Raw genomic sequence first — 54,756 nt, 5'->3', positions numbered from 1 at the left:
CGGCTCGGTCGGGGTCGAGGTGGCCATCAAGATGGCGCTGCAGGCCCAGCTCGCCCGGGGGCGGCCGGGCCGGCGCAAGCTCGCCACGTGGCGCGGCGGCTACCACGGCGACACGTTCCATCCGATGAGCGTCTGCGACCCGGTCGGCGGGATGCACCAGCTGTGGACCGGGGTGCTGCCCGCCCAGGTCTTCGCGGGGCCGCCGCCGGCCGGCTACGACGAGGCCTACGCCACCGAGCTGACCGAGCTGGTCGCCCGGCACGCCGATGAGCTCGCCGCCGTCATCGTCGAGCCGGTCGTGCAGGGCGCCGGCGGCATGCGCATGCATCACCCCGGTTACCTGCGGGTGCTGCGTGAGGTGACCGCTGCTCACGGCGTACTGCTGATCTTCGACGAGATCGCGACCGGCTTCGGCCGTACCGGTGAGCTCTTCGCCGCCGGCCACGCCGGGGTGACGCCCGACATCATGTGCCTGGGCAAAGCCCTCACCGGGGGATATCTCACCCTGGCGGCCACCCTCTGCACTGCCGCGGTGGCCCACGCCGTCTCGGCCGGCAGCGCCGGCGGGCTGGCGCACGGGCCGACCTTCATGGGCAACCCGCTGGCCTGCGCCGTCGCCAACGCCTCCATCGGCCTGCTGCGGGCCCAGGACTGGCGGGGCCGGGTCGGGCGTATCGAAACGGGCCTCCGTGCCGGTCTCGAGCCGCTGCGGGGCCTTCCCGGGGTCGCTGACGTGCGGGTCCTGGGCGCGATCGGCGTGGTCCAGCTCGATCACGCCGTCGACCTGGCCGCGGCGACGGCTGCCGCCGTGGCCGCCGGGGTCTGGCTGCGGCCGTTCCGGGACCTGATCTACACGATGCCGCCGTACGTCACCGACGACGCCGACGTCGCCCGCATTACCCAAGGAATCGCCGCGGCGGTGTCCGCCACCTGACACGGAAGTGAGAACGCCCCTATGGAGTCCTTCGGAAGCCGCCTGCACCGTGCCACCCGGGAGCGGGGGCCGCTGTGTGTCGGCATCGATCCGCACGCCGCTCTGCTCGCCCGCTGGGGTCTCCCGGACGACGTCGCCGGCCTGGAACGCTTCGCCCTAACGGTTGTCGAAGCACTGGCCGATCGGGTCGCCGTGCTCAAGCCGCAGTCGGCTTTCTTTGAGAGATTTGGGTCACGTGGTGTCGCCGTTCTTGAGTCAACTATCCGACAGTCACGCGAGGCCGGTGCGCTGGTGCTCCTGGACGTGAAGCGCGGCGACATCGGCTCGACGATGGCCGCGTACGCAAGCGCTTACCTCAATCCGGACAGTTCGCTGTGTGCTGACGCGATCACTGTGAGTCCCTATCTCGGAGTCGGCTCATTGCAGCCCGCGTTCGACATGGCGGCCGCGCACGGCGGTGGCGTTTTCGTTCTGGCGCTGACCTCCAATCCCGAGGGAGCGGGCGTCCAGCACGCCGTGAGCGCCGGCGGCCGGACCGTCGCGCAGACCGTGATCGACGAGATTGCGCAGGTCAACGTGGGTGCGGAGCCGCTCGGCAGCCTCGGGCTGGTGGTCGGCGCGACGATCGGCGCGACCGGTCACGACCTGTCCAAGGTGAACGGACCACTGCTCGCCCCGGGCCTCGGAGCACAGGGTGGAAGCCCCGCGGACCTGCGCGAAATTTTCGGTGACAGCCTGCGGAACGTGCTGCCTTCGTACTCACGCGAGGTCCTCGGCGCGGGCCCCGAGGTGACCGCCCTGCGGGCCGCCGCGGACCGCGCGGTCACCGCCTGTAGCGCCGTGATCGGGTGAAACGGCCTGCCTAGCAGGCCTGCCCCGGTCCGGGTGGGGGGTACCCCCACGTTGCCGAAACCGCCGTTGACCGCTAGTTTTCCCGGCGCCAGGAACCACATGCCCCTTTGGTTCCCTGGCACACCACGTTTCACAGAGTGCCGGTATTGGACTACCGGTGCGATAGGGACCTGAGGAGAACTGGTGCCGCTCCCGCAACTAAGCCCCGAGCAGCGTAAAGCCGCGCTGGAGAAGGCCGCGGAGATTCGCAAGGCCCGGGCCGAGCTGAAGGATCAGCTCAAGTCTGGCAAGACCACCCTCGCCGCCGTGCTCGACCGGGCGGAAGGCGACGACGTCGTCGGCAAGCTGAAGGTTTCGGCCGTGCTCCAGGCGCTGCCGGGCATCGGCAAGATCCGGGCCACCCAGATCATGGAGAAGCTCAAAATCGCCGACAGCCGCCGTCTTCGTGGCCTGGGCGAGCAGCAGCGTAAGGCCCTCCTGGGGGAGTTCGCTGCGAACTGACTCACCGGCTCGTGTTGAATGAGCCTGTGAGCATGGATGACGACGCGCGCCCGGCAGCCCGACTCACCGTCCTGTCCGGCCCCTCGGGGGTGGGCAAAGACAGCGTGATCGAGCTGATCCGGGCGCGCTCGCCATGGATCAAGCTGTCGGTGTCGGTGACAACCCGCAAGAAGCGCGACTACGAGACCGACGGCGAGCACTACCACTTCGTCACCCGGCAGGAGTTCCAGCGCCTCGTCGACGGCGACCAGCTGCTCGAGTGGGCCGAATTCGCGGGCAACCTCTACGGCACGCCCCGGGCCCAGGTCGAGGGCTGGCTCACGCAGGGCCGCCCGGTGCTGCTCAAGATCGATCTTCAGGGCGCCCGCCAGGTGCGGGCCACGATGCCCGACGCGCAGCTCGTCTTCCTCGCCCCGCCCAGCGTCGAGGAGCTCAAGCGCCGGCTGATCGGCCGCGGCACCGACGACGAGGACACCATCCGGCGGCGCCTGGCGCACGCCGACGAGGAGCTCGCCGCCGAGAAGGAGTTCGACCGCACCGTGGTCAACGACTTCGTCGAGCGCGCCGCCGACGAGCTGGTAGGATTGCTCGGTTCGTCGTTTCTGACTCCCGCTCAGCCGCCGGTGTCAAGCTGAGAATTAAGGAAGTACATCACTGTGGGAACCATCGCCAACCCCGAAGGCATCACCAACCCGCCGATCGACGAGCTGCTCGACAAGACCTCGTCGAAGTACTCGCTGGTGATCTTCGCGGCCAAGCGCGCCCGCCAGGTCAACGCCTACTACAGCCAGCTCGGCGAAGGCCTGCTGGAGTACGTCGGCCCGCTGGTCGAGACCACTCCGCAGGAGAAGCCGCTCTCGATCGCGATGCGCGAGATCAACGCCGGTCTGCTGACCGCCGAGGCGACCGACAACCCCTGATCCGCTGATCCGCCGTGCACCCGCGCCCGCTCACCGCGGGCGCGGGTTTTTCGTTGACGGGGAGTGTGCCGATGCCGGAGATCGTGCTCGGGGTGTGCGGCGGGATCGCCGCGTACAAGGCGTGTGAGCTGCTGCGGCTGTTCACCGAGTCGGGGCACGGCGTGCGCGTCGTGCCCACCGCGTCCGCGCTGCGGTTCGTCGGCGCGCCCACCTGGGCCGCGTTGTCCGGCCGCCCGGTGACCACCGAGGTGTGGGACGACGTGCACGAGGTGCCGCACGTGCGCATCGGCCGGCACGCCGAGCTCGTCGTGGTCGCGCCCGCGACCGCCGACATGCTCGCCAAGGCGGCCCACGGCATCGCCGACGACCTGCTGACCAACACCCTGCTCACCGCCACGTGCCCGGTGGTCTACGCCCCGGCGATGCACACCGAGATGTGGGAGAACCCCGCCACCCGGGCCAACGTCGCGACCCTGCGGTCCCGCGGCGCGATCGTCATCGAGCCGGCTGTGGGGCGGCTCACAGGCGCGGACACCGGCAAGGGCCGGCTGCCGGACCCGGCCCAGATCTTCGCCACCGCCCTGCGGGTGCTGCGTCGCGGGACGGCCGCGGAGACCGACCTGGCCGGCCGCCGGATGGTCGTCACCGCAGGTGGCACCCGCGAGCCGCTGGACCCGGTCCGGTTCCTGGGCAACCGATCGTCGGGCAAGCAGGGATACGCCCTGGCCCGCGCGGCGGTCGCCCGCGGCGCGCGCGTCACGCTGATTGCGGCGAACGTCACTCTGGACGATCCGGCCGGCGCCGACGTGGTGCGCGTCGGCACGACCGAGGAGCTGCGCAAGGCCACGGTCGAGGCGGCCGCGGCCGCCGACGTGGTGGTCATGGCGGCGGCCCCGGCCGACTTCCGGCCGGCCACGGTCGCCGGCCAGAAGATCAAGAAAAGCGACGAGGGTACGGCGCCCACCCTCGAACTGGTCACCAACCCGGACATCGCGGCCGAGCTCGGCGCGGCCAAACGCCCTGGTCAGCTGCTCGTGGCCTTCGCAGCGGAGACCCACGACGCGCTGGAGAACGCCCGCGGCAAACTGGTCCGGAAACGCGCCGACCTCATCGTCGTCAACGAGGTGGGCGTCGACCTCGTGTTCGGCTCGGACAACAACACGGTCACGATCCTGGGCGCCGACGGGAGCACCACCGAGCTCGGGGAACTCCCGAAAGACGATGTGGCCGATGCGATATGGGATCAGGTCGCCGAGCGCCTTGATCCGCAGGTCGGCGCGCCTGGGACACGCTGAGGCCGCCCCAGCGGCTCTCAAGCGGCGGTGACTACACTGCCGCGGAACGAACCTTCGACAAATCTGAGGAGCACCGTGGCACGCCGCCTGTTCACCTCCGAGTCGGTCACGGAAGGCCACCCGGACAAGATCGCTGACCAGATCAGCGACGGTATTCTCGACGCCCTGCTGTCGCAGGACCCCCGCAGCCGCGTCGCGGTGGAGACCCTGATCACGACCGGCCAGGTTCACGTGGCCGGCGAGGTGACCACCAAGGCGTACGCGGACATCCCGAGCATCGTGCGCGAGACGATCCTGGGCATCGGCTACGACTCGTCCAAGAAGGGCTTCGACGGCGCGTCCTGTGGCGTCAGCGTGTCGATCGGCTCGCAGTCGCCGGACATCGCCCAGGGTGTGGACAGCGCGGTCGAGCTGCGTGAGGGCAACTCCGAGCACGCGCTCGACGCCCAGGGTGCGGGCGACCAGGGCATGATGTTCGGCTTCGCCTGCTCCGAGACCCCGGAGCTGATGCCGCTGCCGATCGCGCTGGCCCACCGGCTGGCCCGGCGGCTGTCGAGCGCCCGCAAGGACGGCACGATTCCGTACCTGCGCCCGGACGGCAAGACCCAGGTCACCATCGAGTACGACGGCCTGCGCCCGGTGCGCCTGAACACGGTCGTGGTGTCGTCGCAGCACGCGGCGGACATCTCGCTGGAGTCGCTGCTGACCCCCGACGTCCGTGAGCACGTCATCGCCCCGGAGCTCGAAGGCCTGGGCCTGGACGTGGCGGACTACCGCCTGCTGGTCAACCCGACCGGTCGCTTCGAGATCGGCGGCCCGATGGGCGACGCCGGCCTGACCGGCCGCAAGATCATCGTTGACACGTACGGTGGTTACGCGCGGCACGGCGGTGGTGCTTTCTCGGGCAAGGACCCGTCCAAGGTGGACCGCTCGGCGGCGTACGCGATGCGCTGGGTGGCCAAGAACGTGGTCGCCGCCGGCCTGGCCGAGCGGTGCGAGACGCAGGTCGCGTACGCGATCGGCAAGGCCCACCCGGTGAGCCTGTTCGTCGAGACCTTCGGCACGGAGAACGTGCCGGTGGAGCGGATCGAGAAGGCCATCAACGAGGTGTTCGACCTGCGCCCGGCCGCGATCATCCGCGACCTGGACCTGCTGCGCCCGATCTACCAGCGGACCGCGGCGTACGGCCACTTCGGCCGGGAACTGCCCGAGCTGCTGTGGGAGAACACCGACCGCGCCCAGGACCTGAAGTCCGCCGCGGCCTGAGCTTGGTGACGCCAGGAACGGGTGCCTCGACTCCGGTCGAGGCACCCGTGCTGTTTGCGCCGCAGGATGTCGTACCCCCGGGCCAGAATGGGCGGGTGAAGGCGGCCAGAGCGAAACCCGACCGGGAGCCGGCGCCCCGGCTTCCGGTCGCCCGGGTGAGCGTCGAAGTGCCGCTGGCCCATCTCGACCGTCCGTTCGACTACCTGGTGTCCGCGGCCGACGACGAGGCTGCCCAGCCGGGCGTGCGGGTCAAGGTCCGCTTCGCCGGGCAGCTGGTGAACGGCTTCCTGCTGGAACGGGCCGAGACCAGCCCGCACGGCGGCAAGCTGGCCTACCTGGACAAAGTGGTCTCGCCGGAGCGCGTGCTGGACCCGGAGGTGGCGCGGCTGGCCCGCGCTGTCGCAGACCGGTACGCCGGCAATCTCTCGGATGTGCTGCGGTTGGCTGTGCCGCCTCGGCACGCTCGCGCGGAGGCGCAGGCGACCCCGCCTCCTGCGGATCCACCGCCCGGCTCAGCAGCAGCGTCTTCCCAGGCGGGGGGCGTTGGCGCTGCCGGCCCTCCCGCGACGTCCGATTCATCGGCTGTGTCGGCGGCCCAGCCGGATGTGGTGCAGTCCCAGGTCGGAGCCGAGATCCATCCGGCCACGGCCCTTGACGACGGACCGGGCCCGATCCGCGGAACGCCGGCTGGTCCGGGTGTGGCTGATGACCGGCGGCGGGACGGCGCTGATGCCGACGGCGACCCGGGTCCCGCAGAGGCGACGCCAGCCGGCAGCGGGAGCGATCTCGGCCCCGTCGCGGCGCGCGACGAAAGCCGGCTGGAGGCAGTCCCGCACGGATGGGGGATTTATCCCACCGGCGGGGCCTACCTGCACGCCTTGGAGCAGGGGCGACCCGCCCGGGCGGTGTGGTCCGCGCTGCCCGGGGAGGACTGGCCCGCGCGCATCGCTGAGGCTGCCGGCGTTGTGGTGCGGGGTGGCCGGGGTGTGGTCATCGTGGTGCCGGACGCGCGGGATCTGGAGCGGCTCGATCAGGCTCTGACCGTGGTGCTGGGCGAGGGGCGGCATGTCGCCCTCAATGCCGCGGCCGGCCCGGCGGAGCGGTACCGGAGGTTTCTCGCCGCCAGCCGGCATCGGGTGCCGGTGGTGGCCGGGACGCGGGCAGCCATGTTCGCGCCCGTCGCTGACCTCGGGCTGGTGGTCATCTGGGACGACGGGGATGACCTGCATGCCGAGCCGCGGGCGCCGTACCCGCATGCCCGCGATGTTCTGCTCACCCGCGCGCAGCTCGCTGACTGCGCCGCGCTGGTCGGGGGGTTCGCTCGCACGGGTGAGGCGCAGCTGCTGCTGGAGACCGGGTGGGCCAAGGAGATCGCCGCCGATCGGGGCACGTTGCGGGCGCGCAGCCCGGCCATCGCGCCGACCGGTGACGACCCGCAGCTGGCGCGGGATCCGGGTGCGGTGACCGCGCGGCTGCCCAGTCTGGCCTGGCAGGCCGCCCGCGGTGCGTTGCAGGCCGGCATGCCGGTTCTGGTGCAGGTGCCGCGGCGGGGTTACCTTCCGTCCACCGCCTGCGCCGAGTGCCGGACCCCGGCCCGGTGCCCGCACTGCTCCGGCCCGCTCGGGCTGGCCGGTTCGCGGGACGTGCCGGCCTGTCACTGGTGTGGCCGGGCCGCGGCCGATTACGCCTGCCCGGCCTGTGGCGGGCGGCGGCTGCGGGCCTCGGTGACCGGTGCGCGGCGTACGGCGGAGGAGCTCGGCCGGGCCTTCCCGGGGTTCCCGGTGCGCACCTCCGGCCGGGACGAGATCCTCACCACCGTTCCCGGAACGGCCGCCGTCGTCGTCGCCACGCCGGGAGCGGAGCCCGTGGCCGAGGGTGGCTACGGCGCGGTGTTGCTGCTGGACACGTGGGCGTTGCTGTCCCGGGCGGATCTGCGGGCGGCCGAGGAGACCATGCGGCGCTGGCTGTCCGCCGCCGCGCTGGCCCGCCCGGGTCCGGAGGGTGGCCGGGTGGTGGTCGTGGCCGACGGTTCGCTGGCCCCGGTGCAGGCGTTGCTGCGCTGGGACCCGGGCTGGTTCGCGGCCCGTGAGCTCGCCGAACGCCGGGAGCTGGGCTTCCCGCCGGCGGCCCGGATGGCCAGCGTGACCGGCAAGGCCGAGGCGGTGGCCGAGTTCCTGGACGCGGCGCGCCTGCCCGACGATGTCGAGCTCCTCGGTCCGGTGCCGGCGGCTGACGACCAGGAACGCATGCTGCTCCGCGTCTCCCGCGGTCGCGCGGGGGCGCTGGCCCGAGCCCTGCACGAGGCGGCGGCGGTCCGCAGTGTGAAGAAGTCCAATGTGCCGATCCGCATCCAGATCGACCCCGCCGAGCTCCTCTGACCCGGCGGGTGGCTCAGGGTCCGGGCGAGTCCGTCCCGGGCCGGCCCGGCCGGGAGGACCGCCGGCTCACTCCGTGGCCAGCTTGGCGCTGAAGCCGAGCAGCGCCGCCCCCGTCGCCGCGTCGAGCATGCGCCGGACGCGCCGCCGCTCCAGCACCCGCCGAGCCCGGGCCAGCCCGGCCACCACCACCAGCAGGTACAGCAACGACAGCACGGCATGGCTCAGCGCCAGCGCGAGCAGCGCGCCCAGCGGCGCGTCCGGCCCCAGGAACTGCGGCAGCACCGCCAGGTAGAAGACCAGCACCTTCGGGTTGGTGATGTTGGACAGGAACCCCTGCCGCCACCCCGCCCCCGAGGCCTCGCCTCCGGCTTCGGCATAGTGGCCGGCCAGCGCCGACCGCAGCGCCTGGATGCCCAGGTACGCCAGGTACGCGATGCCCGCCCACTTGATCGCCTGGAACACCGGCTGCGCCCGGGTCACGAGGGCCCCCAATCCCGCCGCCGCGGCCAGGCCCTGCACCGCGTTGGAGCCGGCCACCCCGGCCGCGCTCCACGAGCCCCGGCGGCGCCCGCCGGCCAGGGTGTTCTTGGTGATCACCGCGAAGTCCGGGCCCGGGACCAGGACGAGCACGATCGCGAAGATCAGGAACGATCCGTACGTCGACCACGTCATCCGCCGACCGTAACCCCGCCGCCGTCAGAGCGCCCGGTAGTACCTGACCTGGGGCAGCGCGGTGAAGCCGGCCTTCTCGTACGCGCGGCGGGCCGGTGCGTGGCCCGGGTCGCCGCCGGTGCCGATCGCCACCAGCTGCGCTCCCGCCGCCCGCGCCTGCTCCACGGCGTACGAGATCAGCGCGTCCGCGATGCCCTTGCGCTGGTGCGCCGGGTCGACCGCCAGCATCTCGATCTCGCTGCTGCGGTCCGCGTCGTTCAGCACCAGGGCCACGAAGCCGACCGGCTCGTCGCCGACCGTGGCCACCCACGTGGTCCGGGCGTGTTCGGTGCACACCGTCGTCACGTCCCGGGCCTGAGACGACAGCCAGTCCGGGTAGATCCGGCGGTAGATGTCCTCGCCCAGCACAGTCTCGAAGGACGCGAAGACGGGCGCCCACGCCCGCAGCGACAGCCCGACAACGGCGTCGATGTCCGCGGGCGCGAGCACCCTGATCTCGATCGTCATGGCGCCCAGATTGCCAGTGCGGTCAATCCGTTCGCGTCACGGCAGGACGCGCGGGTCCGGGTGCAGGGACGACGGCAGCCGTACGGTGATGAACTCGTTGTTGTCCGCCACGCCCGGCGTGCGGCCCGCCGAGCCCGGGAAGTTGTTGTCGTTGAGCACCGCCAGCGTCCGGCCGTCCAGCACCGCGACGTCCTCGATCGTCTGGAACGGGAAGCGGAAGGTCTTGCCGAAGCCGCCCACTCCGCGCGGGTTCGCGATCCGCAGCAGGTCCACCACCAGGGACTTGTCCATCACGCCGTCGTGGTCGCGGTCGCGGCGGTCGGCCAGGTAGATCCGCTTCACCGCGGCCGCGTCGCCCTGGGCGCCGTCGCGTTCGATCACCAGGAAGCGGTTCGCGTCGACCGGGACGGCGTCGCCGATCGCGTGGGACGGTGACTCCAGGCGGTACGTCCAGCGCTTGCCGGTGTAGCTGCCGCGCCGCACGTCGAACTCGTTGAAGCGCAGGTCACCGGCCGTGTCACCGGTCACCGTGCCTTCCAGCAGCGGGTACAGGTAGCGCCCGTCGGGGGAGTGGGCCAGGCCCTCGAAGCCCTTGCTGCTGCCCAGGTTCGGGTCGCCGGCCGCGTTCTCCGGGGCGCGTACGCCCGGGAGCGCGATCGGCGCGCTCAGCAGCCGCCCGCCGCGGTCGAAGTGCAGCAGCCACGGGCCGAACTCGTCGCCGATCCACAGGGAGCCGTCCGGGTCGCGCACGATCGACTCGACGTCGAAGTCCGCGCCGGTCAGGACGCGGTCCGGCCGTACCAGTGGGAACGGGACCTTGGCCTGGGGATCGGTCAGGTTGATGCCGCCGAGCACGTCGACCGCCCCGGTGGCCGGGACCGGGCCGATCCGCTGGATGCGCAGCAGGAAGTCGGCGCTGTTCGCCTTGGTGCCGAAGCCGTTGTCGGAGAGCACGTCGTAGGTGCCGTCGCCGTTGGGTAGCACCCCGGAGAAGCCCTGCACCGGCTGGTCGGCCCAGGGCGCCGCAATGCCGTTCACCGGGGCCGTACCCAGGGCCGCCCCGGACGGCTCGCTGCCCGGCACGAACGTCAGGGCCGGCAGGGACGCGAAGCCGGTCAGGGTCGGCGCGGCGGCCGAGTACGCCGCGGAGGGCGCGGCCACCAGGCCGAGCGAGAGGGCGAGCAGGGCGGCGCCGGCCGCCCGGGAAACGTTGAGTCGCATGAGGCGGGACGGTAGAGAGCCCGGATGAACCGTGATCGACGGCGGCGTGAAGCGGCCCCGCACAGTGGTGGCGGGTGCGTCCGTAGACTAGGTGCGATCAGCAATTCTTGTGAGCAGTCAGGAGTGGCACCCGCGTGACCGTCCAGCCCATCCGTCTGTTCGGCGACCCGGTGCTGCGTACGCCGGCCGACGCCGTGGTCGACTTCGACAAGGAACTGCGCCGGCTCGTCCGGGACCTCACCGAGACGATGCAGGACGAGGGCGGCGCCGGACTGGCCGCACCCCAGCTCGGCGTGGGTCTGCGGGTGTTCACCTTCCACGTCGACGACGTGACCGGCCACATCGTCAACCCGGTGCTGTCGTTCCCCGATGACGAGGAGCAGGACGGTCCGGAGGGCTGCCTGTCCATCCCGGGCGTGTACGTCGACACCAAGCGCCGCCAGCACGTCGTCGCGCAGGGCTTCACCGAGAACGGTGACCCGCTGCAGCTGGTCGGCACCGGCCTGATGGCGCGCTGCGTGCAGCACGAGACCGACCACCTCGACGGGGTGCTCTTCCTGGACCGGCTGGACGCCGCCGCACGTAAGGACGCGATGAAGCAGATCCGTGCCGCCGAGTGGTACGACGCCGGCGCCCCGCCGAAGGTCAAGGTCAACCCGCACGGCATCTTCGGCCTGGGGCGGTGACCCGGTGCGCCTGATCTTCGCCGGCACCCCTGAGGTGACCCTGCCGTCGCTCGACGCCCTGGCCGCCTCCGGCCACGAGATCGTCGCCGTCGTCACCCGTCCCGACGCCCCGGCCGGCCGCGGCCGCCGCCTGGTGCGCTCACCGGCCGGTGCCTGGGCCGACGAGCGTGGCATCGAGGTGCTCACCCCGCAACGCCCCCGCGAGCCGGAGTTCCTGGAGCGGCTGCGCGAGCTCGCCCCGGACTGCGTGCCGGTGGTCGCGTACGGCGCGCTGGTGCCGCCCAGCGCCCTGGAGATCCCCAAGCACGGCTGGGTCAATCTGCACTTCTCGCTGCTGCCCGCCTGGCGGGGCGCGGCGCCGGTGCAGCACGCCGTCCTGCACGGCGACGAGGTCACCGGCGCGAGCGTGTTCGAGCTGGAGGCCGGGATGGACACCGGCCCGGTCTACGGCACGCTGACCGAGCAGATCCGGCCCACCGACACCTCCGGTGACCTGCTCACCCGGCTGGCCACCGAGGGCGCCGGCCTGCTGGTCGCCGTCCTGGACGCGATCGAGGCCGGCACCGCCCGGGCGCACCCGCAGCCCGCCGACGGCGTGTCGATGGCCCCGAAGATCACCGTCGAGGACGCCCGGGTCCGCTGGAACGACCCGGCGTTCGCCGTCGACCGGCGCATCCGCGCCTGCACCCCGGCGCCGGGCGCCTGGACCACCCTGCGCGACGAGCGGCTCAAGCTCGGGCCGGTGCGCCCGGTCGCCAACGCCGCCGCCCTGGCCCCGGGGGAGCTGCTCGTCGAGCGCACCCAGGTGCTGGTGGGCACGGCGACCACCCCGGTGATCCTGGGCGAGGTCCGGGCGGCCGGAAAGAAGCCGATGTCGGCCTCCGACTGGGCGCGTGGCCTGCGCCTCAACCCAGGGGAGACCCTCTCATGACTGAAGACCGTCGCGCCGATCGGCCGCAGGAGCAGCGCCGGCACAGTGCCGACCGGCCGCACAACGCCGGCCCGCGCCGCCCCGGCGGCCCCGGGCAGGGCCGGGACCAGAGCCGCGACAGCCGTTCCGGGCGGGCTCCGCGAGCGGGTCGTCCGCCGTCGGACCCGGCCCGGCAGGCAGCGTACGAGGCCATCGCGGCCGTGCACCGTGACGACGCGTACGCGAACCTGGTGCTGGCCCAGATCCTGCGGGACATGCGGCTGCACGGCCGGGACGCGGCGTTCGCGACCGAGCTGACCTACGGCACCCTGCGCGCCGTGGGCACCCTGGACCTGATCATCGCGGACGCGGCCGGCCGTGACGTGTCGCGCATCGATCCGCCTGCTCGCGACGCGTTGCGCCTGGGTGCGTACCAGTTGCTCTTCACCCGGGTGCCGGCGCACGCCGCGGTGAACCAGACCGTCGACCTGGTCCGCGCGGTCGCGCCGGCCGCCCACGGCTTCGCCAACGCGGTCATGCGCACCATCTCGGACACCGGTCTGGAGGAGTGGCTGACCAAGCTGGCCCCGGACTACGCGGAGAACCCGGTCGGCAACCTCGCGGTCGTGCACAACCACCCGGAGTGGATCATCCGGTCGTTCGCCGAGGCGCTCGGTGGTGACCTGGAGGACACCGCCCGGCTGCTGATCGAGGACAACCAGCCGCCGACCGTGCACCTGTGCGCGCGGCCGGGCCGGGCCGACGCCGTCGAGCTGGCCGACGAGGTCGAGGGCGTGCCGGGCGCGTTCTCGCCGTACGCGGTCTACCTCAACGGGGGTTCGCCGAGCGAGCTGGCCGCCATCCGCGACGGCCGCGCCCACGTGCAGGACGAGGGTTCGCAGCTGGTGGCGGCCGCGCTGCTGGCCGCGCCGATCGAGGGCCAGGACAACCGCTGGCTTGACCTGTGCGCGGGTCCGGGCGGCAAGGCCGGGCTGCTCGGCTCGATCGCCGCGCAGCGCGGCGCCGAGGTCACCGCCGTCGAGGTCGCCGACCACCGGGCCCGGCTGGTCGAGCAGGCCACGGCCGGGCTGCCGGTCACAGTGCTGCCGACCGACGGCCGTACGGTCGGGCGCGACCCCGACCTGCCCGAGGAGGGCTTCGACCGGGTGCTGGTCGACGCGCCCTGCACCGGGCTGGGTTCGCTGCGGCGGCGTCCGGAGTCGCGCTGGCGGCGTACCCCGGCCGATCTGCCGCCGCTGACCCGCCTGCAGCGGGAGCTGCTCGTGGCCGCGCTGCGGGCCGTGCGTCCCGGTGGCGTGGTCGCCTATGTGACCTGCTCACCGCACATGGTGGAGACGCAGGTGACCGTCACCGAGGGCGCCCGCCGCAGCGGCGTGGAGGTCGACTTCGTGGACGCGCGCCCGCTGCTGCCGCCGGGCATGCCCAAGCTGGGCCCGGGGCCGACGGTGCAGTTGTGGCCGCACCGGCACGGCACCGACGCGATGTTCCTGGCGGTGCTGCGTCGCACCAGCTGAGCGCCTTCTGCACTGTCCCGGTCAACAAAGTCCGGTATAAAGATGGACATGGATGTCATCGGGGCAGGTTTCGGCCGTACCGGCACACTCAGCCTGAAGATCGCGCTCGAGATGCTGGGCCGGGGGCCGTGCATGCACATGGTGCCACTGCTCGACGATCCCGAGCGGGCGACTCTGTTCGCCCGGGCCGCCGAGGGTGACCTCTCCAGTCTCGACAAGGCGCTGGAGGGTCACCGCTCCACGGTGGACTGGCCGGGCACCTACTTCTGGCGGGAGCTGACCGAGAAGCATCCGGAGGCCAAGGTGGTGCTGACGGTCCGCGATCCGCAGAAGTGGTACGACAGCGCGCACGGCACGATCTTCCAGGCGGCGCAGAACGCGCCGCGCGGGGGCGACGACTCCGTGGCCGCGGGCCTGGCCATGCTGCGGGCGCTCATCTGGGAGGGCACCTTCGGCGGCCGCTTCGCCGACCGGGAGCACGCCGTGCGGGTCTTCACCGAGCACAACGAGGCGGTGCGCCGCGCGGTCCCGGCGGACCGGCTGCTGGAGTTCGAGGTCTCGCAGGGCTGGCCGCCGCTCTGCGACTTCCTCGGTGTCCCGGTGCCGGACGCGCCCTTCCCGCGGGCCAACGACAGTGCGGCCTTCCGGGCGCGGATCCGGGAGCGGCAGCGCGAGGGCAAGCTGTAACGCCATCAGTCGACGGGCAGCACCGAGGGGCCCGCACCCTTCAGCGAGCGGGTGAAGGTCCGTTTGGCGAAGTACACGAAGCAGCGCACCCGGCGCTCGCCGGACAGCCATTCGGTGCGCGTCGGGTTGTAGGAGATCCAGCCGGTGCGGAACTGCATGTCCGAGTCGTCCGGCAGCTTCGCGAACGTGGCGATCACGCTGCGGCAACCCGCCGCGCTGCGCTCGACGCCGGACTCCAGCGCCGCGTAGGTGATCTCCGGCGCTTTCCACAGCCCGGCGAACTCCGCGCGGTGCGGCTCGTCGCACGGCGCCGGCCGCATCGTCGTCACCGTCTCGCCGTCGACCGTCGGGTTGAAGCAGCCCAGCTTCAGCGGTGACGCACCGGCCAGCTCCCCGGCCAGGCTGCCGGTGCGGCTGGTCCGGCTCTGCCCGTCGAGGTCGGCGGTCGTGACGTCGCAGCGGAACCAGCGGGCGCCGCCCGACCAGGCTGCCTTGGTCGGCCAGACCACCTGCACGGCCACCCGGGCGGTGCGCCACGGGCCGCCGAGGAAGCCGGCCGCCTGGGACGAGCATTCCTGGAACGCGGCCCGGGCGCCCGCTGTGCCGGCGGCCGGGACCACGTCGGCGTCCGCCGCGGTGCCGACGTGGAAGGTCTCCGAGACATGCAGCTCGGCGCAGTCCACCGGCCGGTAGTCGTCCAGGGCCGCGGTCGCGGCCAGCATCTCGTGGCACTGGCCGTTGGCGGGCCGGAAGGGAGCCGGGGACGAGGGCAGCCGCCAGTCGTCGGTCAGGTCGCCGTCGGTGCCGTCCGGTGGCGCGCCGGAGCAACCGGCGGTGAGCAGCACCGCCAGCAGCACCGCCGTGCGTCGCATAGAACCCTCCGGGACCGGGCTGAAGGCAGTCCCCAGGAGTATCCCGGGTGACGGCAAACAGGCCATACACTTCACCGGTGGAGTCATCGCCGATCATCGCCCCCAGCATCCTGGCCGCGGACTTCGCGCACCTCGCCACCGCGGTGCACGACATCGAGGGCGCCGCCGACTGGGTGCACGTGGACGTCATGGACAACCATTTCGTCCCGAATCTGACCATCGGTCTGCCGGTCGTGCAGAGCCTGCGCAAGGCGACCGCGATCCCGTTCGACGTGCATCTGATGATCACGGATCCAGAGCGCTGGGCTCCCGGTTACGCGGAAGCGGGGGCATACAACGTGACGTTCCACGCCGAGGCCTGCGAGAACCCCGTGGCCCTGGCCAAGACCCTGCGTGCGGCGGGCGCCAAGGCGGGCCTGGCCATCGACCGTGACACGCCCGTCGAGCCCTATCTCGAGCTCATTCCCTATGTGGACACGGTGCTGATCATGACGATCAAGGCCGGGTTCGGCGGGCAGAAGTTCATGCCCGAGATGCTGGAGAAGGTGCGTGACGTGCGCCGCCGGATCAAGGCCAAGAACCTCGAGGTACGCCTGGAGGTCGACGGTGGCATCGCCGCCGACACCATCGAGCAGGCCGCCGAGGCCGGGGCCGACGCGTTCGTGGCGGGCACCGCGGTGTACGGCGCCGAGGACCCCGCCGAGGCCTGTCGCAAGCTGCGCGCCCTGGCCGAGCGTTCGATGGTGCACGCATGAGCACCGGGGTGGTCCGGCACAAGGTCGACGCCAGTGCCGCCGAGCCGGAGGAACGGCCCGACCTGATCCTGGTGGTCGACGACGACGAGGACATCGCCAGCTTCGTCGCGTTCAACCTCAAGGTGCACGGCTTCGAGGTGATGCGGGCCCGCGACGGCCTGCAGGCCCTCGACATCATGGAGACCCGCCGCCCCGACCTGGCCGTGGTCGACTGGATGATGCCGCACATGAACGGCGTCGAACTGACCCGGCGGCTGCGCGCCGAGCCCCTGACCTCGGCGCTGCCGGTGATCATGCTCACCGCCAAGGGGATGAGCGTCGACAAGGTGGTCGGCCTCACCGCCGGCGTGGACGACTACCTGGTCAAGCCGTTCGACACCGCCGAGCTGATCGCCCGGGTGTCCTCGACGTTGCGCCGTAACAAGGAGTTCCGCGAGGTCTCGCCGCTGACCGGCCTGCCCGGCAACGCCCGGGTACGCCGGGAGATCGCGGACCGGATGCGCAGCGGCAAGGACTTCGCCGTCGGCTACATCGACATCGACCGGTTCAAGAGCGTCAACGACGTGTACGGCTTCGACCGCGGCGACGAGTTCATCACCGCGCTGGCCGGCTGCCTGCACCGGGCGGTGGCCGCCACGGGGCGCCCGCCGATCTTCCTGGGTCACATCGGCGGTGACGACTTCGTCTTCATCTGCACGCCCGAGCAGGTGCTGCCGCTGACCAAGCGCACGGTAACCGACTACGAGAAGCTGGCCGACCAGCTCTACGACGCCGAGGACGCGGCGCGCGGCTTCATCGAGGTGCCGGACCGGCGCGGCAACAAGCAGCGGGCCCACCTGGTCACCTTGAGCATCGGCGTGGCCCAGGGCACCGCCGAGGGGCGCCGGTTCAGCGACCCGCGCGAGGTGGTCGCGGTGGCCTCGGAGATGAAGAAGGTGGCCAAGAGCCAGCCCGGCTCGTTCGTGGCGATCGACCGCCGCCGCGCGGACTCCGAGGACCCGGAGGACCCGTCGTCGGGCATCGTGTTGTGATGTGGATCGCGCCCGAGGTGGCAACCCGCGATTCGCGTGCAAGACTCATGGGTGACCCACCACGCGCTGGCGGGACTCGGTGAAATTCCGAACCGGCGGTGATGCCCTGCTCCGGCAGGGCTGAGCCCGCGACCCGGACGTCGATACCAAGACGGACGGTGGATCTGGTGAGACTCCAGAGCCGACGGTTGAGCGGACGGCCTCGGGCCGACTGCTCAGACAGTCCGGATGGGAGACAGCGCGCGGGAGCAGGATGAGGGCTCGTCGCGGCGTGCCCTCGCCGGGGCGGCGCGAAGCGTCCCCTCATGTCCTGTTTCTGCTTGTCTGCTCCCTCTCTGTTCGGCGCGTGACCGCACCGCGCATGGAGAGGGAACGCAGATGGTCACCGACGACGAGGCAATGGGCCGGGCGATCGCGCTCGCCGCCCGCGGCCTCGGCACGACCAGCCCCAACCCGGTGGTCGGCTGCGTGCTGCTCAGTGCGGAGGGCGAGGTCGTCGGGGAGGGCTTCCACGCGTACGCGGGCGGACCGCACGCCGAGATCGTCGCCCTGGCCCAGGCCGGTGAGCGCGCCCGCGGCGGGACGGCTGTCGTCACTCTCGAGCCCTGCAACCACACCGGCCGCACCGGCCCCTGCGCCCAGGCCCTGATCAACGCCGGGATCGTCCGGGTGGTCATCGCCGTCGACGACCCCACGCCCGTGGCGGCCGGCGGAGCGGCGACCCTGCGCGACGCCGGGGTCCGGGTCGAGACCGGCGTGGGACGCGCGCCGGCCGAGGAGGGCAACGTCGCCTGGCTGACCGCCGTACGCCGCGGCCGGCCCTACGTGACCTGGAAGTACGCGGCGACCCTGGACGGGCGTTCCGCCGCGGCGGACGGCACCAGCCAGTGGATCACCTCCGCGCCCGCCCGCAGCGATGTGCACAAGCTGCGCAGCACGGTCGACGCGATCGTCGCCGGGGTCGGCACCATCATCGCCGACGATCCCCAGCTCACCGTTCGTGACCTGCGCGACGGCAGCCTGGCCATCAAGCAGCCCTGGCGGGTCGTGGTGGACTCGTCCGGGCGTACCCCGGCCACCGCCCGCATCCGTGACCAGGCCGCACCCACCTGGATCGCGACGGCGGCCGAGGTCGGCACCGGCCCGGACGGCCGGGTCGACCTGGCCGCCCTGCTCACCGAGCTGTACGCCCGCGGCGTGCGCGCCGTGCTGCTGGAGGGCGGCCCCACCCTGGCCGGCGGCTTCCTGGCGGCCGGCCTGGTCGACAAGGTCGTCGGCTACATCGCTCCCAAGATGCTCGGCGCCGGCCAGCCGTCCCTGGTCGGCGCGGGCGTCACCACCATCGCCGAGGCCATCGAGCTGGACCTCGTCGACATCGCGCGGGTCGGATCCGACCTGCGCTTCACCGCATCGCTCCGAGCCAAGGAGGCCTGATGTTCACCGGAATCGTCGAGGAACTGGGTGAGGTCGTCTACCTCACCGACGCGGGAGGCGACTCGGCGGTGCTCGCCGTACGCGGTCCCGTCGTCACCTCGGACGCTCGGCACGGCGACTCGATCTCGGTCAACGGCGTCTGCCTGACCGTCATCGACAACGTCGACGGCGTCTTCACGGCCGATGTCATGGGCGAGAGCCTGCGCCGCTCGTCGCTCGGCGTGCTGACCGCGGGCAGCCAGGTCAACCTGGAACGCGCCGCGACCGTCGGCTCCCGCCTCGGCGGGCACCTCGTGCAGGGCCACGTCGACGGTGTGGGCCGAATCGTGGCGCGCGAGCCCGCCGACGAGTGGGAGGTGCTGCGCTTCTCGCTGCCGAGCGAGCTCTCGCGGTACGTGGTCGAGAAGGGCTCGATCACCGTGGACGGGGTGTCGCTGACCGTCATGGCGGTCACCGCGGACACCTTCGACGTCGGGCTGATCCCGACCACGCTCAAGCTCACCGTGCTGGGGGCCAAGTCCGTCGGCGACCCGGTCAACCTCGAGGTCGACGTCATCGCCAAGTACGTCGAGAAGATGCTGGGAGAGCGGTCATGACCGACTGCACCGAACGCCGCCCGGCGGTTGCGGCCGACGGCCGTGACGGTGAGGGCCAGGAGGGCATGACAGAAGGAGGCGCAGCCATGAGCACCGACATCGAACGGGCGATCAAGGACATCGCGGCCGGGCGCCCGGTCATCGTGGTCGACGACGAGGACCGCGAGAACGAGGGCGACCTCATCTTCGCGGCCGAGCACGCCACCCCGGAGCTGGTCGCGTTCATGGTCCGCTACACCTCGGGCTACATCTGCGTACCGCTGCCCGAGGAGGAGGCCGACCGGCTCGACCTGCCGCCGATGTTCCACACCAACCAGGACCGGCGCGGGACCGCGTACGCGGTGACCGTCGACGCCCGGGAGGGCATCAGCACCGGCATCTCGGCCGCCGACCGCGCCCACACCATCCGGCTGCTCGGGTCCGCGGACACCCAGCCCACCGACCTGTCCCGGCCGGGTCACGTCGTGCCGCTGCGGGCCAAGGCCGGTGGCGTGCTGCGCCGGCCGGGCCACACCGAGGCCGCGATCGACCTGTCCGTGCTGGCCGGGCTGCGTCCCGCCGGCGTGCTCTGCGAGATGATCAACGACGACGGCACCATGATGCGGATGCCCGACCTGGAGAGGTTCGCGGCCGAGCACGACCTGGCGCTGATCAGCATCGCCGACCTGATCGCGTACCGGCGCCGGCACGAGACCCTGGTCGAGCGGGTCGTCGAGACCCGGCTGCCGACCGAGCACGGCGAGTTCACCGCGGTCGGCTACCGCACCGACGTGGCCGGTGCTGAGCACGTCGCGCTGGTCTTCGGTGACCTCGGCGACGGCGAGGACGTGCTGGTCCGGGTGCACTCCGAGTGCCTGACCGGGGACGTCTTCGGCTCGGTGCGCTGCGACTGCGGGCCGCAGCTCGACGCCGCCCTGGACCGGGTCGCCGAGGCCGGGCGCGGGGTGGTGCTCTACATGCGCGGCCACGAGGGGCGGGGCATCGGGCTGCTGCACAAGCTGCAGGCGTACCAGTTGCAGGACCGCGGCCTGGACACCGTCGACGCGAACCTCGAGCTGGGCCTGCCGGCCGACGCCCGCGACTACGGCACCGGCGCCCAGATCCTGTACGACCTGGGGGTGCGCTCGATGCGGCTGCTCACCAACAACCCCGCCAAGCGCGCCGGGCTGGAGGGCTACGGCCTGACCATCACCGGCCGTGAGGAGCTGCCGGTGCGGCCGCACCCGGAGAACGTGCGCTACCTGCGGACCAAGCGTGACCGGATGGGCCACCTCTTCGAGGCCCTGGGCTGACCAGCTCTGGCTGATTTTCCGGCGCCGTCGCGGTGGCCGGAGCAAACTACAGGCAAAGAGGGGGCAACACATGGCCGGTTTCGGGGATCCGCACCTCCACACCGTCGACGCCGCCGGGCTCAAGCTCGGCATCGTCGGCTCGCGCTGGCACGCCGACCTGGTCGACCACATGGTCGAGCGGGCCCAGGCGGCGGCGAAGGCGTGCGGCGTGGAGGACGTGGTCGTGGCCCGGGTGGCCGGCTCGGTGGAGCTGCCGATCGTCGCGCAGGCCCTGGCCAAGCGCTGCGACGCGGTGGTCGCGCTGGGCGTGGTGATCCGCGGGGAGACCGCGCACTTCAACTACGTCAACGACGCGGTGACGGCCGGGCTGACCCGGGTGGCGCTGGACGAGCAGACCCCGGTGGCGCACGGCGTGCTCACCGTGGAGAGCCTGGGCCAGGCCAAGGACCGGGCCGGCCTGGAGGACTCGATCGAGGACAAGGGCTGGCAGTCGACGGTCGCGGTGCTGGACGCGGTCCTGGCCATCCGCGAGCTCAGCAAGGACTGAGATCGTCTAGCTTGTATCTGTGCCGCAGACGTTACGCCGGAGCCGGATCGCCGCCGCGCTGCTCTTCCTGCTCTACGGCACGCTGATCGGCACGTGGACGGCGCGCATCCCGGCGGTGAAGCAGCACCTGGGCCTCAGCGACGGCCGGCTCAGCATCGCCCTGATCGGGCTGGCCCTCGGCGCCGTGACCGGCATGCAGCTCTCCGGCCGGCTGGTCGACCGGTACGGGAGCCGGCGCATCATGATCCCGGCGGCGCTGGTCGACGGGTGCTTCCTGCTGCCGGTGGCCGTGGCCCCGTCGCTGGTGACGCTGACGGCGGCGTTGTTCGCCTTCGGCGTGGTCCACGGCGTGCTGAACATCGCGATGAACGCCCGCGGGGTGGAGATCGAGCGGGCCGCCGAACGGCCGATCATGTCGTCGTTCCACGCCGTCTACAGCATCGGCGGCTTCCTCGGCGCGGTCCTGGGCGGCGTGACCGCGGCCGCCGGGGCGAGCCCGCTGGGCACCTTCGCCGTCGTGGCTGTTCTGGGCGCGGCCCTCGCCTGGTGGTCGCGCCGATGGTCCGCGTCGCTGACCGAGGCCGCGGGCTCCCCGGCCGACGGCCCGGCGCGCCAGGTCCCACTGTCCGGGGTGCTCCTGCTGGGCGCGCTGGCTCTGTGTGCCCTGGTCGGCGAGGGGGCCGCGGCCGACTGGAGCACGGTGTATCTGCGGGACAGCCTGCACAGCACGGAAGGCTTCGCGGCTGCGGCGTTCGCGGCGTTCTTCATCGCCATGACCGCCGGCCGGCTGACCGGTGACCGGCTGGCCGCCCGCTTCGGCGCGGTCCGGCTGGTCCGGGGCTGCGGCCTGCTGGCGGCGGTCGGTCTGGGCACCGCGTTGCTGGTCGGGCAGCCCGTGGCGGGGGTGATCGGCTTCGGGTGTCTGGGAGCCGGGCTGTCCTGCGTCGCCCCGCAGGTGTTCTCGGCAGCGGGTCACCGCAACCCGCAGCGTCCGGCTCAGGCCATCGCCCGGGTGGCGAGCATCGGCTGGCTGGGCTTCTTTGCCGGGCCGGTGCTGATCGGTGGCGCGGCGGAGGCATTCGGGCTGCCGGTGGCGCTGTCGATTCCGGTGCTGCTGGCGCTGCTGGTCGCCCTGGCGGCCGGGGCTCTGCGACCGGCCCGCGAACCCGGCACCAGGGTCCTCAGCCCCAGCTGAACCGTCAGACCCGGCCGGCCGGTCTGGGTGGTTCGGGTGGGCGCCCGCCGGCCGGACCGGCGGCCGGCCCCGGTGGGCTGCCGGGTCAGCGCCCGGCAGCCGGTCAGAGGCGGCCGGCCTCGATGATCCGGGCCAGGAACTGCCGGGTCCGGGCCTCGGTGGGGTCGCCCAGCACCTGCTCGGGCGGCCCGGCCTCGAGCACCCGGCCACCGTCCAGGAAGACCACCCGGTCGGCCACCTGCCGGGCGAAGCCCATCTCGTGGGTGGCCAGCACCATGGTCATGCCCTCGTCCTTCAGGCCGCGGATCATCGTCAGCACCTCGCCGACCAGTTCCGGGTCCAGCGCCGAGGTGACCTCGTCGAGCAGGAGCAGCCGGGGGCTGTTGACCAGGGCCCGGACGATGGCGACCCGCTGCTGCTGACCGCCGGAGAGCCGGTCCGGATAGCTGTCCGCCTTGTCGGCCAGCCCGACCCGGTCCAGCCACTGCAGGGCCTGCTCCCGGGTCTCGGCGGCGGACCGCTTGTGCACCCGTACGGGGGCCAGCGTGATGTTGCGCAGCACCGTCATGTGCGGGAACAGGTTGTACGACTGGAACACCATGCCGATCCGTTGTCGTACCCGGTCCGCGTTCACCCGGGGATCGGAGATGTCCTCGCCGTCGAGGCGGATGGTGCCGTCGTCGATGTCGGTGAGCAGGTTGACGCAGCGCAGCAGCGTGGACTTGCCCGAGCCGGAGGCGCCGATCAGCGCCACCACCTGGTGCTCGTCCACCTCCAGCGACAGGTCGTCGAGCACCACGGCCGCACCGAAGGTCTTCCGGACGTGCTCGCAGGACAGCAGCATGGTCAGGCCCCCGCGGACTGGCGGCGGGCCGCGCGCAGCGTGACCCAGTCGGTGACGCCGATCAACGGCAGGGCGAGCAGCACGAACAGCACCCCCGCCACGATGTACGGCGTGTAGTTGGCGTCCTGCGCGACCCCGATCTGAGCGGCGCGGACGGCGTCGATCGGGCCCGCCAGTGAGACCAGCCCGACGTCCTTCTGCAGCGCCACGGTGTCGTTGAGCAGCGGCGGGGCCACCCGGCGGATCGCCTGGGGCAGCACCACGTGCCGCATCGTCTGCCGGTACGTCAGCCCCAGCGAGCGGGCCGCGGCGAGCTGGCTGGGGTGGACCGACTCGATGCCGGCCCGGAACACCTCGGCCAGGTAGGCGCCGTACGTGATCACCAGGGCGGCCCCGCCCAGCACCAGCACCCCCGGGGTGCCCTGCAGCCGCAGGCCGGGGACGCCGAAGGCCATCAGGTAGATGACGATGATCAGGGGCAGACCACGGAACGTGTACGTGTAGCCGGTCGCGAGTGCCCGTACCGGAAAGAAGACCGGGCCTCGCAGGGTCCGCAGGGTGGCGATCAGCAGCCCGAGCGTCAGCGCGAGCAGCGCGCAGACGACCAGTAACCGGAGGTTGAGCCAGAGGCCCTCGAGGATCTCCGGCAGCCAGCGCCAGGCCACCTCGGGGCTGAAGAACGACACCTTGACGCGGTCCCAGCCGGGCGCGCCGGTGACCGCGACCACGAGCAGCACGCCGACGACCGCGGTCGACAGCGCCGCCAGCAGCACGGAACGGACCGTCTGCCGTCGCCGGTAGGCGATCCGCCCGCGCTGGATCTCGGACGGCTGATGAAGCTCGGTGCTCACGAGAGCTCGGGGGCCCCGCCCGTGCTCGCCAGCCACTGCTTCTCGAGCACCGCGAGGGTGCCGTCCTGCCGCAGCTGGTCGACGGCCTGGGAGACGCAGGTGGTCAACGGCGAGCCGAGATCAAGGACCAGACCGAACTGCTCCGGTACGCCGACCTGCGGCAACTGGCCGACGATCACACCGTTGTCGAGCTCGGCCGCGGTCATGTAGAACGCGGTCGGCAGGTCCACCACGATGCCGTCGACCTGGCCGTTCTCCAGGGCCGCCTTGGCGTCGTCGTTGTTGTTGTAGACCTGGACCTTGGCGGTCGGCTTGATCAGCTCGTTGATCGCCTGGTAGCTGGTGGTGCCGACCTGGGCGCCGAGCTTCGCGCCCTTGAGCTCGGCGATCGTCTTGACGCCGGCGATCTTCGAGCCCTTGGTGGTGATGACCGTCTGCCGGACCAGGTAGTACGGCGAGGAGAAGTCGACCGCCTTGCGCCGCTCCGGCGTGATCGAGAACTGGTTGATGTCGAAGTCGAACGTCTTCGGGCCCGGCGCGATGGCGTTGTTGAACGTCACGTTCGTCCAGACCACGTCCGGCGCCTTGTAGCCCAGGCGCTCGGCGACCTGGAACGCGACCGCGGACTCGAAGCCCTTGCCGTTGGCGGGCTTGTTGTCGCTGAACCACGGCTCGTAGGCCGGGTTGTCGGTGCCGATCGTGAGCTTGCCGGCGGTGCGGGTGCTGAGTGAACCGGGGGCGCAGGCGGGGCCGGAGGCGGAGGCCGACGCGCCGGCCGAGGGGCTCGCCTCGTCGGCGGGCGCGCAGCCCGCGAGGGCGGCGAGGAGTACGGCCGCGCTGCTCAGCGCGGCGACGGTGTTTCTGCTGACCATGACCGCGAGCCTAGGCCACGTCCCAACCGATGGGGTCGTCCGTCGCCATCCCGTGATGAGCTGCCACAATCGTCTCCCGTGAAGACGTTCGAAGAGTTGTTCGCCGAGTTGCAGGCGAAGGCGGCGCAGCGGACCCCCGGTTCGTCCACCGTCGTGGCGCTGGACAAGGGCGTGCACTTCATCGGGAAAAAGGTCGTCGAGGAGGCGGCCGAGTCCTGGATGGCCGCCGAGCACGAGGGGCCGGAGCGGGCCGCGGAGGAGATCTCCCAGCTGCTCTACCAGGCACAAGTCCTGATGATCGCCACCGGGCTCGAGCTCAAGGACGTGTACCGACATCTCTGACGTGCCCTCCGCCTCAATCGAGACCGATCGAAGGAGCACGTCGATGCTGCGCATCGCCATTCCCAACAAAGGCACCCTGTCCACTCCGGCCGCCCAGATGCTGCGCGACGCCGGCTACCGCCAGCGCACCGATCCCAAGGACCTCGTCTGCCGTGACGAGGCCAACAATGTCGAGTTCTTCTACCTGCGTCCCCGCGACATCGCCACGTACGTGGGCTCGGGTGATCTTGATCTCGGTATCACCGGCCGGGACCTGCTGGTCGACTCCGGGGTCCCCGCCACCGAGGTGCTGGATCTGAGTTTCGGCGGGGCCACTTTCCGCTGGGCCGCCCCGGCCGGCGCGCTGGCCTCCGCGGACGAGATCGGCGGCCGCCGTATCGCCACCGCGTATCCCGGCGTGGTCCAGCGCTACCTCGACGAGCATGAGCTCAAGGCCGAGGTGGTCCGCCTCGACGGCGCGGTCGAGAACGCGGTGCGTCTCGGCGTCGCCGACCTGATCGCCGACGTGGTCGAGACCGGCACCACGCTGCGGCAGGCCGGCCTGGTCACCCTGGGCGAGCCGCTGCTGCGCAGCTCCGCGATCCTGATCGGCCGCGAACCGGCCGGCGAGTCCGGCCCCTCGGCCCAGCTCATCCGCCGGCTGCAGGGCGTGCTGGTCGCCCGCAGCTTCGTGATGCTGGCGTACGACGTCCGGGCCGACCTGCTGGAGAACGCGACCGCGCTGACGCCGGGCATCGAGTCCCCGACCGTGTCACCGCTGCACCGCGAGGGCTGGGTCGCCGTGCAGGCGATGGTCCGCCGCAACGACGTGCACCGGATCATGGACGAGCTGTACGAGCTCGGCGCCCGCGCCATCCTGGTCACCGACATCTCCAACTGCCGGCTGTAGGTGGCACGATGGTGACCGTGACTACGACGCAGGCTCCCGTGATCTTCCGGCCGCGGCGCATCCGCTGGGTGGCCGGCTTCTCGGCGGCTGCCGTGGTGATCCTCTTCACCGTGCTGAGCTTCGGTCTGCACGGCTCGACCGGCGACAACATGGGCACGTACCAGCGCGGCGACCAGACCGCGATGATCGGCCTGGGCATCCTGATCGGGCTGGGCATCCTGGCGTTCACCCGGCCGCGGGCGGTGGCGGACGCCGACGGCGTCAAGGTGCGCAACGTGATCGGCGGCTACGACCTGCCCTGGACGGCGGTGCGGGCGGTGCGCTTCGACCGCAACTCACCCTGGGCGACGCTCGAGCTGCACGACGACGAGACGGTGTCGGTCCATGCGCTGCAGGCGGCCGACAAGGAGTACGCCGTGGAGGGTGTTCGCGCACTTCGCGCCCTCCATTCGGCGGCGACTTCCTGAGCTGGTAGACTCGCCCGGTAGTCGACCACGCCCCTCGTCATGAGGGGCGCGAAAGAGGAGCCCGCTGGTTCCCACCCCGTCGCCCTTGAGGTGGCTGGGTCCGGTCAACCGCTCCGGGAATATCCCGGTGTCGGTGTGCGTCCTCATGGACGCCGATGACCGGTCGAGCGGGCCCTGGCATTCGTGCCGGGGCCTTCTGCTTTCCTCGGCGCCCTGCTGAAGTGGGCGTGAGAGGGCCGACCGACATTGGCAGTGCTTCCCCACAGCCGGAGAACCGGTGCCGGGGAGGACATCCACTAGATCGTTCTGAGGAGGCCCCATCAGCGTCGAACCACGCATTAACGAGCAGATCCGGTCGAGGGAAGTCCGGCTGGTCGGCCCCGAGGGTGAGCAGGTGGGCATCGTCCCGCTGGAGCGCGCCCTGCAGCTGGCCGCGGACGTCGATCTGGACCTGGTCGAGGTAGCGCCGATGGCGCGCCCGCCGGTGTGCAAGCTCATGGACTTCGGCAAGTTCAAGTACGAGAGTGCACTCAAGGCGCGCGAAGCCCGGCGTAACCAGCAACAGACCGTCATCAAGGAAATGAAGCTCCGCCCGAAGATCGACCCGCACGACTACGAGACCAAGAAGGGTCACGTGGTCCGGTTCCTCAAGGCGGGCGACAAGGTCAAGGTGACGATCATGTTCCGTGGTCGCGAGCAGAGCCGTCCGGAGCTGGGTTTCCGGCTCCTGCGCCGGCTCAGCGAAGAGATCTCGGAGCTGGGCTTCGTCGAATCCAGTCCGAAGCAGGACGGCCGCAACATGATCATGGTCCTGGCTCCGCATCGGGCGACCAAGGCCGCTGCCGCTGCCGTCATCGCCGCCAACGCGCGCCCGTCCCGCGAGCCGCGTGAGGGCGAAGAGGCCGAGGCACCGCCGGCCGAGGCTGCTGCCGACACCAGCGCCGTAACCGCAGAGTAATCAGAAAGAGGCGTTCCGAGTGCCGAAGATGAAGAGCCACACCGGCATGGGCAAGCGGGTGAAGATCACCGGTAAGGGCAAGATCGTGCGTGAGCTGGCCGGCAAGCGCCACCTGCTCGAGGGCAAGTCCTCGCACGTCACCCGCCGGATGACCGGTACGGTCGTGGTCTCCAAGGCCGACACCCCGCGAGTCAAGAAGATGCTGGGCCGCTGACGCGCGCGCCACACACGTTCCCCTGTTAGGAGTACAGAAATGGCACGCGTCAAGCGGGCAGTGAACGCCCAGAAGAAGCGCCGTACGCTGCTGGAGACTGCCAGTGGCTACCGCGGACAGCGCTCGAGGCTGTACCGCAAGGCCAAGGAGCAGGTGCTGCACTCGATGCAGTACGCGTACCGCGACCGCCGTGACCGCAAGGGCGACTTCCGCCAGCTGTGGATCACGCGCATCAACGCGGGCGCACGGGCCAACGGCCTGACCTACAACCGCCTGATCCAGGGCCTGAAGCTGGCCGGCGTCGAGGTGGACCGCAAGATCCTGGCCGACATGGCCGTCAACGACGCCGCCTCGTTCGCGGCGATCGTCGAGATCGCGCGGGCCGCCGTGGCGGCCGAGGGCACCGGCGGCGCCGCCGCTCAGGCTGCCTGATCGTCAGCACGTTTTCGGGGCGTCTTCCGGGTGACCGGGAGGCGCCCCGATGCTGTTCCGTCCAGGAGGACACGTGACCTTCACCCCCCGTACCCCCAGGGTCGTCGCGGCCCGGCGCCTGCAGCGCCGCCGCGACCGCGACCAGACCGGCCGCTTCCTCGCGGAGGGCCCGCAGGCGGTGCGTTCCGCGCTGGCCGCCGGGGTCGTCCTGGAACTCTTCGGTACGGACGCGGCGCTGACCCGGCACGCGGACCTGGCGACCCAGGCGCCGGTCGTGTCCCCGGTGACCGAGGACGGCCTGGCGGCGCTGGCTGAGACGGTCCAGCCGCAAGGTCTGGTGGCGGTGTGCGAGCAACTGGACGTGCCGCTGACCGAAGCGTTGTCGAAGGGCCCGCGCCTGGTGGCCGTCGCCGCCGAGATCCGCGACCCCGGCAACGCGGGGACGATCCTGCGCACCGCCGACGCGGCCGGTGCCGACGCGGTGATCTTCGCGGGCGATGCGGTCGACCCGTACAACGGCAAGTGCGTGCGGGCGTCCGCGGGCAGCCTCTTCAACGTCGACGTGGTCCGGGCGCCGCTGGGAGTGGTCGATGACCTGCGGGACTTCGGGCTGCAGGTGCTGGCCACGACCGGCTACGGCGACGACGACCTGGACTCTTTGCTGGACGATGGTTCGTTGGCCGGGCCGACGGCCTGGTTGTTCGGATCGGAAGCTCACGGTCTGCCGGAGGACCTGGTGAAGGCGGCCGACAAGCGGGTCCGGATCCCGATCTACGGCGGGGCGGAGAGCCTGAATCTGGCGGCGGCTGCGGCGGTTTGTCTCTATGCCTCGGCGCGCGCCCATCGCCGGCCGGCCGGCGGTCGCAGCGTGACGGCGTGACGGCGTGGCCGCGTGACCGCGTGACCGCGTGACCGCGTGACCGCGTGACCGCGTGACCGCGTGACCGCGGCGGCGTGGCCATGTGGCGGCGTGGCCGCGTGGCCGCGTGACCGCATGGACGGGTGACGCGTGGCCGCCTGGACGCGTGACCGCGTTAGCGCGTGACCGCCGGGACGGGTGACCGCGTGACCGCCAGGAAGCGTTACAGCGTGACCGCGTAGGCGAGGACCGAGACGCCGATGATCGCGTCCACGACACCGCACCATTCCGCGAATGCTCGGGGGACCACCTCGTTCCGGCGGAAGTGCCAGTAGTCCCAGCCGGCGTGCGCGAGCCACCCCAGCCCGACCAGCCAGACGCTCGGCACCGGCCCGGCAAGGACGGCGGCCAGGACCAGCCCCAGATACACCGTCATCGCGACCACCTGCCGGATCAGGACAGCCCACGGGTGCAACGTGCGCCGCACCGCTCCGATGGTGACGTAGGCGAACGCCAGTACCAGCAGCTTCCATGGCGCTAGGGCGGCCGGCTCGATGAGCATGTCCACCGTGATCAGCAACGCCAATGCGGTCGGCCAGCGGGCCAGCAGACCGCTCCTTGGCTCGCGGACGTGTCCGCCGGCGTACTCGTCAGCGCGGTGCAGCATGGCCAGCGCCATGACCGGCAGCATCAGGACGTGGCCGCCGAGGAGCACTGCCGGGCCCGGTGTCAGACCGGCCCACCACGGGACGAGCAGGACCAGGAAGGGCGCGTACATCGCCGCGGTCATCTCGGCTGTCGCGGCGCGGGAGTGGCCCCGGTAGCCCATCCAGACGGCCATCGCGACGGCCATCGTGGTGGCCGTCCACAGCGCCGACACGTCCACCCGGGACGGTGTCCAGAACGGGCCCAGGACCACCATGCCCACGACCATCACGGCGAGCATCTCCAGCAGGTGCCGCGTGAAGGGCCAGGGGCGGGTGCGTACCACTGAGATTGTCATGTCCGAAGCCTCGGCCTCGCGGTGCGCAACCGGCACCGTCGCCGGCTCACCCACCGACCATGAACTTTTCATGGGTCGTCCGTGCGGGGTCCCGCCTAGCATCAGCGCATGCACAGACAGATGCGACGAGCCCGGGTCGTCACTTTGATCGTGCTGGCCACCAACGGGTCGATGGCGTTGTTCCTGCCGGCGATCGGTCTCTGGCGCGAGCCTGAGACGTTCCGGATCGTCCTCGGCGCCGTCGGCATCCTGCTGTTCTCGGCCGCTCAGGGATTCGTCCTGCACGCCCTGGTGACGCCGTGGCTCAGTTCACGGGCCCGCCGCGGTGCCCTGCTGGGCTTCGCCGCCGCGTCCGTCGCGTCCGTGCCGCTGGTCGGCCCGGTCGGCGGCGCCTGGCCGAGCTGGGCCTGGCTGGCCGCCTGCATCATCGGGGTGCTGCCGGTGATCACCCGCAGATGGAGGGCGTTAGCGCTCAGCACTGTCACCGCGGCGGTCGCGGTGTTGACCACACCGGGCTCGGCCCGGGATGCGCTGATCATCTCGATCGGGGTCGGTGCCGGCATAGCGGCGATCAATGCCGTGCAGGTCTGGTTCTGGGAGCTGCTGGTGCAGGCCGAGCAGGGCCGGGCGGCACAGTCCCAGCTGACTGCCGGCGAAGAACGGCTGCGGTTCGCTCGGGACGTGCACGATTCGCTGGGGCACCATCTGTCGGTGATCGCTCTCAAGGCGGAGCTGGCCGAGCGGCTCGTCCCGGTGGATCCACCGCGGGCCGCCCGGGAGGCCGCGGAGGTGCGCGGGCTCGCCACATCTGCTCTGAGCGAACTCCGTGAGGTGGTGCACGGCTACCGCAAGGTCGACCTGCGCGAGCAACTGACCGCCATCGAGCAGGTCCTGGAGTCCTCCGGGGTGCGCTGCACGGTGCAGGCACCCGACGGCGACCTGCCCTCGCCGGTCGCCGAGCCGCTCGCTGCCGTGCTGCGGGAGGCCTCCACGAACGTGCTGCGGCACAGCCGGGCGGCGTGGTGCAGGATCGACATCGTCCGGACCGGGCCTCAGTTCATGATGACCGTGGTCAACGACGGCGCCGGAGACGCCGCCGGGCCCGACTGGCACAGTCACGGCCTGCACGGCCTGGCGGAACGGCTGGCCGAGTCCGGCGGCGTGCTGCGGACCAGAGCGGCGGACGGCCGGTTCACGGTCGAGGCCGTCGTCCGTTCGGCGTCATGATCCGGCTGCTGCTCGCCGACGACGAGGAACTGATCCGCGTCGCCGTGGCCGCGCTGCTCGACCTCGAAGCCGATCTCGACGTGGTGGCCCACGCCGCGGACGGCCACGAGGCGGTGGAGTCGGCGCTGCGGCACCGCCCGGACGTGGCGGTGGTGGACCTGCAGATGCCCCTGGACGGCATTGAGGTCACCACCGAGCTGACCCGCGTCCTGCCGTCCTGCGCGGTGGTCATCCTCACCGGGCACGCCCGGCCCGCGCAGGTGCAGCGGGCCCTGGCCGCCGGCGCGAAGGGCTTCCTGCCCAAGGGTTGCAAGGGCGGCGCGCTCGCCGACGTGATCAGGCGCGTGCACAGCGGCGGCCGGTACGTGGACCCCGGCCTCGCGGCGGACGCCCTCAGCATGCCGGAGTGCCCGCTGACCCAGCGCGAGCTCGACGTGCTGCGCGCGGCCGAGCCCGACGTGCCGGTGTCGCTGATCGCCCGCCGCCTGCACCTGTCGCCCGGGACGGTCCGGAACCACCTGACCGCGATCCTGGCCAAACTCCGCGCCGGCAGCCGAGCCGAGGCCGCGACCGTCGCCCGAGACAACGGCTGGCTATGACATCCGCATCCGCACCGAGACCCCCGTCGCCCGGGACAAAGGGCCGCTCGGTGATACCGGGTTGGCTGCGGCGGTATGCTGTGTCCCATGCGCCGAGTGCACCCGATGATGTTTACCCAGCCCGCTGGTCGCGGGCGCCGGGTCTGACACTCCTGCGCGACTTCCCCTGACCGGCGGGCTGCGGCCCAGCCGCGCCTCCGTACACTGCCCGATGGCTCATCCGGTGTGAGGGAGTTCGCCCGACCATGTCCTACCGCAACGATCCGTACGATCCGAAGCAGGCCGTCCTGCTCGCCCCCGAGGCTCTCGAGGCCGCTGTCGCCGACGCGGAGCAGGCGTTCGCCGGTGCGGGCGACCTTGACGCGCTCGGCGCGTTGAAGCCCGCGCATCTCGGTGACCGTTCGCCCGTGTCGCTGGCCCGGCGCGAGATCGGTTCACTGCCGCCGCACGCCAAGTCGGAGGCCGGCAAGCGTGTCAACGTGGCCCGGCAGTCGATCCAGACTGCGTTCGACGCGCGTCTGGCCGAGCTTGAGCTCGAGCGGGCCGCCCGGGTTCTGGTGGAGGAGCGCGTCGACGTCTCCCTGCCCTGGGACCGGGCCCCGCGCGGCGCCCGGCATCCGTTGACCACGCTGATGGAGCACATGGGCGACCTGTTCGTCGGCATGGGCTACTCGGTGGTCGACGGACCGGAGCTGGAGCTCGAATGGGCGAACTTCGACGCGCTCAACATCGGCCCCGACCACCCCGCGCGCGGGCTCATGGACACGTTCTACGTGGATCTGCCCGGACTGGTCATGCGCACGCACACGTCGCCCGGCCAGGTGCGGACGATGCTGAGCCGCAAGCCTCCCATCTACGTGGTGAGTCCGGGGCGGGCGTACCGCTCGGATGAGCTGGACGCCACGCACACCCCGGTCTTCCACCAGATCGAGGGCCTGGTCGTCGACGAGGGCATCACGCTCGCCCACCTCAAGGGCACTCTCGACCACTTCGCCCGGTCGATGTTCGGGCCGGACGCGCGGACCCGGTGGCGGCCGAACTACTTCCCGTTCACCGAGCCGTCGGCGGAGTTCGACGTCTGGTTCGCCCAGCACCGTGACGGCCCGCGCTGGGTCGAGTGGGGTGGCTGCGGCCTGGTGAACCCGCGGGTGCTGACCGCCTGCGGGATCGACCCCGAGCGGTACTCGGGCTTCGCGTTCGGCCTCGGGGTCGAGCGCACGCTGATGTTCCGTAACGGGGTCAGCGACATGCGCGACATGGTCGAGGGTGACGTCCGGTTCACCCGCAACTTCGGGATGGCGGTCTGATCATGAAGCTGTCTCTGTCCTGGCTGCGCGAGTACGTGCAGCTGCCGGCCGTGTTGTCCGCCGACGAGCTGGAGCGCAAGCTGGTCGGCCTCGGCATCGAGGTGGAGTCCATCGTCGACCAGGCCGCCACCGTCCAGGGCGACCTGGTCGTCGGCCGGGTGCTGGAGATCGAGGAGCTGACCGGTTTCAAGAAGCCGATCCGCTTCACCCGCGTCGACGTCGGCCGCCCCGAGCCGCAGGAGATCGTCTGCGGCGCCCGGAACTTCGAGGCCGGCGACCTCGTCGTGGTCATCCTGCCCGGCGGTGAGCTGCCCGGCGGTTTCAAGATCGGTGCGCGGAAGACCTACGGGCGCAACTCCAACGGCATGATCTGTTCCGCGGCCGAGCTCGGGCTCAGCGGCGACCACTCGGGCATCATCGTGCTGCCCGCGAACTCCGCCGTGCCGGGTGTGGACGCGCGGCCGATCGTCGGGCTCGACGACGTCATCATCGACGTGGAGATCACGCCGGACCGCGGGTACGAGATGAGCATCCGGGGCGTGGCCCGCGAGCTGTCGTACGCGTACGCCTCGGCCTACACCGATCCTGGTGCCGGGTCCGCTCCCGGCGCGACCGCCGAGGCGCCGTACCCGGTGCGGATCGACGACACGGTCGGCTGTGACCGTTTCGCCGCGCGGGTGGTCCGGGGCATCGACCCGTCCGCCCCGTCGCCGGCGTGGATGCAGCGCCGGCTGATCACCGCCGGGGTGCGGACGATCTCCCTCGCCGTCGACATCACCAACTACCTGATGCTCGAGCTCGGCCAGCCGATGCACGTGTTCGACCTGAACCTGCTGCGCGGCGGCCTGGTCGTGCGCCGGGCCCGCCCGGGGGAGAAGCTGACCACCCTGGACGGTGTCGCGCGGGTGCTCGACGCCGAGGACATGGTCATCTGCGACGACTCCGGGCCGATCTCGCTGGCCGCGGTCATGGGCGGCGAGACCAGCGAGGTGCAGCCGGACACGGTCGACGTGCTGCTGGAGGCCGCGCACTGGGATCCGGTGATGGTGGGCCGCACGGCCCGCCGGCACAAGCTGTTCAGCGAGGCGGCGAAGCGCTGGGAGCGGGGCGTCGACCCGCAGCTGCCGCTGGTCGCCCTGGACCGGGCGGTCGCCCTGCTCACCGAGCACGCGGGCGGCACCGTGGATCAGCGGGTGCTGGACCTCGACCACGTCGTCGCGCCGGCCCCGGTGCTGCTCGACACGACCCTGGCGACCCGGCGGATCGGCCTGGCCTACGACACCGAGCAGATCACCACGCTGCTCGGCCAGGTCGGCTGCACGGTCCGCGGGGTCGAGCCGCTCGAGGTCACCCCGCCGTCCTGGCGGCCCGACCTGGTGGCGCCGATCGACCTGGTCGAGGAGGTGGCCCGGCTCGGCGGCTACGACGCCATCCCGAGCATCCTGCCGCCGGTGCGCGGCGGTGGCCGGCTCACCCCGGGGCAGCTGCGCCGGCGCACGGTCGGGCGGGCGATGGCCGAGAACGGCTACGTCGAGGTGCTGTCGTACCCGTTCGTGGCGCCCGGCGCGGCGGACGCGTTCGGCCTGGCCGCGGACGACCCGCGGCGCAGCGCGGTGCGGCTCGCCAACCCGATGTCCGAGCAGGAGCCGCTGCTGCGCACCTCGCTGCTGGCGCCGCTGCTCGGCACGCTCAAGCGCAACCTGGGCCGCGGCGAGCGCGACCTGGCGCTCTACGAGACCGGTACGGTCTTCCTGCCGCACCTGACGGCCGTCGCGCCGCCGGTGCTCGGGGTGGACCGGGGTCCGTCCGACGAGGACTGGGCCGCGGCCAACGCCATCGTCCCCGAGCAGCCGTGGCACCTCGCCGCGGTCCTGATCGGGGAGGCGGCACCGGCCGGCTGGTGGGGCGCGGGACGGCCCGCGACCTGGTCGGACGCGATCGAGGCGGCGCGCATCGCGCTGTCGGCGGCGGGCATGACCCCGGACCGGATCACGGTACGGGCAGCCGAGTACGCCCCATGGCACCCGGGCCGGTGCGCGGCGATCGCGGTCGACGGCACGGTCATCGGGTATGCGGGCGAGCTGCACCCGGGCGTGATCTCGGCCCTGGAGCTGCCGAAGCGCACCTGTGCGATGGAGCTCGACCTGGACGCCGTCCCGGCGACCCCGGTGATCGAGGCCCAGCGGATCTCCACGTTCCCGCCGGCGCTGATCGACGTGGCGCTGGTGGTGGACCAGGCGGTTCCGGCGGCCGAGGTCGAGGCGGCTCTGGCCGAAGGAGCGGGCCCGCTGCTGGAGTCGGTGCGGCTCTTCGACGTGTACGCCTCCGAGCAGGTCGGCGCGGGGCTGAAGAGCCTGGCGTACAACCTGACGTTCCGCGCGCCGGACCGGACCCTGACCGTCGAAGAGGCCGTGGCGGCCCGGGACGCGGCCGTGGCCCTGGCGTCGTCGCGGGTGGGAGCTGTGCTCCGCGGCGCCTGATCGAGCTGGTGACGGCCGGGACTTCCTGCGGGACGTCCCGGCCGCCGAGCCCGGCGAGCGTCGCGGCGATCGACGGGATGGCCGGCGTGCCCGGCGATGCGGCGTGTTCCCGTTCGCGCCGGGCGGGTCCAGGATGGTGCCGTGGACCGGATCGTTCGTGAGGTGCTGTCGGCCGTCGAACGCCACGACCAACTGGCGTTGAAGGCGTTGCTGCACCCGTACCTGCACTAGAGTGAGCCGCGGATCTCGATCCGGGGCCGGGTCAAGGTGCTCGCCCGGCTGGCCGCGTCCCCCACGCCCGCCCCGCCGGCGTCGTACGAGCTGCGGGACGGGCAGGTCTACCGCTGGAACGGCGGCTGATCCGTCGCCGCGGTCACTGCTCGCTGAGGCGGGCGGCATGCGCGGTCTCCTCCGGCGCCACCTCGCCCGGGGCCGACGACGTCAGGGACCAGAAGGACGCCGTACCGTCCGGGCCGGCGAAGGCCCCCGCGGCCAGCGCCGCGTCGATCAGGCCGCGCACCTGCTGCTCGCGGTCCGGCTCCGTCGCGAAGAGAACGTGGACCCGCACCTCGCCGTCGACGCGCACGGCGGCGGTGTGGTGCGCGGCCACCGGGCAGGGCGGTTCGTGCTCCCAGTGACCGCACAGGGCGGTCGTCACCGCGCCGCCCGGCGCCCGCAGGTCGGCCTCCGGGCCCATCATCAGCACGGCGTCATGGGCGAACGCCTGGCGTGTCATCGGATGATCTCGACCGGGGTGCCGGCGGGTGGAGGCACGGCGTCGTGGGCGAACGCCTGGCGTGTCATCCGACGATCTCGACCGGGGTGCCCGGGGCCGGATGGCCGAAGAGCTGGGCCGCGTTCCCGCCGCGGGCCAGCAGCTCGAAGCACATCTTCATGCCGTCGCCGGTGCCGCTGGGCCAGCCGGAACTGCCGGGCGCGAACGACACCTGCCCGGCCGGTACGGCGAACACGCCGTCGCTGACCACGGCCTCGGCCTCCGCGTCGCCGATGCGCACCCGGACGGTCGTGCCCGTCTCGGCCGGCGCCTCGAACCAGCTGGTCTTGAGGTTGCCGTACCCGTCGGTGTAGACGACCGTGCGCTGCGGGGCCGCTCCGATCGGGACCACGTCGCCGAGCAGGTCGTCGTCGCCGCGGACCAGGCCCGCGACCGCGGCCGGGAACACGTCCCGGGAACGGAACTGCGAGCCCGCGTCGGCCACCTTGACTGCGTGCAGCGGGACGCCCTCGTCGGCCAGGAACGACAGGCTGGCCCCGGAGTCCACACCGACGACCAGCACACCGGAGGGCAGCCGCGCCGCGACCAGCCGTTCCCCGGCGTTGTCCTCGCGCGGCTGGTCCTCGTCCTGGCGGGGTGCCACGTTGGCGTAGATCACCCGGTCGGCGGGCCCGGACCCGAAGGCCAGCTGGGCCACGCAGAAGCCGGCACCGACCGTGTCGAACGGCGGCACCGACAGGGCCTCCACCCGGGCCTCGGGCAGCAGCTGCGCGAACGTCTGACGGACCTCGGCGAAGGCGAGGTCCCCGGTGCCGTAGTCGGCCACGACGGTGATGAGCATGCCCTGAGCCTAAGGACAACCGGCCGGATCCGCCGCCTATCGGGCCGTCATCGGCCGGTGAGGAACGAGATCGCCTCTGTCAGGGCCAGGTCGGTCAGGACCGGGTCGTGCCGGGCGCCGACGTCCCGCATGAACGCGTGCTCGCCGCCCCGGTAGATGTGCAGCTCGAGGTCGTCCTGGCCGGCCGCGTACAGGGCGGACAGGATCTCGGCCCGGGCGCCGGCGGGGACGTGCGGGTCCTGGGAGCCGAAGACGATCATGAGCCGGCCCTGGATGTCGGCGGCGCGGGCGAGGGATCCCGCGTCGGCGTCGGCGCCCAGTGCGCCGTTGTGCAGGCCGGTCGGGTAGAAGCACACGGTGGCCGATACGCGCGGGTCGAAGGCGGCCCGGAACGCCAGGTGACCGCCGATGCAGAAGCCGGTCGCGAACAGCGTCGTGACCTCGGCGCGCTGCTGCAGGAAGTCCAGCACCGCGACCCGGTCCTCGTCGAACTGACCGGTGGTGGTCGCGGCCGCCCCGGCCAGGCCGGCCTGCTTGCCCGCGTCGTCGAACTCCAGGACCACGCCGGCCAGCTCGCCGCGCGGATAGATCTCCGGCACGCAGACGACAAACCCGGCCGAGGCCAGGCGCCGGGCGGTGCGCAACGTCGACTCGGTCAACTGGAAGATGTCGGTGTACAGCAGCACGCCCGGCCACGGGCCGTCGCCCGCCGGAGTGATGAGCACCGAGCGGATCTCGTATCCGGACGCCGGTACCCGTACCTCGTCCTCACGCAGCTTCATGCCGGATGACCCTACTGGCCGCCGGCCGCCGGCCCGCGTCAGTCGATGGTGTGGCCCCCGTTGACTGTCAGACGCTCCCCGGTCATGAAGCGGGCGGCGTCGCTGGCCACGAAGGCCACCACGTCGGCGATGTCCTCCGGCTTGCCCAGCCGGCCCAGCGGCACATCCCGTACGTAACCGGCGCTGTCCTCGGCCGTCACCACGCCGTGGCGCTCGACCGGGATCCAGCCCGGCGCCACCACGTTCACCGTGACGCCGTACGCGCCCAGCTCGCGCGCCCATGTCCGGGCCAGACCGATCTGCGCGCCCTTCGCCGCGTTGTACGCCGAGGCGCCCGGCAGCGCCCGCTCGAACGAGTCGGAGCCGATGTGGATGAAGCGGCCCGTGCCCAGCTCACGCATGCCGGGCAGGGTGGCCCGCAGCAGCAGCGTCGGGCTCTTGACGAAGAAGACCAGCTGATCGAGGTGGGCCTGCCAGGAGACCTCGTCGGCCGGCGCCGGCGGTTGCGGGCCGGTCGCGTTGGCCACCACCACCTGGACGGCGCCGAGCTCGGTGGTGATCGCGGCTGCCAGCGCGGCGACCTCGGCCTCGTCCGTGACGTCCGCGCCGAACGCGGCGGCCCGGCCCCCGGCGGCGACGATGTCGGCGACCACCTTCTCCGCGCCCGCCCGGTCGGAACGGTAGTTCACGGCGACCGGCCAGCCGTCGGCGGCGAGGCGCCGGGCGATCTGCGCGCCCAGACCTCGTGAGGCGCCGGTGACCAGGGCGCTGCCCGAGATCGTCAACTCATTCTCCCGTCGTACCGTCGAGCAGTTCGCGGACCGCGTCGGCGTGACCCGCGTGCCGGGCCGTCTCGTTGATCAGGTGGATGAGGACGAAGCGTAGATCCGTGCCGTCGCGGGCTCGTGACGGCGTACCCAGGTCTCCCAGCTCTCGGACCGCGGCGTCCGTCGCCGCGGCCCGCTCGCGGTACGCCGAGATCGCGGCCTCGATCGTCAGCTCCGGGCCGGGGAAGTATTCGTCGGCGCTCTTGCCGGTCGGGCGGCCGAGCATCTCGCCGTCGATCCAGCGCCACTCGACGTGGGTGAGGTGGTTGACCAGGCCGAGCAGCGGCAGCAGCCGGCCGTCCGGGTGCCAGCGGGCCTGCTCGTCGGTGACGCCGCCGGCCTTGCGCAGCACCGCCCCGCGCAGGAAGGCCAGCCAGCGCAGGAAGAGCTCCGGCTCGTCCGGCGTGCCGGTGGGGAAGCCGCTCACATGAGTCCGCCGACGACCGTCAGCTCCTGGCCGGTGAACTCGCCGGTCAGCATCGGCATCGCCCGGGCGATCGCGGCCCGGGTCTCGGGCAGCTGCAAGGATGCCGCGTGGTGGTCCTTGCTCTCCCAGACCTCGTTGACCCAGATCAGCTCCGGGTCGGTCTCGGACACGCCGACCACGTAGAGCCGGCAGCCCACCCCACGCAGCCCGTCCACGCCGCTGAGCAGGATCTTCACCACGTCGTCGCGGTGGCCCGCCGTCGTGCGCATGGTCGCCAGATAGCCGTACGGCACGCCGTTCCTCCCGGTCCCGGGGCACGGAGGTGCCCGCGGGCGACATTACGCCGCCGGGATCGCGAAGCTCAGCTGGCCGGCAGCGGGGCGGCCACCGGGCTGCGGTGACCGTCGCGGTCCACGGCGCGCACGCCGAAGAAGACGTTGTCCTTCGACAGGTCGATCGTCACCGTGGTCACGTCGCCCACCGCCAGCACGTTCGTCCAGTCCGGGGCGGTGGTCTCGCGCCAGACCACCTCGTAGCCGGTCAGGTCGGGGCTCGTGCCGCGCTGCCAGCGCAGCGTCGTCTCGTTGGTCAGCTGGGTGGTGTCGATCACCACACCCTTCGGTGTGCCCGGGGCCTGGGCGAGCGACCACAGGGCCGCCGCGTTCACCCGGGCCACCCGGGCGATGTACTTGAAATCGCAGAACTCGACCAGGTCGCCGTACTGGACGCCGTTCTCGACGCGGACGTTCTGGTGCTCGTGCGCGAAGTTCTCCCGGGGCTCGGTGAGACGGGCCGCCGGATAGCCGCGCAGCAGGAACGAGATGTGGTCGCTGCCCCGCAGGTAGCGGTCGCGGCGCCAGATGACGCGGACCTTCATGCCGGTCTGCGGATTCTCCGCCACGTCCCGGACGAACCGGCCCAGCTGGCGTGACGGCCCGTCGTTCTCGCCGCCGACCGACTTGCGGACGGTGGCCTCGGCGGCTGTCTCGGCGGTGGGCACACCCTCGACGAACAGCCGGACCGTGCGCGGATCCGACGACGACCCGTCGTGCGCGTCGCCGGTGCCGACGATGTCGTTGCTGAACATGGCCTGCACGTCGGTGCCGGCGTTCTTGAACTGCTGAGCCATGTAGTCGGAGCCGTACAGGCCCTGCTCCTCGCCCGCGACGGCGGCGAAGACGACCGTGGCCTCGGTGCGCCGGGTCGCCATCACCCGGGCCAGCTCCATGATCGCCGCCACGCCGGACGCGTCGTCGTCGGCGCCCGGGGCGTCGCTGGTGGCGTCCAGCACGTCGGTCGCCCGTGAGTCGTAGTGGCCGGTCACGACGTACACCCGGCCGGGATCGGTGTCGCCGCGCAGCGTGGCGACGACGTTGGTGATCCGGGTCGGCACCGGGACCCGGGGGGAGACCGGCTGGATGAACGACTGCAGCTCGACGGTCATCCGGCCGCCGGAAGCCGCCGCGTAGGCCGTGAGCCGCTCGAAGATCCAGTCCCGGGCCGCGCCGATGCCGCGCGCCGGGTCGTCCTGCGCGGACAGCGTGTGCCGGGTGCCGAACGCGGCGAGCCGGGTGACGATGGCGCCGATCCTGTTCGGGTCGATCTCGCGCAGCAACGCCCGCAGCTGCTTGTCAGGCGACTGCCCGTGCACGCCCCGCCCGCCGGCATGGGCGGCCCGGGCGCCGAGGACCGGCGTCGCCGCGACGGCCGCGGAGGCGGTCAGGAACGCGCGCCGCGACGAGATGGGCTTTTCGCGGTGATCCGTCATACCCCAGCATCGTCGTCCTCCCCGGGGCAGATGTCCATGCTCATCGATGTCAGATCTCGACTCTTGACCTTCAGTGGGCTTCAGGTTCCACCATCACGACGTGGTGATGAAGACGTACACGGAGGCGGAACTGACGGCGCAGCCGATCGGCTACTGGACCGGGGCGGCGTACCGGGCGGTCGTCGGGCGGATCCGCGCGGAGCTGGCGGTGGAACAGCTCACCCAGCCGCACTGGTGGATCTTGAACCATGTGGCCGGCGCGCCGGGCACCTGGGAGCGCAACGGCCTGACCGGCCGGCTGCAGCGTTTCGACGACCAGGAGACGGATTTCGCGGCCGTCTTCGACGACCTGGCGGAGCGTGGCTGGGTGCTGCGGGCGGCGGACGGGTCGCTGACGCTGAGCGAGGCGGGGGAGCAGGGTCGGCTGCGGGCCCGGGCGCGCACCATGCGGGCCCACGAGGAGATGCACCAGGGCATAACCCCACGGGAGTACGCGGCCACGCTCACGGTCCTGCGCCGGGTGATCGACAACCTGGGCGGGGACAGCGATCTGCCGTCGTAGGTGCGGAGGCGGCCCCGCATGCACGCGGCATGCCGGGGCCACCTCCGGCGGGAACGACCAGAGACTCAGCCGCCGCTGACCGGATGGAACGGCTTCGGCAGCGAGCGCGGCACCGCCGAACGTGCGGTCGCCGACGTCGGCACGGCCGGCAGGTTGTCCATCATGGTCCGGCCGATCTTGGCGTGGGCCTGCACCGCCGGGTGGGTCGCGCCGTAGTTCTCCGGGTCGCCCAGGCCCTCGGCGAACATCGCGTACGTCAGCAGCGGCACCCCGTCCGCGCTGAACATGATGCCGGCCTCGTGCCGGGACTCGCCCAGGTCGTTGAAGTCGGCGCCGTACTTCGTCGCGACGCGCTCCCGCTCCTTGGAGGACATCACCCGGCGGACGCCGTCGTGGTAGCCGTTGAGCCAGCGGGTGATGCTCAGCAGGAAGTCGCACGATTCCGGCTTCAGCAACGTCTTGGTCGCCAGGCGCCACAGCAGGTCGTGCATCTCCCGCGGCGTGGTCGTGCCCAGGAAGAAGCGGTTCGGGTTGGCCACCGGCTCGACCCGGGTGTGCACGAAGCCCTTCGCCGCGAGGATCTCGTTGATCTCCAGCGCCGGCACCACCCGCCCGCACATGCGGACCGCCGTGTTGTCCGAGACCAGCAGCATCGCGGTCAGGAAATTGGCCACCGTGATCTCGTCGCCCCACACCCGGTGCAGGTGGTAGATGCCGGAGCCGCCGAGGATGATGTCGGCCTGCAGGTCCAGCTTGGTGCCCAGGGTCAGCTGACCCCGGTCGATCTTGTCCATGACGGCGGTGGCCACGGCCAGCTTCTGCACGCTGTAGCCGTACGTCACGTGGTCGGCGTCGTCCTCGACGATTCCCTTGATCGCGCCGGTGCTGTCCACGGCCGCGATGTGGGTGTGCCAGAGGCCGCCGGCCTTGGCCTTCTCCTTCTCGTACACCTTCTTGATGCTCGCCGGGCCGGCCGCCGCGGCCTGGGCGGGGGTGCTCACGCCGACACCCGCGACTGCTGCCGCGGCGCCGAGACCGAGTGCCGAACGGCGGGACATGCTGGTTGACATCGTTCTCCCTCAATGGACGGACGGTGGACCACGCGGCAACGTACACCACGCCCGCTCATGCCCGGAGGTACCGCAGCACGGCCAGCACCCGCCGGTGATCGGTGCGCGCCTGGGGCAGGTCGAGCTTGGTGAAGATGGCGGTGACGTGCTTCTCGACGCTGCGTTCGGCCAGGTGCAGGGCCTCGGCGATGGCCACGTTGGAGCGTCCCTCGGCGAGCAGCCCGAGAAGCTCCCGCTCCCGGTCACTGAGCCGGGCCAGACCCGCATCGACCGCCGGCGCGGCGAGCAACTGCCGGACGACCTCGGGGTCCAGGGCGGTGCCGCCGTCCGCGACGCGCCGCAACGCCCCGACGAACTCGTCGGTGCTGACGATCCGGTCCTTGAGCAGATACCCGACCCGCCCGGCGTTCTCGGAGAGCAACTGCCGCGCATAACCGGTCTCGACCCACTGCGAGAAGACCAGAACCCCGACCCCGGGGTACGCGGACCGGATCGTCAACGCCGCCCGCAGGCCCTCATCGGTGTACGTGGGCGGCATCCGCACATCGACGACGACGGCATCCGGCGGATCGGCGGCGACGGCCGCGAGCAGGGCGCCGGCGTCGGGAACGGCGGCGACGACCTCGACGTCATGCTCGCCGAGCAGTAGGGCGATCCCGTCCCGCAGCAGCGGGTTGTCCTCGGCGATGACCACGCGCACCGTCAGTCTCCGATCTCGGGAAGGATCATCGTCACGATTGTGGGGCCGCCCGGGGGCGAGTCCACGGTCAGCGAGCCGTCGAGGGCGGCGGCCCGACGGGCCAGCCCGGCCAGTCCTGTCCCGGAGGCAGCGGGCCGCCGGGAATGGCCGCGGTCGGTGGCGGACCGGGCGCTGCCGGGGGCGATGACCGCCGCGCCGCCGTGGCCGTTGTCGGTCACCGTCAGGCGTAGGCAGCGGTTCTCCGTGCGGAGGTCGATGCGGACCCGGGACGCGTCCCCGTGGCGGGCGACGTTGGTGAGCAGCTCGGCCACCGCGAAGTACAGGGCCGATGCCGTCGCGTCCGGTGGGCGGCCGGGCAGTGACACGGTGACCTCGGCCGGCACCGCGCTGCGGGCGGCCAGGGTGGTCAGGGCCACCTCGAGGCCGTCGTCCAGCGCCGGTGGGTGCATGCCGCGGACGATGTCGCGGAGCTCCGCCAGCGCTTCCGTGACCGTGCCGCGGGCGTCCGCCGCGAGCTTGCGGACCGGCTCGTCGGTGCTGCGGTTCTCGATCCGGGACAGGGTCAGGCCCAGGGCGACGAGGCGGGCCTGCGTCCCGTCGTGCAGGTCGCGCTCGACGCGGCGCAGGAGGGCCGCCGCATCCGATTGCAGGGCCGCGCGGCCGGCCTCGAGCTCCGCGATGCGGCGCTGGGCCTGGCTGGGGTGCAGCAGGGCCCGCACCAGGAACCGGTCGAGCAGCACGACCAGCCGCAGCCACCAGGGCGTCGCCAGCAGAACCGCCAGACCCTGCCAGGCGATGACCCAGGTGTGCGACCAGGTGTCGGTGTCGAACGCGCGCCCGTCCGCGGGGACCAGGAACCACCACAGCGGATAGGTGATGCCGACCGGCGCGGCCACCACCGCGAACAGACCCGGGTACGCCCCCACGACCGCCAGCGGCCACCGGGCCAGGCAATAGGCCAGCGCCCGCCAGGCGGTCGGGTCGCTGGGCAATGCCCGGACCCGTCCCCACCACGTGCGGGCGGGCAGCGGCGGTGGGTCGGCCCAGTGCCAGCCGAGCAGCTTCCGGGCCGGGCCGCGGAAGTAGCGGGGGGTGAGGCGGGCGAGGGCGAGCACCCCGACCAGCAGCGGCAGCCCGACGGTCAGCGCCGACGCCACAGTGGTGACCGCGCCGACGACAGCCAGCACGAAGGCCGGCAGTCCGATGAACACCCCGGAGACGAGGTAGGCCAGCTCCCGCCAGGTGCGGGCGGTCAGCCAGGCCCGCAGCACGATCACCCGACCACCCCGGTCCCCGCCCACCGCCGGGCCGGCGGCACGGTCGTGAGAGCCGGCGCCACGGTCATGAGACCACCTCGATCGCGGGCCGGCGCATCGCCAGGGCCGCCGGCAGCGCGGTGCCCGCCAGGACCAGGGCGGCTGTGGCCAGCACCCCGGTGATCAGCCAGCTGACCGGCACCCACGGCGTCCAGGTGCCCAGGGCCGTGTGCAGCAGCGGCAGCGTCGTGATCGCGGCCACCGCCGCCCCCACCACCAGTGCTGTTGTGGTCACCAGCAGAGCCTCGCAGACCACGACCATCAGGGCGCGTCTGCGGGTTGCTCCGGCGAGTTGGGTCACCGCCAGGTCGCGGCGGCGGGACAGGATCACCGTGACCAGGGTGTTGACCGCCGCCACCGCGGCGAAGGCGACGTAGACCGAGGTGCCGGAATACTCCAGCCAGCGGTCCGCGGCCGCCGGTGCCGTTCCGGTCGTGTGTTCCGTGGTCTTCAGGATGACGACTTTGACGGCGGTGAAGGCGATCGCCAGCGTGAGCGGCACCAGGGCGCTGGACAGGGCTCTCGCTCGGACCGCGATGGTGTCGCCGGCCAGGCGGCCGGTGTCGCCGAGCAGCCTTCCGGCGATGGCCGCGACCCGGAGCAGGGCCGGTCCCAGCAGGCCGGCGCCCACGCAGAGGGCCAGCATCACCAGCAGGCCCAGGGCGTCGGTGGTTTCCGCGTCCAGGTCGGCGATCGCGATCGACAGCCCGGTGCCGCCGGTCACCAGGATCAGCCCGGCCGTCGTGCGCACGCGGCCGATGCGCCGGCGGGGGGCCGCCGTCTCGGCCAGGGCCGCGGCGGGTCGCATCCGGGACGGGCGGATCGCCGCGATCAGGGCGCCGGCCAGCGACGTGCCCACCGTGACGGCCAGGGCGATCGGCAGGGCCGCCGGGTGGGGGTGGAAGGTCACCGTGGCCGGGGCCAGGTCGTGGGTGACCACGCCGCTGATCCATGCGCGGCCGCCGAGGCTGCCCAGGGGCACCCCGAGCAGGGTGGCCGGCACGGCGACGATCGCCGCCTGGGCCGCCACCGAACGGCGGACCCGGCCGGGGGTGGCGCCGATCGCGCGGACCAGGGCGATGTCGCGGGCCTGCTGGGCGATCGTCGCCGCCATCGTCACGCCGACGATGATGATCGACAGGTAGATCGCGATCATCACGAAGATGATCGCGATGTCGGCGAGGCCGCTGTCGGTGAGAGCCCGCCGGGCGGCGGGGTCCAGTGGAGCCCGGTCGAACGAGGTGGTGATGCCGAGGCCGGCCGCCACCAGGGCCGCGGCCAGCAGCTGGGTGGAGAACGGCCCGAGGAACGACCACGGGTTGCTGCGGAGTGCCTGCCGGGTCATGCCGCGACCGCCGTGGAGACCGCGCGGAGCCGGTCGGCGATCGCCGGGGCGTCCGGGGTGGCCGCGTCCGTGGCCACGGTGCCCGCGCGGAGCAGCACCAGCCGGTCGCTCCAGGCCGCCGCGACCGGGTCGTGGGTGACCATCAGCACGGTCACGCCCTGCTCGTCGACTGCGCGGCGCAGCAGGCCGAGGATCTGGCCGCCGGTCGTCGGGTCGAGCGCCCCCGTGGGCTCGTCCGCGAAGATGACCGAAGGGCCGGTGACCAGGGCCCGGGCGATCGCCACGCGCTGGCGCTGACCGCCGGAGAGCTCGCCCACCGGGCGGGCACCGGTGCCGGCCAGCCCCACCGCCGCCAACACCTCGTCGATGCCGCGGCGGCGCGGGCCGCCGAGCCGGCCGGGCAGGGCCAGATTCTGCCGCACCGTGAGCTCGGACAGCAGGTTGTAGGACTGGAAGACGAATCCGACCCGGTCGCGCCGCCAGCGGGTCAGGGGTCGCTCCCGCAGCCGGCTGATCTCACGGCCGGCCAGCCGGACCGAGCCCGCGGTGGGCCGGTCGAGCCCGGCGGCGCAGTGCAGCAGCGTGCTCTTTCCCGATCCGGTCGCGCCCATCACCGCGACGAACTCGCCGGCCCCCACGGACAGGCTCACCTGCCGCAGGGCCACGATGCCGCGCGGGAAGGCGCGGGCGACGTCCTTCAGTTCCAAAACTGATTCCATGCCGTCCAGCCTGGCCGCCGGGAGCGCACCGGACATCAGGGCTGGCTCCCGTCCCGGGGTGCGGTTAACCGCACCCCGCACCCGCACGCGGTCAGGGCAGGAACTGCTGCTCGATCTTCGTCACCTCGCCCTGCTTGACCGTGAACCAGAACAGGGTGCCCTTGAGCAGGTTGCCGAAGTGCTGCTCCACCTCCGACACCGCGATGGTCTCCTCGGTCCCCGGGCCCGTCGCCCCGACGACCTCGACCTTGACGGCCTGGGACAGCGGGAGCTTCCGCAGCTTCTTGTTGTCGTTGATGATGAAGTAGTCGTTGTCCGGCGAGTCCTGCTCGGAGTCGGGGTACTTCTTCTGCCACGCGGCCGCGGCGGCATTCCCGGTGAGGAACTCCACGAGGTCCATGGACACGGTCTCGCCGGCCACCTTGGCGATGAAGCCGGGCCAGCGGCCGTCGGCCAGCAGGACGGCCGGCTTCGTGGAGGTCACCGTCGCGACGGGGGTGACGGTCGGGTCCGGCGCCGGGCCGTCACCGAACTGGGCGGTGGACCCCGGCGCGGCGGCCGGCGGGGCGGCGGACTTGTCGCCGGCCGACTGCCCGGAGCAGGCGGCGGCGAGGGTGAGCACGGAGACCGCGAGGCCGGTGGCGGCGAGCAGTCTGGGCAGGCGTGACGGCATGAGCCGAAGATCCCACACCCGCGCCACTCAGTAGCTGTTCAGGGCCGCCTCGACACCCGGTTCCCGCGGGCCGAGAAAGACCGGATCACGACCGGAGAGTACGTCGCCGAGCGCCTTGACCACCGCACCGCGCTCGCGGACCACACTGTTGCGCCACGGCTCGCGGTAGATCCGGACGGTGTCGTCGCCCACCCCGGTCGCGTCGACGCCCAGCCGGCGGCACAGGGCCACCGCGCGGTCGATGTGATAGCTCTGGGTCACCACCACGGCCTGGGAGACGCCGAACACCTCGCGGGCCCGGGCGCACGAGTCGTACGTGTCGAAGCCCGCGTGGTCCAGCACGATCCGCTGGCTCGGCACGCCCCGGTCGACCAGCCACTGGAACATCGCCCCGGGCTCGTTGTAACCCCAGTCCATGTGGTCGCCGGAGACCAGGATCGCGCGCACCTTGCCGGCGGCGAGCAGTTGCCGGGCGATCTCCAGCCGCGCCGCCAGGAACGGCGAGGGGTTGCCGTCGGGATACACCTCGGCGCCCAGCACCAGTGCCACCGGCGCTGCGGGCACTGTTGCCACGGTGTAGACGTGGTCGTGGGCTGCGGCGCGCACCCAGAGGTCGCCGGCCGCCATGGTGAGGACCGCTGCCGCCACGCTGAGCGCACCCGCCACGACGCCGCGCCGGAACCAGATCCTGATCATGCCCGTGACGATGCCAGCACGCGTCAAGCGCGGCGGACCGGGCATCATGGCCGGTGATGATCGCCTTGGACCGTATCTCCGCCGACGACGATCCGCTGCTGCTGTGGACGGCTCAGGACATGCGTACCGGTGCCCGCGCCTGGGCTCTCGGTGACGCCGCCGCCGTCGCCTGCCGGGACGTCTCCCGCCGCGACCGGCTGGCCCTGCGCGGCAGCCCCGGCGACGTCGCCGAGCTGGTGCGGCGCATCCGGGCGCAGGTCACCGGCTTCAACCCGGTCGCGGACGCGGCGCTGATCGACGCCCTCACCGAACGGGTCGAGGGCCTGCACCTGGTGGCCCGCTTCGGCTGGATGGACACGACCACGCCGGCGCCCGCGCCGGTCCGGATCTCCGGCGAGCCGCGCTGGCTCACCGACGCCGAGATCCCCGAGGTCACGGCGCTGCTGGAGGCCGAGCACCCCGGATCGTGGGCCAGACCCGGCGAATCCGGGGTGCGGCGCTGGGCCGGTCTGCGTGACGCCACCGGGCACCTGCAGGCGGTGGCGGCCGACGCCTGGTCCGTACCGGAGATCGGTTTTGTCGCCGGGGTGGCGACCCGGGCCGGGACCCGCGGGCAGGGCCTCGGCACGACGCTCTGCGCCTTTGTCACCGACGAGCTGATCAAGGGCCGCAGCCGGGTGGCGTTGCTGGTCGACGGCGACAACGTCGCGGCCATCCGGACCTACGAGAAGCTCGGCTACCGGATGCGGCCGATCGCGGCCGCCCGGCTCACCGCGCCGTGAGGCCCGGCGCTCACGACACCTCGTCGCGCCAGCTGTGCTCGGGCTCGTAGCCCAGGACCCGGCGGGCCTTGTCGATCGAGAGCAGCGTCTCGTGCTCCCCGAGCTCTTTCTTCACCGGTACGCCGGGAAAGACCTCCGCCGCCAGCGAAGCACTCGACCGGCTCATCACGGTGTCGGCGTTGGCGATGACGAAAACCTCCACGCCGGGCGTCGCGTACGCCAGCGCCTTGCGCACCGCCTGGGCCCCGTCGCGGGCGTCGATGTAGCCCCACAGGTTCCAGCTGCGGCTGCGCGGGTCGGCGTCGAACGACGGGAACTCCGCGTAGTCCTCCGGGTCCATGACGTTGGAGAAGCGCAGCCCGACCATCTTCAGCTCGGGGTTCCACCGGCAGAACTGTGCGGCCATCGTCTCCTCGAGGTGCTTGACCAGCGAGTACGTCGACTCCGGGCGGGCCGGATAGTCCTCGTCGACCGGGATGTACGGCGGCGGGGTGCGGAACGGCAGCCCGAGCACGGTCTCGCTGGACGCCCACACGACGTTGGTGATCCCGGCCAGCCGGGCCGCCGAGAAGACGTTGTAGGTGGCCGTGATGTTGTTCTGGAACGTCGCCGCGTTCGGGATGAGGCCGGGCGCCGGGATCGCCGCCAGGTGCACCACCGCGTCGATCTTGTCGTAGCGGTCGTCGATGGCGGTGAGCGCCTCGACGGTCTGCCCGTAGTCGGTCAGGTCGATCTTCGTGGCCGGGCGCGGGGCCGCGACGTCGAGGTTGACCACCTCGTTGCCGTGTGCGGCCAGGTCGGCCAGCACCGCCCGTCCCAGCTTGCCGCTTCCGCCGGTCACCGCTATGCGGGTCATGTCATTCCTCTCGCCAGCCTGCTCCCGATCATCTTGCCCCCGGGACGGGGAACCAACCGGGTGCGCGGTCAGCGTGGCGGGGCCGTGCTGCCGCGCGTGGTCAGGTGGGCGGCGCTGCCCTCGGCGCTGTCGACCTTCTCGCCGTCGATCACCTTGAGCAGCTGCCGGGCCGCCTGGGCGCCGTACCCGGGGATGTCCCGGCTCAGGGTGGTCAGCGCCGGGTGCACCAGGCTGCACAGCAGCGAGTCGTCCCAGGCCACGATGGACAGGTCGGCGGGCACGGACAGGCCCATCTCCTGGGCCGCGGCCAGGCCGGCGACCGCCATCACGTCGTTGTCGTAGATGATCGCGGTGGGCCGGTCGGCGCGGATCAGCAGGCGCCGGGTGGCCCGGCCGCCCTCCTCACCGGTGTAGTCGGCCTGCGCGGTGACCGCGTCCGGCAGGCCGAGCGCCGCGCAGGCCTCGACGAACGCGCGGGTCCGCTCGTGGGTGTGCCGCAGGCTGGTGAGCCCGCTCACCCGGGCGATCCGGCGATGGCCCAGCGCGGCGAGGTAGCGCACCGCCTCGGTCATCGAGCCGGTGTCGTCGGACCACAGCTGCGGGATCGTGCCGGTGTCGGCCGGGCCGCCCAGCATCACGGCCGGCAGCTCGAGCTCCTGCAGCACCGGGATGCGGATGTCGTCCTCGCGCAGGTCGGTGAGGATCACGCCGTCGATGCGCCGCTCACCCCACCAGCGCCGGTAGACCTCGACCTCCTCCTCGGGGGTGGAGACCACCTGTAGGGTCAGGGCGTACGAACGGGCCGCCAGCTCCTGCTCGAAGCCGCTGATCAGGCCCATGAACCACGGCTCGACGCCGAGGATCTTGGCCGGCCGGCACGGGGCCAGGCCGACGGCGTTGGCGCTCGCCCGGGACAGCGCCCGGGCCGCGTTGCTGGGGCTGAATCCGATGTCCCGGGCGACGGCGAGGATGCGCTCGCGGGTGCTGTCCGAGACTCCTGGCTGGCCGTTGAGCGCGTACGACACCGCGCCTTTCGAGACGCCGGCGTGCCGCGCGACATCGGCGATCGTAGGCCGCTTCACTCACTCTCCCGGGGTCACCGTCAGCTTACCGGCGCGGGTGGTGCGGCGGGAGCGGCCACCGCCGCCCGGAGCAGGTCGTGCAGCTTCGCGGCGCGGGCGGGGTGGCGGTGCGCCATCCAGGCGACGCGGCCGGCGAGGTGGGCGGCGAAATCCGGATGCCCCTCCCGGTTCGCGGCGGCCAGCCCGTGCCGGCCGGCGTTGTGCAGGACCGCCCGCAGCCGGTCGTAGTCCTCGCGGGCCACGGCCGGACGCGTGTTGACCACCAGGCCGGCCAGCCGCTGACGGTCGCCCTGCCGGCGTACCCGGGTCTTGTCCGGATGCGTCGAGAACCCCTCCTCGGCCACGACCGTGCGCACGTACGCGATCAGGTCGCGGACCCGGCGGTCGCCCAGCGTGCCGGAGAAGGCCAGGTCGTCCGCGTAGCGGGAGTAGTGCAGGCCGAAGCGGCCGGCCAGCCCGGTCAGCCGCCGGTCCAGCCGGAACGCGCACAGGTTGGCCAGCGCGGGGGAGGTCGGCGCGCCCTGGGGCAGGTGCGGCCGGCGCAGCAACGCCGCCCGCGTCGCGTCCGGGGCGCCCCGCAGCACGTGCGCGGGCGTCCGGGTGGTGGTCAGCGCGGTCAGCGTGTGCGCCACCGGCTCGGGATAGCCGGCCTGGCGGAACACCGCGTACACCCGGGCGGCCGTGATGCTGGAGAAGAACGCCCGCAGATCCAGGCTGACCAGCACCTCCTGCCCGGCGTGCGAGGCGGCGAAGGTGTGCACGCCGCGGCCGGGCACGAAGCCGTGGGCCCGCTCGTGGACCGGCATCCCGCCGAGGATCTCGGCGAGCAGCCGCCGTTGCAGATCGCGCAGCATCGGCTTGGGCGCCTCGATCAGCCGGTGCGGCAGCCAGGTGTAGCGGTAGTGGCGCAGCCGTTCGTCGCGGGCGTACCGGTTGATCTCCCGCCGGTCGGCGAACCAGTCCATCATGTCGCCGTCGAGGCCCAGGAAGCTGGCCAGGGCGCCGAGGTCGTCGATCCGGGGGGTCGGCCAGCGCATCCGGGTGGTCCGGGCCGGCTCGACCAGCCGGTGCCGCACGACCGTGCGGTGCGCGCCCAGGCGCCCGCTCGCGGCGAGGAATCCGGCCAGCTCGCGCGGGCGGTCGGCCGGGGCTTGCCGGTACGCCCGGAGCACGGCGTCCACCGCCGGACGCACCCAGCGCGCCCGCCGTCCGAACACCACCCAGGCCGCCCGGAGCATCGTCACCCGCCGCCACGACGTGGTCAGCAGAGCGTCGGCCAGCGCCGTCGCGTCCCGCCGGAGAGTGGTGGTGGCAGCGTGCCCCGACGATGCCCGGTCGTGCCTGCGCCTAGCTGCGCGAAGCGCAGAGACGCGCCGGCGATGCGCTGCGGTGGTCAATCCTGCGCCCTCGGGGTTACCCCGAAGAAACCCTCGACGCGCCGCGGGCGGCGCGCGACGGTCAGCTCGGGACACGCTGCCATCACGGCAGCATAGAACCCCGGTGCCAGGCCGTCAGCCGATGCGGAAGCGGGCGCTGAGCAGGCTCTCCGGGCGCGAGCTGGGCCCCACCAGCAGGTCGAAGTCGCCGGGCTCGACAACCCGGCGGGCGTCCGCGGTGACCAGCGAGCAGTCGGCCGCGGCCAGCTCGAGGCCGACCGTGACGCTCTCGCCCGCCGGCACCAGGACCTGCCGGTACGCCTTCAGCTCCCGCGCCGCCCAGGTGACACTGGTGACGAGGTCGCTGATGTACGCCTGCACTGTCTCCAGCGCCGGCCGGGTGCCCGAGTTGGTGAGCCGGACACTCGCCCGGACCGTGCCGTCGGCGCTCACCTGGGGCTGGGCGATCGTCAGGTCCGCGTACTCGACGGTGGTGTAGCTCATGCCCTCGCCGAAGGCGAACAGCGGGTCCTGGGTCAGGTCCGCGTAGCGGGTGCCGTGCTGCCCGCGGATCTGGTTGTAGTAGACCGGCTGCTGGCCGACGTGCCGGGCCGCCGACAGCGGCATCCGCCCGGTCGGCTCGACCAGCCCGAACAGCAGCTCGGCCAGCGCCCGGCCGCCGCGCATGCCCGGGTTGAAGGCCTGCACGATCGCGGCCGAGGCCAGCGCGGACGGCGGCAGCGCGGCCGGCTTGGAGTTCAGCAGCACCAGCACCACCGGGGTGTCGAGCTCGGCGAGCGCGTCCAGCAGCGCGATCTGCCCGCCCTGCAGCTCCAGCGTCGCGGTGGACTTGCTCTCGCCGGTCAGCGCGACGGTGTCGCCGACCACCACGACCGCGTAGTCGGCGGCGCGCGCGGCGGCCACCGCCTCGGCGATGAGCGCGGGGTCGGCGGTGGCGGGCTCGGAGATCGGCGGCCGCGGCTGCCCGTCCGGGTACGTCGCACCGGCCGGGTCCGGCACCAGCCGCTCGATCTCGGCCCCGAGCGCGGTGGTGATCGTCCAGCCGGCCGGGGCGACCCGGCGGAAGCCGTCGAGCACGGTCTCGATCAGCTCGCGGGGCTGGCCGTCGGGCATCCAGTCGACCTGCCCGGAGGCGCCGGCCCAGTCGCCCAGTTGCGACTGCGGGGCGTCCGCGTTGGGGCCGATGACCGCGACGGTCCGCGCGCCGGTGGCCCCCGAGGCCCGCCCGTCCGCGTCGGCGACCAGGCCACCGGCCAGCGGCAGCGTGCCGTCGTTGCGCAGCAGCACCAGCGAGCGGCGGGCGATCTCGAGGTTGAGCGCGGCGTGGTCGCGGTGCCCGATCACGGCCGCCTGCCGGGCCGCGTCGGGGGCCCGCGGGTTCTCGAAGAGACCGAACTCGAACTTCAGCCGCAGGATCCGCCGGACCGCCGCGTCGATCTCGTCCTCGCTGATCCGGCCCTGCTCGACGGCGGTCTGCGCGCCCTCGAAGAAGCCCGGGGTGGTCATCACCAGGTCGTTGCCGGCCCGGACGGCCTGCGCGGCGGCGTCGACGAGGTCGGCGCAGACCTTCTGCTCCCAGACCATCCGGCCGACGTTGTCCCAGTCGGTGACCAGCGTGCCGGTGAAGCCCCACTCCTGCTTGAGCACGTCGTTGAGCAACCACCGGTTGAGCGTGATGGGCACGCCGTCCATCGACTGGTAGCCGAGCATGAAGGTGGCGCAGCCCTCGCGGGCCACCCGCTCGAACGGCGGCAGGAACCACGACCGCAGCTTGCGCGGGCTCAGGTCGGCCTCGCTGGCGTCGCGCCCGCCCTGGGTCTCGGAATAGCCCGCGAAGTGCTTGGCCGAGGCCAGCACGGCGGTCGGGTCGGTCAGGCCGTCGCCCTGGTAGCCGCGGACCATCGCGGCGCCGAGCTCACCGATCAGGAACGGGTCCTCGCCGAAGGTCTCGTCCACCCGGCCCCAGCGCAGGTCCCGGGTGATGCACAGCACGGGGGAGAAGGTCCAGTGGATGCCGGTCGCCGAGACCTCGATCGCGGTGGTCCGGGCCACCCGCTCGACCAGGTCGGCGTCCCAGCTGGCGGCCATGGCGAGCTGGGTCGGGAAGACCGTGGCGCCGGGCCAGAAGCCGTGGCCGTGGATGCAGTCCTCGGCGGTGATCAGCGGGATGCCGAGCCGGGTGCCGGCGGCGAGGTCGATCGCCTCCAGCATGCGTTGCGGGGAGGCGTGCAGGATCGAGCCGGCGAGCCGGGTGCTGACCGCGTCCTTGAGATCGCCCCGCGCGTCGAGCTGCAGCATCTGGCCGACCTTCTCGGCCAGGGTCATCCGGCCGAGCAGATCCTCGACCCGCTGCCCGACGGGGAGCGAGGGATCACGGTACGGGTCCGCAGCGGCCACGAGGTTTCCTCCGAAACGCAACACATCGGTAAGCGTCCGGAAGTGTCGCACAGCCCGGAACCGGTACCGGCGACCCCAGGGGTCGTATCTTCGGTCAATCCGTACCGGAAACGGGCGCTACCTCTGGTGAACCCGTGCGTACGGTCAGGCGTCGTTGTCGCTGCTGTCCACGCTCGGGACCTCGATCCCGGCCGCGTCGATGGCGTCCAGGCGGGCCCCGGCGGCCTCCTTCTCGCGCTGGGCGAGGTTCGCGTACTCGGCCTGCACGGACGGGTCGTCGAGGTCCTCGACGCGGTCGAAGAAGCGCTGGGTGGTGCGGACGGCCTCGGCGTACGCCAGGGCGGTCTCCC

The 54,756-nt window shown here is 72.3% G+C and carries 59 protein-coding genes and 1 riboswitch (2 of these 60 running past the window's edge); of the genes, 32 read left to right on the top strand and 27 right to left on the bottom strand.

The genetic code is table 11. The features are described from left to right. From ACWEOZ_RS13780 to ACWEOZ_RS13745, 8 genes are all read left to right on the top strand, one after another. Nucleotides 1–934, top strand: partial view of an adenosylmethionine--8-amino-7-oxononanoate transaminase gene (locus ACWEOZ_RS13780; protein ID WP_451911135.1) — the 3' portion only. It extends 353 nt beyond the left edge of the window; only the last 934 of its 1,287 coding nucleotides appear in the window; its start codon lies off the left edge, out of view; it ends in the stop codon at nucleotides 932–934. Between the two features lie 21 nt (nucleotides 935–955). After that, the gene (gene pyrF / locus ACWEOZ_RS13775) at nucleotides 956–1,786 is read left to right on the top strand and encodes an orotidine-5'-phosphate decarboxylase (RefSeq protein ID WP_451911051.1); all 831 of its coding nucleotides are present in this window, start codon (nucleotides 956–958) and stop codon (nucleotides 1,784–1,786) included. A gap of 183 nt (nucleotides 1,787–1,969) precedes the next feature. Next, the gene (mihF, locus tag ACWEOZ_RS13770; protein WP_125806289.1) at nucleotides 1,970–2,287 is read left to right on the top strand and encodes an integration host factor, actinobacterial type; all 318 of its coding nucleotides are present in this window, start codon (nucleotides 1,970–1,972) and stop codon (nucleotides 2,285–2,287) included. 32 nt (nucleotides 2,288–2,319) lie between these two features. After that, nucleotides 2,320–2,922 carry a guanylate kinase gene (gmk, locus tag ACWEOZ_RS13765; protein WP_451911050.1) on the top strand — a complete coding sequence of 201 codons (603 nt, stop codon included), beginning with the start codon at nucleotides 2,320–2,322 and terminating at the stop codon, nucleotides 2,920–2,922. Between the two features lie 21 nt (nucleotides 2,923–2,943). Further along, on the top strand, nucleotides 2,944–3,207 hold the full coding sequence (gene rpoZ / locus ACWEOZ_RS13760; protein WP_015623990.1) for a DNA-directed RNA polymerase subunit omega: 264 nt from the start codon (nucleotides 2,944–2,946) through the stop codon (nucleotides 3,205–3,207). A 71-nt stretch (nucleotides 3,208–3,278) separates the two neighbouring features. Next, on the top strand, nucleotides 3,279–4,502 hold the full coding sequence (gene coaBC / locus ACWEOZ_RS13755) for a bifunctional phosphopantothenoylcysteine decarboxylase/phosphopantothenate--cysteine ligase CoaBC (protein WP_451911049.1): 1,224 nt from the start codon (nucleotides 3,279–3,281) through the stop codon (nucleotides 4,500–4,502). Between the two features lie 75 nt (nucleotides 4,503–4,577). After that, nucleotides 4,578–5,768, top strand: a complete 1,191-nt coding sequence (gene metK / locus ACWEOZ_RS13750) for a methionine adenosyltransferase (protein WP_451911048.1) — start codon at nucleotides 4,578–4,580, stop codon at nucleotides 5,766–5,768. Between the two features lie 155 nt (nucleotides 5,769–5,923). Then, nucleotides 5,924–8,146 (top strand): primosomal protein N', encoded by a 2,223-nt coding sequence (locus ACWEOZ_RS13745; RefSeq protein ID WP_451911134.1) that lies wholly within the window; start codon nucleotides 5,924–5,926, stop codon nucleotides 8,144–8,146. 66 nt (nucleotides 8,147–8,212) lie between these two features. On the opposite strand, the gene ACWEOZ_RS13740 is transcribed toward ACWEOZ_RS13745, so the two are convergent. From ACWEOZ_RS13740 to ACWEOZ_RS13730, 3 genes are read right to left on the bottom strand one after another with little or no spacing between them, the layout of a single operon-like run. Then, the gene (locus tag ACWEOZ_RS13740) at nucleotides 8,213–8,818 is read right to left on the bottom strand and encodes a LysE family translocator (RefSeq protein ID WP_451911047.1); all 606 of its coding nucleotides are present in this window, start codon (nucleotides 8,816–8,818) and stop codon (nucleotides 8,213–8,215) included. 24 nt (nucleotides 8,819–8,842) lie between these two features. Then, the gene (locus tag ACWEOZ_RS13735) at nucleotides 8,843–9,352 is read right to left on the bottom strand and encodes a GNAT family N-acetyltransferase (RefSeq protein WP_451911133.1); all 510 of its coding nucleotides are present in this window, start codon (nucleotides 9,350–9,352) and stop codon (nucleotides 8,843–8,845) included. 9 nt (nucleotides 9,353–9,361) lie between these two features. After that, entirely contained in the window at nucleotides 9,362–10,546 is a 1,185-nt protein-coding gene (locus tag ACWEOZ_RS13730) for an esterase-like activity of phytase family protein (RefSeq protein ID WP_451911046.1), read from the bottom strand. A 134-nt stretch (nucleotides 10,547–10,680) separates the two neighbouring features. Here ACWEOZ_RS13730 and def point away from each other — a divergent pair, with 134 nt between their 5' ends. Genes def through ACWEOZ_RS13710 form a run of 4 tightly spaced genes read left to right on the top strand, consistent with a single transcriptional unit; the run spans nucleotide 10,681 to nucleotide 14,364 of the window. After that, complete coding sequence (def, locus tag ACWEOZ_RS13725; RefSeq protein WP_451911045.1) at nucleotides 10,681–11,232, top strand: peptide deformylase; 552 nt, start codon at nucleotides 10,681–10,683, stop codon at nucleotides 11,230–11,232. A 4-nt stretch (nucleotides 11,233–11,236) separates the two neighbouring features. Beyond that, on the top strand, nucleotides 11,237–12,163 hold the full coding sequence (gene fmt / locus ACWEOZ_RS13720; protein ID WP_451911044.1) for a methionyl-tRNA formyltransferase: 927 nt from the start codon (nucleotides 11,237–11,239) through the stop codon (nucleotides 12,161–12,163). After that, nucleotides 12,160–13,677 (top strand): RsmB/NOP family class I SAM-dependent RNA methyltransferase, encoded by a 1,518-nt coding sequence (locus ACWEOZ_RS13715; RefSeq protein WP_451911043.1) that lies wholly within the window; start codon nucleotides 12,160–12,162, stop codon nucleotides 13,675–13,677. Before fmt ends, ACWEOZ_RS13715 begins: the two co-directional genes overlap by 4 nt. A 48-nt stretch (nucleotides 13,678–13,725) precedes the next feature. Further along, nucleotides 13,726–14,364, top strand: a complete 639-nt coding sequence (locus ACWEOZ_RS13710) for a sulfotransferase family protein (RefSeq protein ID WP_451911042.1) — start codon at nucleotides 13,726–13,728, stop codon at nucleotides 14,362–14,364. Nucleotides 14,365–14,369: 5 nt separating this feature from the next. On the opposite strand, the gene ACWEOZ_RS13705 is transcribed toward ACWEOZ_RS13710, so the two are convergent. Then, entirely contained in the window at nucleotides 14,370–15,236 is an 867-nt protein-coding gene (locus ACWEOZ_RS13705) for a septum formation family protein (RefSeq protein ID WP_451911041.1), read from the bottom strand. Between the two features lie 77 nt (nucleotides 15,237–15,313). On the opposite strand from ACWEOZ_RS13705, the gene rpe reads away from it, so the two are divergent. The 7 genes from rpe (at nucleotide 15,314) to ACWEOZ_RS13670 (ending at nucleotide 22,086) form a co-directional block, all read left to right on the top strand. Then, nucleotides 15,314–15,991: a ribulose-phosphate 3-epimerase gene (rpe, locus tag ACWEOZ_RS13700; RefSeq protein ID WP_360825165.1), complete on the top strand. Its 678-nt coding sequence runs from the start codon at nucleotides 15,314–15,316 to the stop codon at nucleotides 15,989–15,991. Then, nucleotides 15,988–17,022: a GGDEF domain-containing response regulator gene (locus ACWEOZ_RS13695; protein WP_451911040.1), complete on the top strand. Its 1,035-nt coding sequence runs from the start codon at nucleotides 15,988–15,990 to the stop codon at nucleotides 17,020–17,022. Before rpe ends, ACWEOZ_RS13695 begins: the two co-directional genes overlap by 4 nt. Nucleotides 17,023–17,083: 61 nt before the next feature. Then, nucleotides 17,084–17,266: riboswitch (FMN riboswitch) on the top strand. 134 nt (nucleotides 17,267–17,400) lie between these two features. Next, nucleotides 17,401–18,456, top strand: coding sequence for a bifunctional diaminohydroxyphosphoribosylaminopyrimidine deaminase/5-amino-6-(5-phosphoribosylamino)uracil reductase RibD (gene ribD / locus ACWEOZ_RS13690; RefSeq protein ID WP_451911039.1), 1,056 nt, complete (start codon nucleotides 17,401–17,403; stop codon nucleotides 18,454–18,456). After that, nucleotides 18,456–19,052, top strand: coding sequence for a riboflavin synthase (locus ACWEOZ_RS13685; protein WP_451911038.1), 597 nt, complete (start codon nucleotides 18,456–18,458; stop codon nucleotides 19,050–19,052). Before ribD ends, ACWEOZ_RS13685 begins: the two co-directional genes overlap by 1 nt. 86 nt (nucleotides 19,053–19,138) lie before the next feature. Continuing rightward, nucleotides 19,139–20,344 (top strand): bifunctional 3,4-dihydroxy-2-butanone-4-phosphate synthase/GTP cyclohydrolase II, encoded by a 1,206-nt coding sequence (locus ACWEOZ_RS13680; protein ID WP_451911037.1) that lies wholly within the window; start codon nucleotides 19,139–19,141, stop codon nucleotides 20,342–20,344. A gap of 70 nt (nucleotides 20,345–20,414) precedes the next feature. Beyond that, nucleotides 20,415–20,891 (top strand): 6,7-dimethyl-8-ribityllumazine synthase, encoded by a 477-nt coding sequence (gene ribH / locus ACWEOZ_RS13675; protein ID WP_451911036.1) that lies wholly within the window; start codon nucleotides 20,415–20,417, stop codon nucleotides 20,889–20,891. Nucleotides 20,892–20,910: 19 nt separating this feature from the next. After that, nucleotides 20,911–22,086 carry an MFS transporter gene (locus tag ACWEOZ_RS13670; protein WP_451911035.1) on the top strand — a complete coding sequence of 392 codons (1,176 nt, stop codon included), beginning with the start codon at nucleotides 20,911–20,913 and terminating at the stop codon, nucleotides 22,084–22,086. Between the two features lie 103 nt (nucleotides 22,087–22,189). Here the strand turns inward: ACWEOZ_RS13670 and ACWEOZ_RS13665 are convergent, their stop codons facing one another. From ACWEOZ_RS13665 to ACWEOZ_RS13655, 3 genes are read right to left on the bottom strand one after another with little or no spacing between them, the layout of a single operon-like run. Continuing rightward, the gene (locus tag ACWEOZ_RS13665; protein WP_451911034.1) at nucleotides 22,190–22,930 is read right to left on the bottom strand and encodes an amino acid ABC transporter ATP-binding protein; all 741 of its coding nucleotides are present in this window, start codon (nucleotides 22,928–22,930) and stop codon (nucleotides 22,190–22,192) included. Nucleotides 22,931–22,932: 2 nt separating this feature from the next. Beyond that, a complete protein-coding gene (locus ACWEOZ_RS13660) occupies nucleotides 22,933–23,781 on the bottom strand; it encodes an amino acid ABC transporter permease (RefSeq protein ID WP_451911033.1) in 849 nt (282 codons plus the stop codon). After that, on the bottom strand, nucleotides 23,778–24,653 hold the full coding sequence (locus ACWEOZ_RS13655; RefSeq protein WP_451911032.1) for an ABC transporter substrate-binding protein: 876 nt from the start codon (nucleotides 24,651–24,653) through the stop codon (nucleotides 23,778–23,780). The genes ACWEOZ_RS13660 and ACWEOZ_RS13655 overlap by 4 nt, the downstream gene beginning before the upstream one ends. A gap of 78 nt (nucleotides 24,654–24,731) precedes the next feature. Here ACWEOZ_RS13655 and ACWEOZ_RS13650 point away from each other — a divergent pair, with 78 nt between their 5' ends. From ACWEOZ_RS13650 to ACWEOZ_RS13620, 7 genes are all read left to right on the top strand, one after another. Continuing rightward, on the top strand, nucleotides 24,732–24,995 hold the full coding sequence (locus tag ACWEOZ_RS13650) for a phosphoribosyl-ATP diphosphatase (RefSeq protein ID WP_203766914.1): 264 nt from the start codon (nucleotides 24,732–24,734) through the stop codon (nucleotides 24,993–24,995). 43 nt (nucleotides 24,996–25,038) lie between these two features. Further along, nucleotides 25,039–25,884, top strand: coding sequence for an ATP phosphoribosyltransferase (gene hisG, locus ACWEOZ_RS13645; protein ID WP_451911031.1), 846 nt, complete (start codon nucleotides 25,039–25,041; stop codon nucleotides 25,882–25,884). Between the two features lie 8 nt (nucleotides 25,885–25,892). Beyond that, complete coding sequence (locus ACWEOZ_RS13640) at nucleotides 25,893–26,351, top strand: PH domain-containing protein (RefSeq protein ID WP_451911030.1); 459 nt, start codon at nucleotides 25,893–25,895, stop codon at nucleotides 26,349–26,351. Between the two features lie 337 nt (nucleotides 26,352–26,688). Then, on the top strand, nucleotides 26,689–27,309 hold the full coding sequence (infC, locus tag ACWEOZ_RS13635) for a translation initiation factor IF-3 (protein WP_360819621.1): 621 nt from the start codon (nucleotides 26,689–26,691) through the stop codon (nucleotides 27,307–27,309). Between the two features lie 19 nt (nucleotides 27,310–27,328). Further along, entirely contained in the window at nucleotides 27,329–27,523 is a 195-nt protein-coding gene (rpmI, locus tag ACWEOZ_RS13630; protein WP_212992624.1) for a 50S ribosomal protein L35, read from the top strand. Nucleotides 27,524–27,562: 39 nt separating this feature from the next. Further along, nucleotides 27,563–27,955: a 50S ribosomal protein L20 gene (rplT, locus tag ACWEOZ_RS13625; protein ID WP_184991627.1), complete on the top strand. Its 393-nt coding sequence runs from the start codon at nucleotides 27,563–27,565 to the stop codon at nucleotides 27,953–27,955. Nucleotides 27,956–28,028: 73 nt separating this feature from the next. Next, nucleotides 28,029–28,835, top strand: coding sequence for a TrmH family RNA methyltransferase (locus ACWEOZ_RS13620; protein ID WP_451911029.1), 807 nt, complete (start codon nucleotides 28,029–28,031; stop codon nucleotides 28,833–28,835). Between the two features lie 202 nt (nucleotides 28,836–29,037). Here the strand turns inward: ACWEOZ_RS13620 and ACWEOZ_RS13615 are convergent, their stop codons facing one another. After that, the gene (locus ACWEOZ_RS13615) at nucleotides 29,038–29,817 is read right to left on the bottom strand and encodes a hypothetical protein (RefSeq protein WP_451911028.1); all 780 of its coding nucleotides are present in this window, start codon (nucleotides 29,815–29,817) and stop codon (nucleotides 29,038–29,040) included. A 108-nt stretch (nucleotides 29,818–29,925) separates the two neighbouring features. Between ACWEOZ_RS13615 and ACWEOZ_RS13610 the strand changes: the two genes are divergently transcribed. From ACWEOZ_RS13610 to pheT, 4 genes are all read left to right on the top strand, one after another. After that, the gene (locus tag ACWEOZ_RS13610) at nucleotides 29,926–31,044 is read left to right on the top strand and encodes a sensor histidine kinase (protein WP_451911027.1); all 1,119 of its coding nucleotides are present in this window, start codon (nucleotides 29,926–29,928) and stop codon (nucleotides 31,042–31,044) included. After that, on the top strand, nucleotides 31,041–31,643 hold the full coding sequence (locus ACWEOZ_RS13605; RefSeq protein ID WP_451911026.1) for a response regulator transcription factor: 603 nt from the start codon (nucleotides 31,041–31,043) through the stop codon (nucleotides 31,641–31,643). The genes ACWEOZ_RS13610 and ACWEOZ_RS13605 overlap by 4 nt, the downstream gene beginning before the upstream one ends. A gap of 245 nt (nucleotides 31,644–31,888) precedes the next feature. Further along, a complete protein-coding gene (gene pheS, locus ACWEOZ_RS13600) occupies nucleotides 31,889–32,950 on the top strand; it encodes a phenylalanine--tRNA ligase subunit alpha (protein ID WP_451911025.1) in 1,062 nt (353 codons plus the stop codon). 2 nt (nucleotides 32,951–32,952) lie between these two features. Continuing rightward, nucleotides 32,953–35,430, top strand: a complete 2,478-nt coding sequence (pheT, locus tag ACWEOZ_RS13595; protein ID WP_451911024.1) for a phenylalanine--tRNA ligase subunit beta — start codon at nucleotides 32,953–32,955, stop codon at nucleotides 35,428–35,430. Nucleotides 35,431–35,803: 373 nt separating this feature from the next. On the opposite strand, the gene ACWEOZ_RS13590 is transcribed toward pheT, so the two are convergent. From ACWEOZ_RS13590 to ACWEOZ_RS13560, 7 genes are all read right to left on the bottom strand, one after another. Continuing rightward, nucleotides 35,804–36,166, bottom strand: coding sequence for a hypothetical protein (locus ACWEOZ_RS13590; RefSeq protein ID WP_451911023.1), 363 nt, complete (start codon nucleotides 36,164–36,166; stop codon nucleotides 35,804–35,806). A gap of 64 nt (nucleotides 36,167–36,230) precedes the next feature. After that, nucleotides 36,231–37,007, bottom strand: a complete 777-nt coding sequence (locus tag ACWEOZ_RS13585; RefSeq protein WP_451911022.1) for an SAM hydrolase/SAM-dependent halogenase family protein — start codon at nucleotides 37,005–37,007, stop codon at nucleotides 36,231–36,233. 47 nt (nucleotides 37,008–37,054) lie between these two features. After that, the gene (locus tag ACWEOZ_RS13580; RefSeq protein ID WP_451911021.1) at nucleotides 37,055–37,789 is read right to left on the bottom strand and encodes a dienelactone hydrolase family protein; all 735 of its coding nucleotides are present in this window, start codon (nucleotides 37,787–37,789) and stop codon (nucleotides 37,055–37,057) included. 38 nt (nucleotides 37,790–37,827) lie between these two features. Next, the gene (locus ACWEOZ_RS13575) at nucleotides 37,828–38,574 is read right to left on the bottom strand and encodes an SDR family oxidoreductase (RefSeq protein ID WP_451911020.1); all 747 of its coding nucleotides are present in this window, start codon (nucleotides 38,572–38,574) and stop codon (nucleotides 37,828–37,830) included. Nucleotide 38,575: 1 nt separating this feature from the next. Beyond that, nucleotides 38,576–39,043 (bottom strand): mycothiol transferase, encoded by a 468-nt coding sequence (locus tag ACWEOZ_RS13570; protein WP_451911019.1) that lies wholly within the window; start codon nucleotides 39,041–39,043, stop codon nucleotides 38,576–38,578. After that, nucleotides 39,040–39,336, bottom strand: a complete 297-nt coding sequence (locus ACWEOZ_RS13565; protein WP_451911018.1) for a putative quinol monooxygenase — start codon at nucleotides 39,334–39,336, stop codon at nucleotides 39,040–39,042. The genes ACWEOZ_RS13570 and ACWEOZ_RS13565 overlap by 4 nt, the downstream gene beginning before the upstream one ends. A gap of 68 nt (nucleotides 39,337–39,404) precedes the next feature. Beyond that, on the bottom strand, nucleotides 39,405–40,811 hold the full coding sequence (locus ACWEOZ_RS13560; RefSeq protein WP_451911017.1) for a M28 family metallopeptidase: 1,407 nt from the start codon (nucleotides 40,809–40,811) through the stop codon (nucleotides 39,405–39,407). Between the two features lie 100 nt (nucleotides 40,812–40,911). Here ACWEOZ_RS13560 and ACWEOZ_RS13555 point away from each other — a divergent pair, with 100 nt between their 5' ends. Continuing rightward, nucleotides 40,912–41,373 carry a MarR family winged helix-turn-helix transcriptional regulator gene (locus tag ACWEOZ_RS13555; RefSeq protein ID WP_451911016.1) on the top strand — a complete coding sequence of 154 codons (462 nt, stop codon included), beginning with the start codon at nucleotides 40,912–40,914 and terminating at the stop codon, nucleotides 41,371–41,373. 65 nt (nucleotides 41,374–41,438) lie between these two features. On the opposite strand, the gene ACWEOZ_RS13550 is transcribed toward ACWEOZ_RS13555, so the two are convergent. From ACWEOZ_RS13550 to ACWEOZ_RS13520, 7 genes are all read right to left on the bottom strand, one after another. After that, nucleotides 41,439–42,443, bottom strand: a complete 1,005-nt coding sequence (locus tag ACWEOZ_RS13550) for a serine hydrolase (RefSeq protein ID WP_451911015.1) — start codon at nucleotides 42,441–42,443, stop codon at nucleotides 41,439–41,441. Nucleotides 42,444–42,498: 55 nt separating this feature from the next. After that, nucleotides 42,499–43,143, bottom strand: coding sequence for a response regulator (locus ACWEOZ_RS13545; RefSeq protein ID WP_451911014.1), 645 nt, complete (start codon nucleotides 43,141–43,143; stop codon nucleotides 42,499–42,501). A 2-nt stretch (nucleotides 43,144–43,145) separates the two neighbouring features. Continuing rightward, nucleotides 43,146–44,420, bottom strand: coding sequence for a sensor histidine kinase (locus ACWEOZ_RS13540; protein ID WP_451911013.1), 1,275 nt, complete (start codon nucleotides 44,418–44,420; stop codon nucleotides 43,146–43,148). Between the two features lie 64 nt (nucleotides 44,421–44,484). Continuing rightward, a complete protein-coding gene (locus tag ACWEOZ_RS13535) occupies nucleotides 44,485–45,804 on the bottom strand; it encodes an FtsX-like permease family protein (protein WP_451911012.1) in 1,320 nt (439 codons plus the stop codon). After that, nucleotides 45,801–46,523: an ABC transporter ATP-binding protein gene (locus tag ACWEOZ_RS13530; protein ID WP_451911011.1), complete on the bottom strand. Its 723-nt coding sequence runs from the start codon at nucleotides 46,521–46,523 to the stop codon at nucleotides 45,801–45,803. Before ACWEOZ_RS13530 ends, ACWEOZ_RS13535 begins: the two co-directional genes overlap by 4 nt. A 91-nt stretch (nucleotides 46,524–46,614) precedes the next feature. Next, nucleotides 46,615–47,196 (bottom strand): hypothetical protein, encoded by a 582-nt coding sequence (locus ACWEOZ_RS13525; protein ID WP_451911010.1) that lies wholly within the window; start codon nucleotides 47,194–47,196, stop codon nucleotides 46,615–46,617. A gap of 27 nt (nucleotides 47,197–47,223) precedes the next feature. Next, nucleotides 47,224–47,892: a SanA/YdcF family protein gene (locus tag ACWEOZ_RS13520; protein WP_451911009.1), complete on the bottom strand. Its 669-nt coding sequence runs from the start codon at nucleotides 47,890–47,892 to the stop codon at nucleotides 47,224–47,226. 56 nt (nucleotides 47,893–47,948) lie between these two features. On the opposite strand from ACWEOZ_RS13520, the gene ACWEOZ_RS13515 reads away from it, so the two are divergent. Further along, nucleotides 47,949–48,674, top strand: coding sequence for a GNAT family N-acetyltransferase (locus ACWEOZ_RS13515; protein ID WP_451911008.1), 726 nt, complete (start codon nucleotides 47,949–47,951; stop codon nucleotides 48,672–48,674). 10 nt (nucleotides 48,675–48,684) lie between these two features. On the opposite strand, the gene ACWEOZ_RS13510 is transcribed toward ACWEOZ_RS13515, so the two are convergent. The 5 genes from ACWEOZ_RS13510 to ACWEOZ_RS13490 form a co-directional block, all read right to left on the bottom strand. Continuing rightward, the gene (locus ACWEOZ_RS13510; protein ID WP_451911007.1) at nucleotides 48,685–49,530 is read right to left on the bottom strand and encodes an NAD-dependent epimerase/dehydratase family protein; all 846 of its coding nucleotides are present in this window, start codon (nucleotides 49,528–49,530) and stop codon (nucleotides 48,685–48,687) included. 68 nt (nucleotides 49,531–49,598) lie between these two features. Beyond that, the gene (locus ACWEOZ_RS13505; RefSeq protein ID WP_451911006.1) at nucleotides 49,599–50,612 is read right to left on the bottom strand and encodes a LacI family DNA-binding transcriptional regulator; all 1,014 of its coding nucleotides are present in this window, start codon (nucleotides 50,610–50,612) and stop codon (nucleotides 49,599–49,601) included. Between the two features lie 20 nt (nucleotides 50,613–50,632). Beyond that, the gene (locus tag ACWEOZ_RS13500; RefSeq protein ID WP_451911132.1) at nucleotides 50,633–51,850 is read right to left on the bottom strand and encodes a reverse transcriptase family protein; all 1,218 of its coding nucleotides are present in this window, start codon (nucleotides 51,848–51,850) and stop codon (nucleotides 50,633–50,635) included. A gap of 273 nt (nucleotides 51,851–52,123) precedes the next feature. Beyond that, a complete protein-coding gene (locus ACWEOZ_RS13495; protein ID WP_451911005.1) occupies nucleotides 52,124–54,406 on the bottom strand; it encodes an exo-beta-d-1,3/1,6-glucosidase in 2,283 nt (760 codons plus the stop codon). Between the two features lie 144 nt (nucleotides 54,407–54,550). Then, nucleotides 54,551–54,756, bottom strand: the 3' portion of a protein-coding gene (locus ACWEOZ_RS13490) for a hypothetical protein (RefSeq protein ID WP_451911004.1). 28 nt of this gene lie beyond the right edge of the window; 206 of the gene's 234 nt are visible here — the last part of the coding sequence; its start codon lies off the right edge, out of view; it ends in the stop codon at nucleotides 54,551–54,553.

The organism is Actinoplanes sp. NPDC004185, assembly GCF_053603475.1.
The sequence above is the reverse complement of the archived record's forward strand: the minus strand, read 5'-3'. Positions and strand labels throughout refer to the sequence as shown.

Excerpts from the sequence above, each read along its gene's own strand:
- pyrF (WP_451911051.1), top strand. The coding sequence starts at position 956 with ATGGAGTCCTTCGGAAGCCGCCTGCACCGTGCCACCCGGGAGCGGGGG.
- gmk (WP_451911050.1), top strand. The coding sequence starts at position 2,320 with ATGGATGACGACGCGCGCCCGGCAGCCCGACTCACCGTCCTGTCCGGC.
- coaBC (WP_451911049.1), top strand. The coding sequence starts at position 3,279 with ATGCCGGAGATCGTGCTCGGGGTGTGCGGCGGGATCGCCGCGTACAAG.
- ACWEOZ_RS13740 (WP_451911047.1), bottom strand. The coding sequence starts at position 8,818 with ATGACGTGGTCGACGTACGGATCGTTCCTGATCTTCGCGATCGTGCTC.
- ACWEOZ_RS13730 (WP_451911046.1), bottom strand. The coding sequence starts at position 10,546 with ATGCGACTCAACGTTTCCCGGGCGGCCGGCGCCGCCCTGCTCGCCCTC.
- ACWEOZ_RS13715 (WP_451911043.1), top strand. The coding sequence starts at position 12,160 with ATGACTGAAGACCGTCGCGCCGATCGGCCGCAGGAGCAGCGCCGGCAC.
- ACWEOZ_RS13710 (WP_451911042.1), top strand. The coding sequence starts at position 13,726 with ATGGATGTCATCGGGGCAGGTTTCGGCCGTACCGGCACACTCAGCCTG.
- ACWEOZ_RS13705 (WP_451911041.1), bottom strand. The coding sequence starts at position 15,236 with ATGCGACGCACGGCGGTGCTGCTGGCGGTGCTGCTCACCGCCGGTTGC.
- ACWEOZ_RS13695 (WP_451911040.1), top strand. The coding sequence starts at position 15,988 with ATGAGCACCGGGGTGGTCCGGCACAAGGTCGACGCCAGTGCCGCCGAG.
- ribD (WP_451911039.1), top strand. The coding sequence starts at position 17,401 with ATGGTCACCGACGACGAGGCAATGGGCCGGGCGATCGCGCTCGCCGCC.
- ACWEOZ_RS13685 (WP_451911038.1), top strand. The coding sequence starts at position 18,456 with ATGTTCACCGGAATCGTCGAGGAACTGGGTGAGGTCGTCTACCTCACC.
- ACWEOZ_RS13680 (WP_451911037.1), top strand. The coding sequence starts at position 19,139 with ATGAGCACCGACATCGAACGGGCGATCAAGGACATCGCGGCCGGGCGC.
- ribH (WP_451911036.1), top strand. The coding sequence starts at position 20,415 with ATGGCCGGTTTCGGGGATCCGCACCTCCACACCGTCGACGCCGCCGGG.
- ACWEOZ_RS13665 (WP_451911034.1), bottom strand. The coding sequence starts at position 22,930 with ATGCTGCTGTCCTGCGAGCACGTCCGGAAGACCTTCGGTGCGGCCGTG.
- ACWEOZ_RS13655 (WP_451911032.1), bottom strand. The coding sequence starts at position 24,653 with ATGGTCAGCAGAAACACCGTCGCCGCGCTGAGCAGCGCGGCCGTACTC.
- hisG (WP_451911031.1), top strand. The coding sequence starts at position 25,039 with ATGCTGCGCATCGCCATTCCCAACAAAGGCACCCTGTCCACTCCGGCC.
- ACWEOZ_RS13640 (WP_451911030.1), top strand. The coding sequence starts at position 25,893 with ATGGTGACCGTGACTACGACGCAGGCTCCCGTGATCTTCCGGCCGCGG.
- rplT (WP_184991627.1), top strand. The coding sequence starts at position 27,563 with ATGGCACGCGTCAAGCGGGCAGTGAACGCCCAGAAGAAGCGCCGTACG.
- ACWEOZ_RS13615 (WP_451911028.1), bottom strand. The coding sequence starts at position 29,817 with ATGACAATCTCAGTGGTACGCACCCGCCCCTGGCCCTTCACGCGGCAC.
- ACWEOZ_RS13610 (WP_451911027.1), top strand. The coding sequence starts at position 29,926 with ATGCACAGACAGATGCGACGAGCCCGGGTCGTCACTTTGATCGTGCTG.
- ACWEOZ_RS13605 (WP_451911026.1), top strand. The coding sequence starts at position 31,041 with ATGATCCGGCTGCTGCTCGCCGACGACGAGGAACTGATCCGCGTCGCC.
- pheS (WP_451911025.1), top strand. The coding sequence starts at position 31,889 with ATGTCCTACCGCAACGATCCGTACGATCCGAAGCAGGCCGTCCTGCTC.
- pheT (WP_451911024.1), top strand. The coding sequence starts at position 32,953 with ATGAAGCTGTCTCTGTCCTGGCTGCGCGAGTACGTGCAGCTGCCGGCC.
- ACWEOZ_RS13590 (WP_451911023.1), bottom strand. The coding sequence starts at position 36,166 with ATGACACGCCAGGCGTTCGCCCATGACGCCGTGCTGATGATGGGCCCG.
- ACWEOZ_RS13585 (WP_451911022.1), bottom strand. The coding sequence starts at position 37,007 with ATGCTCATCACCGTCGTGGCCGACTACGGCACCGGGGACCTCGCCTTC.
- ACWEOZ_RS13580 (WP_451911021.1), bottom strand. The coding sequence starts at position 37,789 with ATGAAGCTGCGTGAGGACGAGGTACGGGTACCGGCGTCCGGATACGAG.
- ACWEOZ_RS13560 (WP_451911017.1), bottom strand. The coding sequence starts at position 40,811 with ATGACGGATCACCGCGAAAAGCCCATCTCGTCGCGGCGCGCGTTCCTG.
- ACWEOZ_RS13550 (WP_451911015.1), bottom strand. The coding sequence starts at position 42,443 with ATGTCAACCAGCATGTCCCGCCGTTCGGCACTCGGTCTCGGCGCCGCG.
- ACWEOZ_RS13535 (WP_451911012.1), bottom strand. The coding sequence starts at position 45,804 with ATGACCCGGCAGGCACTCCGCAGCAACCCGTGGTCGTTCCTCGGGCCG.
- ACWEOZ_RS13530 (WP_451911011.1), bottom strand. The coding sequence starts at position 46,523 with ATGGAATCAGTTTTGGAACTGAAGGACGTCGCCCGCGCCTTCCCGCGC.
- ACWEOZ_RS13525 (WP_451911010.1), bottom strand. The coding sequence starts at position 47,196 with ATGCCGTCACGCCTGCCCAGACTGCTCGCCGCCACCGGCCTCGCGGTC.
- ACWEOZ_RS13520 (WP_451911009.1), bottom strand. The coding sequence starts at position 47,892 with ATGATCAGGATCTGGTTCCGGCGCGGCGTCGTGGCGGGTGCGCTCAGC.
- ACWEOZ_RS13515 (WP_451911008.1), top strand. The coding sequence starts at position 47,949 with ATGATCGCCTTGGACCGTATCTCCGCCGACGACGATCCGCTGCTGCTG.
- ACWEOZ_RS13510 (WP_451911007.1), bottom strand. The coding sequence starts at position 49,530 with ATGACCCGCATAGCGGTGACCGGCGGAAGCGGCAAGCTGGGACGGGCG.
- ACWEOZ_RS13500 (WP_451911132.1), bottom strand. The coding sequence starts at position 51,850 with ATGCTCCGGGCGGCCTGGGTGGTGTTCGGACGGCGGGCGCGCTGGGTG.